The sequence below is a fragment of the Micromonospora profundi genome (assembly GCF_011927785.1).
GTDB classification, from domain to species: Bacteria; Actinomycetota; Actinomycetes; order Mycobacteriales; family Micromonosporaceae; genus Micromonospora; species Micromonospora profundi.
This window is the reverse complement of sequence record NZ_JAATJK010000001.1, coordinates 6,317,843-6,374,301: the sequence shown is the minus strand read 5'-3', so window position 1 is coordinate 6,374,301 and position 56,459 is coordinate 6,317,843. Positions and strand designations below refer to the sequence as shown.

Genomic DNA, 56,459 nt, shown 5'->3' with positions numbered 1-56,459 from the left:
GGGTCAGACCCGGCAGTCGCGCCGCGAGCTGCCAGACCACGACGCCGCCGGTGAGCGCGGCGAGGACCGCGACGATGCGCGAGAACCCGCCGTTCGCGGCGGCCGCAAACGCCACCACCACCGCCGCGATGAGCGACCAGCCGGCACCGTAGAGCACCAGCCGGTGCAGGCCCTGGGCGACGGTGCGGCCCGAATCCATCCGGCTGGGACCGACCGGTATCGCCTCGGCGACCTGCTCCAACGCCTGCGCCCAGCGGCGCTGCTCCAACCGGAGGACTCCGACGTCCTGGCGGACGTCGGCGAGACGCGGGTCCAGCCGCAGCGCCTCCCCGTAGGCGCGCTCGGCCAGGTCGAACAACCCCAGCCGGGCAGCCACCAGGCTGAGCACCAGATGCGCCTGCGGCTCCTGGGGCGCCAACTCGACCCCCCGCCAGGCCGCGTTCAGCGCCGGCTGGCCGTTGCGTGCGTCGGCCAGGATCGCCGCCGCGCTGCGCTGGGCGTACGCGTCGGCCGGGCCGAGCGCCAACAGCCGGTCGGCTGCCGCTGCCGACTCGGCGTAGCGCTCCAGGTCGGCAAGCGCCATGGCCCGGACCACCAACGGTGGCAGCGCCTCCGGGGCGGCAGCCACGGCAGCGTCGGCGGCGGTGAGCGCGTCCGCAGGACGACCGGCGGCCAGGTGCACGCGGGCCAGCATTGTGAGCGCCTCCGGATCGGCCGGCTTCAGGGCAAGCCCATAGGTCAGCTCGGTGGCGGCCTCGTCGTGGCGGCCGAGTTCGGCGAGAAGCTGGGCCCGATCGAGGTAACCGTCGGAGGCGGATCGGTCGGAGGCGGGGTCGCTGGACATCGCGGCGAGCTTAGGCGGCTGGCGCGTCGTACACCAGGGCCACCGCGATGCCGGTCAGCCCTTCTTCACGGCCGGTGAAACCGAGCCCGTCGGTGGTCGCGGCCGAGAGGGTGACGGGGGCGCCGACAGCGGCGGAGAGCACCTGCTCGGCCTCCACCCGACGCCGACCGATCTTGGGCCGGTTGCCGATGACCTGCACGGACACGTTGCCGATCTCCAGGCCGGTGGCGCGCACCCGGCGGGCGGTCTCCGTCAGCAGCGCAACGCCGGACGCGCCGGCCCATTCGGGCTCGCCCACCCCGAAGGCGGAGCCGAGATCACCGAGACCGGCGGCGGAAAGCAGGGCGTTGCAGGCGGCGTGCGCGGCGACGTCCGCGTCCGAGTGCCCGGCGAGACCGTCCTGGTCGGGCCAGAGCAGACCCGCCACCCAGCAGGGCCGGCCGGGCTCGAACGCATGTACATCAGTCCCGATGGCAACCCGAGGAACGATCATGATCCGAGGGTACGCGTCAACCGCCGGCGGCAAGCAGATGCTCCGCGAGCGCAAGGTCGAACGGGCGGGTGATCTTCAGGGCGTACTCCGAACCGGGCACGCAGCTCACAGCGACGCCCTGCTTCTCGACGAGCCCCGCATCGTCGGTGAGCGCGTCGCCGCCCACGGCGTGCGCGGCGGTCAGCACGGCCCGGCGGAAGCCCTGCGGGGTCTGCACCGCACGGAGGGCGGACCTGTCGACGGTGCCGAGCACCACCTCGCCGGCGCCGACCTCCTTGATCGTGTCGACGACCGGCAGGACGGGGATCACAGCGTCCCGACCGCCGCGGACGGCCGCCGCGACGGACTCGACAAGCTCCGGTGGGGTCAACGCGCGGGCGGCGTCGTGCACAAGGACGATCGTCGGACCGTCGGGCACCGCCGCCAGCGCGGCTGCCACCGACGCCTGCCGCTCGGCGCCGCCGGGCACCACGATCACCGGTGCCACCGGGGCCAACAGGCCACGGACGGCCGCCACCTCGGCGGGCGGCGCGGCCACCACGATCGTGTGCACCGACGCGGCGGCAGCCAGCCGACGCACGGCGTGCACCAGCAGCGGCTCGCCAGCGAGCAGGCGCAGCGCCTTGGGTCGGCCGGGGCCGAGCCGTACGCCAGCGCCTGCCGCAGGCACGAGGACCGCGACGTCACCGCGCGGATTGAGCTGCGCGGTCACGTCGCGGTCCTCGGTGGTTTCTTCGCTACGAAGTGGGTACGACGATGCTGTTGACTAGGCCTCGGTGAGCACCTTGTCGAGCAGCGTCTCCGCCTCGTCCTTGGTGCTCTTCTCCGCCAGCGCGACCTCGCCGACGAGAATGTCGCGGGCCTTGGCGAGCATCCGCTTCTCGCCCGCGGAAAGGCCCCGCTCCCGCTCCCGGCGCCACAGGTCGCGCACGACCTCGGCGACCTTCAGCGGGTTTCCGGAGGCCAGCTTTTCCAGGTTGGCCTTGTAACGCCGCGACCAGTTGGTCGGCTCCTCGGTGTGCGGAGCCCGGAGAACGTCGAAGACCTTACCGAGGCCCTCTTCGCCAACCACCTCGCGGACACCCACGATCTCGGCGTTCTCGGCCGGCACCCGGACCGTCAGGTCACCCTGCGCGACCCTCAGGACGAGATATTGCTTAGGCTCGCCCTTGATGACCCGAGTCTCGATTGCCTCGATGAGTGCGGCCCCGTGGTGGGGGTAGACAACGGTCTCGCCGACACTGAAAACCATAGGTTCGAAACCCCTTTCGCTGTGTCTAGGGTAACACGCTCAGGCAACGATGTCTCACCGATGTCCTGACCGTTGGCGCAGCTCAGGGGCCCTGTGAGAGGTCTTTCTTCAGCTTGACAGGCAGTCAAGCTGATGGTTCGAACACTCTCCGTAACCGTGGGATAACCTCCCGGTACGGGTGAACGGAACGCTGAGATCAAGGGCTATGCGCTCCTCCCATGGTATCCCGCCCGGCGGGACTCCGCCCAGATGTAGCGGGAGGTGCCCCCGGTGCGGGACCCTTGAGTACGAGCCACACTCCGCTCTCGAGACGCTTCCAGGGGGTCCGATGGGCAAGCCGGATGCAGAGGGCCACGGGTCGTCCGACGGGCTGCCCGACCTGCCACCCGAGTGGGGCCGCATCGTGGTACCCGACGACGCGTCGGCACTCGCCGGCGAGGCAGCCCAGATCCGCCGCGAGTTGCGCCGGGCCGCCGGCCAGCACGCCGGGCAGCCAGCCTTCGCCCTCCCACTACTGGTGCTGTTCGTGGCGGTGCTCACCACGCTTGCCGGCCTCCTGGCCGTGACCTGGCCGCGCGCCACCCGGGGCACCGCCGACCGACCAGCCCCGAGCCCGTACGTGCCACCCGCGACCGTCACCGGGCAGGCGTTGCCCGCACTTGATCTCGTCGACGCCGCCCAGGCACCCGTGGCGCTGCGCGGCCTGCTCCCTGCCATGATCATTCTGGTGGACGGCTGCCCCTGCCCCGAACGGGTGGCCCGGGCTGCGGCTGCCGCCCCCGACGGGGTCGCCGTGATCACCGTGGCCGGGCGTTCGGTCACTGCCACACCACCGGCCGGCGGATCAGTCCGGACGTTGGCCGACCCCGCTGGCGGGCTGCGCTCGTTCCTGGGTCAGCCGGTGCGCCCCGGCGCGCTCACCGCGTTACTCGTCGACCGCACGGGCGTGGTGACCCAGGTGCTGCCCGACCTCGGGCCGGCCGAGACGTACCGGGATGAGCTGGCCGCCCTCGCCCCGTGACCTGAACCTCGCTCAGGGCACCGTGACGAGTTGCGCCTGGACGTCAACGGGCTGCCCGGCCGTCGACACCAGCGACACCCGGATCCGCCCGCCGTCGGGAAGCACCACGGCAGTGGCGATCGTGCCGTCGCAGTCGATGCGGGGCGAGCCGGCCAGCCGAGCGCCGGTGACCTTCACGGCCAGGGAACCGAGCCTGGTGCACCGGACCTGGAGCAGGTGGCGGGCGCCATTGTCGGCGGACTGCCGGATCACGGCCTCCCCCGGGGTGAGTTCCCGCCGTTCCCGCCAGACCGTCTCCTTGAAGAGCGGCAGGTCACCCGTGCCGAAGCTGTCGCCCGGCGGGCCATCGATGTCAACGATCATGCCGGTCGCCGGGTCGATCACCACCCTCGACCTGGTCTGCGCCTCGCTGACCTCGCCCGTCTCGGGATCGATCCGCACCCGCACCGGCCCGTCGGCCATCCCGGAGGCCACGACACGTTCCATGACGGTGCTGACGGACGGCTCCGCGCTCGGCTCGGCCGTCGGGCGAGCCGGACCGGCCGTTGGCTCCGGAGCGGTGGCCCGCCACCACCAGCCACCGACCACCAGGGCGGCCACGGCCACCCCGGCCAGCACCGCCGACCCCAGCCGATCGTCTGCCCCCGCATCCATGCGGGTGAGCGTACCGGCCGGGTCGTGGGCGGTCAGCCCTGTCGGTCGAGCAGGGCGGCGTACAGGGTGAGGCCGGGACCGAACGCCAGCATGACGACACGCCTCGCCGGAGGCGCCGCGCGCGCCAGCCGGTCCAGGATCAGCAGCACCGTCGGCGAGGAGCAGTTGCCGTGCTCGTCGAGCGTCGCCCGGGACGCCGCCAGCGCCTCCGGCGGCAGGGCCAGCTCCCGCTCGACCACGTTGAGGATCCGCGGACCGCCCGGGTGCACGGCCCAACCATCCACGTCGGAGATGGTGCCGCCGTGCCGGGCCAGCAGGTCGGCCACCAGAGTGCGTACGTGCCGGGAGAGCACCTGCGGCACCTTCGGCGACAGCCCCATCCGAAAGCCCGCGTCGGTGACGTCCCAGGTCATGTGGTCGGCCGTCGAGGTGTCGGTGACCGAGGCGACCTCGCGTAACGCGTACCCCGGACCACCCGGCACCACCACGGCGGCCACCGCGGCGTCCGAGAAGAGCGCGTGCGAGACGATCTGCTGGGTGTCCACCCGGGCGCTGGACGGCTGGATGTGCAGGCTGGTCAGCTCCGCGCAGAGCAGCAGCGCCGGGCGGCCCCGTGCGGTGACGAAGTCACTCGCCGCGCCCAGGCCCGGCAGCGCCGCGTAGCAGCCCATGTGGCCCACGAACATCCGCTGGGTGTCCGGCGCCATGCCGAGGTCCCGGGCGAGCAGGATGTCCAGGCCCGGAGTGGCGTACCCGGTGCAGGAGCAGACGATGAACATGCCCACGTCGCCAGCGCCCATCCCGGCGGCCGTCAACGCCCGCCCGACCGCCTCCTTGCCCAGCGGCAGCGCCTCCACCTGGTAGCGACGCATCCGGCGCTCGGTCGGCCAGTCCGAGACGTCCTCCAGCAGGGGGTTGACCGCGGCCTGGCGCCGGGTCACACCCGAGTTCGCGAAGATCCGCTGGGCCAACGACCGGGTGGTGCCGGAGAAGTGCCGGGAGAAGAAGCCCTCCCACAACTCGGCCTGCGATGCGGACGGCGGGTGCGCCGTCCCGAGCCCCGCGATCACTGGTACGGGCACGATCCCCACCTCTCCTCAGACGCTGTCCTCCCCCTTGCCGTCCCACCGGCCCCCTCGGCCGGCCCATCCCCCGCGCCGAACCCGCACAGCCGGCTCACCAACGTGGCGCCGATCCGTCACGGTCCGGGTCGCCGCCCAACGCGGCGATGCCCAACCAGTCGGCGCAGACGTCCGACGTGGCCGGGTGCAGCGAGCCGCAGCGGGCGTCCCGGTAGAGCCGCTCCAACGGATGGCCGCGCCGTGTCGCCGAGGTGCCTGCCGCCTCCAGCATCGACGCGGCCACCTCGGCAGCCGTGGTGCCCGCCAGCAGCTTCGCCCGCCACACCCAGCGGTTGGTCTCCGCGTCGCCCGGCGCGTCGTCCACCCGGCGGGCCGCCTCGGCCACCACCAACTCGGCCGCCGCCGTCGCCGCGTCCGCCCGGCCCAGCCGCGCGCGTACCGCCGGCAGGCCGGCCAGGTTGCGGGCGTTGAGGTGCTCGGCAGCCGCGTCGATCGCCGCGCGGGCCACCCCCACGTAGACGGCGGCGTAGCTGGCCACCAGCCAGTGCGGCATCAACTGGGCGACCACCAGGGCCAACCCCTCCACCCCGCCCAGCAACCGGTCGGCCGGCACCGCGACGTCCAGGTGCAGGTCGTGCGAGGAGGTGGCGCGCATGCCGAGCGCGTCCCAGGTCGGCTCGACGGTCAGACCATCGCCGGCCGGCACCAGGAACTGCGAGACCACCGACTGGGCGGCAGAGCTGCGCGCGGCCACCAGATAGCCGTCGGCGTGCCCGGCGCCGGAGCAGAAGGTCTTGCTGCCCTTGAGGTGCCAACCGTCGTCGGTCGCCTCGTAGACGGTGCTCAGCTGGGACAGCCGGGCCCCAGCGCCACGCTCGCTCATCGCCACCGCGTACCAGGAGCCCTGCGCCGCGGCCTCGAGGAGCCGGTCCCGGGCGGCCAACGCCTCGTCGGGCACACCGAGCGCCTCGGCCAACTCCTCCGTCACCGCTCCAAGCGCGCCGGTCACCGAGGCGTGCATGTTGAACACCAGGGCGGTCGCGCCGTTGCCCCGGGCAAGCTCCGTGGCCACTGCCGCGTACTCGGCGAAGGTGGCACCCATGCCACCGAGCGCGGGCGGCACCATCAAGCCGAACAGGCCGGCCTCCCGCAGGTCACGGAAGTCCTCGACCGGAAAGGAGCCGTCCCGGTCGTGCTCCGCCGCCCGCGCGGCGAACCGCGGCGCCAACCGGCGGGCCGCCTCAAGCGCGTGCACCGTCATATCGCCCCCTCCTGGCGTCCATTACCCCCGCCACGACCTGACTATCCGTTACGGACACCCCAGCCCTGGTACAACACGGCCGTCGACCGGATCGGCACGATGCGCGGGGCACGGCCGCCAGGCGCCACACCTCCCGTTCGGGTAGCCCGGACGCGGCGCCACAACCAGGCGACCAGGCCCCCGACCTGCGGCCGGACGCCCTGCACGCGCAACTGAACGCCGTACCGGGCGCACTCGGCGACCAGCTCGCGAGCGTCCACGAACAACCGTGGATCGTGGATGCCGCGCGGAACGGTCGGCAGCCGCTCGCCGATCCGTACCGCGACCAGCCGGGCCAGCGCCGTGTCGTTGAGGGTGTCCAGCACCAGCAGGCCACCCGGCCGCAACAGCCGACATGCCTCGGCCACAACCTGTCGCCAGGCCGGCACATGCTCCAGCAGCTCACCCGCCGAGACCACGTCGGCACAGCCGTCGGGGAGCGGCACCGCAGTGGCGTCGCCCTGCACCACCCGTACGCCGTGCTCGGCGGCCTGCACCAGCGCCGAGCGGGTCAGGTCGACACCGATGTGCCGGTAGCCCTTGCCGGCCAGGTGCGGGGCGAGCAGGCCGGCGCCGCAGCCCAGGTCGACGAGGACCGCGTCCGGACGGTCCGCCGGTGGCACCAGCGCCGCGCGAGCCTCGGCCAACCAGTGCAGCATCGCGAACGCGCCATCCGGCCGCCACCACTCGTCGACCAGGTCGTCGTACTGGCGCGGATCGTTGGGCGGCAGCACCCGGGAGCCGGTGGACGCCGCGGCCGCAGCCACGTCTCGCATGGGACCGAGCGTGGCACGACTGCTCGGTAACGACCAGACTTCCCTTATGTCGTCGAGGGTGTTAGGGCTGGTCAGAGCGAGCCATCCGGAGCCGGCCGCCGCGGTGACCACGGTGGCCGGTCTGCTCGCCTGGGGAGTTGGTCACCGGCCGGCCGGAATCGTCTCGGTGGTGCTCGCCGTACTCGCCAGCCAGCTCGCCGTCGGCTGGACCAACGACGCGCTGGACGCCGAGCGGGACGCCACTGTGGGACGTACCGACAAGCCTGTCGCCGCCGGCGCGGTCGGCCGGCGCGCCACGGCCTGGGCTGCGGCGGTGGCCGCGGTGGCCTGCCCGCTGCTGGCGCTGACCACGAACCCCACGGCGGCGTTCTGGCTCACTGTCGCGCTGGTCTCCGCGCTGCTCTACGACTGGCCGCTGAAGGCCACCGCCTTCTCCGTGGTGCCCTACGCCGTCTCCTTCGGCGCGCTGCCGGCCTTCGTGGTGCTGGGGCTGCCCGGCCAGCCCACCCCGCCGGCCTGGCTGCTGGTGGCGGCTGCGTGCCTGGGGGCCGGCGCGCACTTCGCCAACGTGCTGCCCGACCTGGCCGACGACGCCCGGACCGGGGTACGCGGCCTGCCGCACCGGCTCGGCGCGGCAGGCAGCCGGGCAGCAGCGGCGGGCCTCCTCCTCGCCGCGACCGCGGCGCTGGTGCTGGGGCCACCCGGGCCGCCGTCGCTGGTCGGCCTGGCGGCGATCGCCACGGCCGCCGTGGTGCCACCCCTGAGCTGGTACGCCGGGCGCTCGGCGGCCCGCGCCGGCAGGCGGCCGGTGTCCGCGTTCCGAGCGGTGATGCTCGTGGCCCTCATCGACGTGGTTCTCCTGGTGGCGAGCGGCCGGGTGGTGTGAGGGGCACCCCGGAAGGTGGCATTGCCGGGTCCGTGTGCGGGCCTCGATCAGCTCCAACTACCCTGGAGCGCGGTCTGCGCGGGTATGGCCACCGTGCCCGGCGTGCGGCCGGGTGGGATCGCAACGAGGAGGACCGACGTGACGCGCTCGATCAGGGGATCCCGGCGGGCGGCCCTGTTGCTGTCCGGTATTGCGGCTGCCAGCCTGCTGGTGTCCGGATGCGGCACCGGTCAGATCGCCGAGACGGCCGAGAAGGAACCGTCGGTCCAGGGCGTCAGCCTCACGACCGCCAACGGCGCGTACGCGGTTCGTGGCCTGCTTGTCGACTACCCGGGCACCGAGGGCTACCAGGCCGGCCAGGACGCCCTGCTCAACGCCGTGATCTACAACGACTCGAAGAGCACCGTGACGGTCACGATCACCACCGAGAGCGCACGCGAGGTGGTGATCTCGAGCGGCTCGGCGAGCGCCACGCCGTCGGCCGAGGCTTCGGCCTCCGCCAGCCCGTCGGCAACCGAATCCAGCACTGCCAGCCCGTCGGCCACCCCCTCCGCCACCGGGTCGGCCTCGGCCGCCCCGTCCACCCCTTCCGCCCCGGAGTCGGCGCGGGCGTCCGGTTCCGCCAGCCCCGCCGCGCCCGGTCAGCCGGCGCGGATCGAGCTGGCACCGCAGAGCTACCTCCAGCTCAACTCCGAGGCGACCAGCCAGCTCCGGCTGGTCGGCCTGAAGGAGGCGCTGCGCAGCGGGCAGAACGTCTTCGTGACGTTCGACTTCGGCAACGGCAACACGGTGACCGGCCCCGCCCCGATCGCTGTGCCGTTCACCGCCCCGCCGGTTCCCTCGCCGATCATCGAGCGCGAGGGTGGTTACGAAGAGGGCGGCACCTCCCACGAGTGACCCGGCTTGACATCGACGAACACCCCGGCGTGGGAACCACCACGCCGGGGTGTTTTCGTCGCACCGGGCGGCTAGCGTCCTGATGTGACCACCTCCCGATCGACCCCACCGCGCGGCGGCACGGCAGGTGCCGCCCGCGGTCGGTCCGCCGCCCGCGAGCCGCGCCCGGCGTACGAGTGCGACGCCTGCGGGCACCAGCCCCCCAAGTGGGTGGGACGCTGCCCGGAATGCGGCGAGTGGGGCTCGGTGGTCGAGTCCACGGTGACCGGCCCGACCGTCTCCGGCCGGGTGGTCAGCTCCCGGCTACCGGCCGAGCCGGCCCGGCCGATCGCGACAATCAGCGCCGCCCCTGCCCGCGCCCGGCCCACCGGCGTGAGCGAGCTCGACAGGGTGCTCGGCGGCGGCCTGGTCCCCGGCGCGGTGGTGCTGCTCGCCGGGGAGCCCGGCGTGGGCAAGTCGACCCTCCTGCTCGATGTGGCGCAGCAGTGGGCGGTCGGCTCCGGCAGCCCCTCGCTCGTGGTCAGCGGCGAGGAGTCGGTCAGTCAGGTGCGGCTGCGCGCCGAGCGGATGGGCACCCTGCACGACCAGCTCTACCTGGCGGCTGAGAGTGACCTGGCCTCGGTGCTCGGGCACCTCGACGCGGTCAAACCGGGCCTGCTGGTGCTCGACTCGGTGCAGACCATCTCCACCACCGGCACCGAGGGCGTGCCCGGTGGGGTGACGCAGGTCCGCGCTGTCACCGCCGCGCTGGTCTCGGTCGCCAAGGAGCGGGGCATCGCCACGGTGCTGGTCGGCCACGTCACCAAGGACGGCCAGGTCGCCGGGCCGCGGGTGCTGGAGCACCTTGTCGACGTGGTGCTGCACTTCGAGGGCGACAAGCACTCCTCGCTGCGGCTGGTGCGCGGCGTCAAGAACCGATTCGGTGCTGCCGACGAGGTCGGCTGCTTCGAGATGCACGAGGGCGGCATCAGCAGCCTTGCCGACCCTTCCGGCCTGTTCCTGACCCGCTACTCGGAGCCCGTCCCCGGCACCTGCGTCACAGTGGCCATGGAAGGGCGGCGGGCGCTTGTCACCGAGGTGCAGGCACTGATCGGCGCGACGGTGGCCGGCTCGCCCCGTCGTACGGTCTCCGGCCTCGACTCGGCCCGCCTGGCCATGGTGCTAGCGGTGCTGCAACGGCGCACCGAGCGGTTGACGCTGCACGACAGGGAGGTCTTCGCGGCCACCGTCGGCGGCATCCGGGTGGTGGAGCCGGCGGCCGACCTGGCCATCGCGTTGGCTGTGGCGTCCGGTGGGCTCAACCTGGCCATCGCGCCGCACCTCGTGGCGATCGGCGAGGTGGGCCTGACCGGCGAGGTGCGCCGGGTGGGGGCGGTGCCGCGCCGGCTGGCCGAGGCGGCGCGGCTCGGGTTCAAGGTCGCCCTGGTGCCGCCAGGTTGCGGCCCGGCCAGCACCGGCGCCGGGCCCGAGCAGATGCGCGTGACCGAGGTCACTGACGTGCGCTCGGCGCTGCACCACGCGGCCCGCGCGTCCGCCGAGTGACAGACCGTGTCGGCGCGGACGGCTATATCGGACAGGGACGGTGCAAGCGGAAATGCGTGGAAGGGGCAGCATCGTGACACATCACAGTAACCACGACAGCACCCACCGCACGGCAGTCCGTAGACTGTGCCCGTGCCGATCGACCGCGATACCACCAAGCCTGCCGGGCCACCGCCCCAGGCCCGCACCGGCGCCATGGGCTCACCAGCCCGCCCGATCAGCGTGAGCGTGTCCGCCGCTGCCGGGGGCGCCGGGGATCCGCTGCGCGCCAACCTCGCTCTGATGGCACCCGGCACCGCGCTGCGGGACGGGCTGGAGCGCATCCTGCGCGGGCGTACGGGCGCGCTCATCGTGCTCGGTTACGACAAGGTCGTCGAGGGTCTCTGCACCGGCGGCTTCCCGCTTGACGTGGAGTTCTCCGCGACCCGGGTCCGCGAGCTGTGCAAGATGGACGGTGCCGTGGTGCTCTCCAGCGACGGCACACGCATCGTCCGGGCGGCCGTGCACCTGATGCCCGACCCGTCCATCCCCACCGAGGAGTCGGGCACCCGGCACCGCACCGCGGAGCGGGTCGCGCGGCAGACCGGCTACCCGGTCATCTCGGTAAGCCAGTCGATGCGGATCATCAGCCTCTACGTCAACGGTCAGCGGCACGTGCTCGACGACTCGGCGGCGATCCTGTCCCGGGCCAACCAGGCGCTTGCCACCCTGGAGCGCTACAAGCTTCGGCTGGACGAGGTCTCCGGCACCCTGTCCGCGCTCGAAATCGAGGACCTGGTCACCGTGCGGGACGCGGTGGCTGTGGTGCAGCGACTGGAGATGGTTCGCCGGATCGCCGACGAGATCGCCGGCTACGTGGTCGAGCTGGGCACCGACGGCCGCCTGCTCGCACTCCAGCTCGACGAGCTGATGGCAGGCGTGGACGCCGACCGGACGCTCGTCATCAGGGACTACCTGCCCGTCGGCCGCAAGTCCCGCACGCTGGACGAGGCGCTTGTCGAGTTGGATCTGCTCGGCGCCACCGAGCTTATCGATCTGGTGTCGGTCGCCAAGGCGATCGGCTATCCGGCCGCCTCGGACGCGCTGGACGCCGCCGTCAGCCCGCGTGGCTTCCGGTTGCTGGCCAAGGTGCCCCGCCTGCCGGTGGCCGTGGTCGACCGCCTGGTGCTGCACTTCGGCAGCCTCCAGCGGCTGCTGGGTGCCACCGTGGAGGACCTGCAGGCCGTCGAAGGCGTGGGCGACGCCCGCGCCCGGGGCGTCCGCGAAGGCCTGTCCCGGCTCGCCGAGGCGTCCATCCTGGAGCGGTACGTCTGATCCGGCTCAGCCGGTGATGGTGAGCTTCACAGGTGCGCTGAGCTTGGTGCCGACCCTGGCGAACACCTGGTACGTCCCGACCGGCGGGAATGGCCCGGCGGCCAGCCCGCTGCCGTCGCACCTGGTGGTGTCCCGCCCGTTCCAACCCACCTGGTAGGAACGCTCGAACCCGGGCGTGAAGGACTGCACGTCCGACCCCTGCGCCTTGCCGCAGGTGTCCGACGACCACACCTTCTCGGCACCGGACTTGATGAAGATCTCCTGAAGGTCGGCACCGACGTTGCGGCTGCACGTCCGGTCCGACGTGTTCTTGATCTTCAGCTGGAGATCGACGACCGTTCCGCGCTGCACCGAGGTCGACCGCACCACCGAGCTCACGCTAATCTCCGCGTCCGTGCAGGTGCCGTCGTCCGACGACCCGCCCGAGTTCGGTGGCGGGTTGTTGCTGGTGATCTCGGGGGTCGGCTGCGTGGCCTCCGGAGCGGCCGACCCGGACGCCGGCGGCACCCCCGTCTGCGGGGTCAGCACCGGACCGGCCGGCCCTGGACTCTCGGCCGACGGGCTCGCTGTCGACGTCGGGGTCGCCCCCGCCTCCGGTTGTCGACCGCCGGAGCGACCCGAGCCGGTGCAGGAATAGAGCAGGACAATCAGGAAGAGAAGCCCCGCTCCGAGTACGACGGCGCGACGCCGCCAGTACACGGCGGGTGGCAGGGGGCCGACCGTCAGACGCATGATGCCCCCCACCGTAGCCGCGCCGCGCCCACCAGCCCGACGCGACGCGCCGGAACGTCATCCCGACGACCCACGGACACTCCACTAGGGACGGACACCCCGGTCTCCGACGTCCCGCTCAGAGGTAGACCTTTCGCTGGTAGACGGCATGCGCACCAGCCACCCGGTCCAGGAAGAGCAGACCCGCGCAGTGGTCGATCTCGTGCTGCAACGCCCGCGCCTCGAAACCGTCCGTCACCAACCGCACCGCCGCGCCGCTGCCCGGCAGCTCACCCTCCACGACCAGTCGACTGGCCCGCTTCACGTCCCCGGTCAGGTCGGGCACCGACATGCACCCCTCCCGGCCCGCCTTCCACCGGGTCGCCTCGACGACCCGGGCGTTGCAGAGCACGAACGTGCCGTGCACGGTGACCGCCTTCGGATGCCCCGTCACATCGACGGCGAACACCCGGGCACCCACACCCACCTGCGGCGCCGCCAGGCCCACACAGCCCGGCGAGACCCGCATCGTGGCGACCAGGTCGGCGGCCAACCGGACGGTCTCCTCGGCCGTCGGATCGACTTCACCCCCGGCCTGGCTCAACACCGGGTGCGGCGCGGACACCACGGCCCGCACCTCACCCGGCACCGCCAACGACTCCGGTGTCCAACCACCAAGGCCGGCGTACGCCTCGTCGACGTCCGGGCCGGTGACCGGCCCCTGCTCGCCGCTCACAACAGGTCCGGGTCCGCCGGCCGGAGCGTGACCTCCACGCCCAACTCGACGGCCGTCCGTTGCAGCCGCTCGACAAGCGTGTCGGCGACACCAGCCGGCAGCTCGACCTCAGCCAGCACCACGTAGAGCGAACCCGCCAACCGGGTGCTCAGATCCGTGACGTTGCCACCGGCGTCCACAAGCACCCGGGTCATGGCCGCGACGATGCCCATCCGGTCCGACCCGTGCACCGCCATCACGTGCGGCTCCCCCACCGGTGCGACCTCGGCGTCGGGCGTGACAGCGCGTACGGTCGCCAGCAGCTGGCCCTCGGCGGTCAGCGCCACCAACGCCGCCTCGACCTCGGCGGCGGCCGGCCCGGTGCAGATGAGGGTCATCGCGAAATGCCCCCGAAGCCGGGTCATCGTGCTGTCGGTGAGGTTCGCGCCCAGACGGGCCAGGACCTCGGCGACGTCGGCCACGATGCCAGGCCGGTCCCGGCCGATGACGGTGATCGCGAGCTCGTTCATCCGCGCATTCTGCCCGATCCGCCCGCCGCCTCGACGACACCCCGCCCAAGCCGCCCATCCAGCGGGAATACATCGCGTGACATCATCGACGGCGCCATGACTCAACCCGATTTCGCCGCTCTGGTCAGCCGATGGTTCCAGCAGCACGCCCGTGACCTGCCGTGGCGCCACGCCGACGTCACCCCGTGGGCCATCCTCGTCAGCGAGGTGATGCTCCAGCAGACCCCGGTGGTCCGTGTCGTGCCGGCCTGGCACGCCTGGCTGGCCCGCTGGCCGGAGCCCGCCGCGCTCGCTGCGGACACACCGGCCGAGGCCATCCGGATGTGGGGACGCCTCGGCTACCCCCGTCGGGCCGTACGGCTGCGGGAATGCGCGGTCGCGATCGTGGAGCGGCACGGCGGCCAGGTGCCGGACCGACTGGACCAACTGCTGGCGCTGCCCGGCGTGGGCACGTACACGGCGCGGGCCGTCGCCGCCTTCGCGTACGGCCAACGGCATCCGGTTGTCGACACCAACGTACGGCGGGTGGTCTGCCGGGCCGTTGCCGGCGAACCGGACGCCGGACCGGTCACCCGCCCGGCCGACCTGGTCGCCACCGAGGAGCTGCTGCCAGCGGAGCCTGCCGCGGCGGCCCTCGCCAGCGCCGCGTTCATGGAGCTGGGCGCGGTGATCTGCACCGCCCGGTCGCCGCGCTGCCCGGCCTGCCCTGTCGAGTCGATCTGCGCGTGGCGTGCCTCCGGGCAGGAGCAACCGGCCGGGCCAACCCGCCGCCCCCAGCGGTACGCGGGCACCGACAGGCAGGTACGCGGACTGCTGCTCGGGGTGCTCCGGGAGGCCACCGGGCCGGTACCGCACCAGCGCCTGGACCAGGTCTGGACCGACGACGTGCAGCGCGCCCGCGCCCTGGCCGGACTCGTGCAGGACGGACTTGTCGAACCGGTCGACGCGGACTCCTTCCGCCTCGTCGGCGACGGCCCACCCCTCCCGACCACCCCGATCGTCACCTGACCACCTCGCGCGCTCCTGACCCTGCACCTCGTACCTCTGACCGCCCCGCGCTGCCCCGCGCCTCGCGCCCCGCGCCGAAGTTCGTGCTCGATCCTGGGTGTGGTGGCCTCGATCTGCCCGGATACCACTAGATCCAGGATGTTGCGCGATCTTGAGGACGCGACAGCCGGGCAGAGGCGCGGGCGGCAGACCGGTGGTGGCGCCGGGTTTGCGAGGTGTGGCTCGTGGGGGTACGGAAAAGGCGGGGCCCCGGTGGCTTTCGCCACCGGGGCCCCGCCCCTTGCTGCTGGTTCTACTACTCGTCCGCGCCTGCGGCGGCGGTGCCACCGAGGTCGGCCGGCACGGCGTCCGGAACCTCGACCGGCTTCTCCGCGCCCCGGAAGACGAGCTTGGACTTGTCGATGTCGTTCGGGTCGCCTTCGCAGTCGACCACCACGATCTGACCGGGGGTCAGCTCGTTGAACAGGATGCGCTCGGAGAGGTTGTCCTCGATGTCGCGCTGGATCGTGCGACGAAGCGGACGGGCACCGAGCACCGGGTCGAAGCCCTTCGCGGCCAGGTACTTCTTGGCGTTGTCGGTCAGCTCCAGACCCATGTCCTTGTTGTGCAGCTGGTTCTCGATCCGCCGGATCATGATGTCCACGATCGAGAGGATCTCGGTCTGACGCAGCTGGTGGAAGACGATGGTGTCGTCGATCCGGTTGAGGAACTCAGGCCGGAAGTGCTGCTTGAGCTCGTCGTTGACCTTCTGCTTCATCCGGTCGTAGGTCGACTCGGAGTCCTCCGACTGCTGGAAGCCCAGCGACACGGCCTTCGCCACGTCACGGGTGCCCAGGTTGGTGGTCAGGATGATGACCGTGTTCTTGAAGTCCACGATCCGACCCTGACCGTCGGTGAGCCGACCGTCTTCCAGGATCTGCAGGAGCGTGTTGAACACGTCCGGGTGGGCCTTCTCGATCTCGTCGAACAGGACCACCGAGAACGGCCGACGCCGCACCTTCTCGGTCAGCTGCCCGCCCTCGTCGTAGCCGACGTAGCCGGGAGGGGCACCCACCAGCCGAGAGACCGTGTACCGGTCGTGGAACTCGGACATGTCCAGCTGGATGAGGGCGTCCTCGCTGCCGAAGAGGAACTCGGCCAGCGCCTTGGACAGCTCGGTCTTACCGACACCGGACGGGCCGGCGAAGATGAACGAGCCCGACGGGCGCTTCGGGTCCTTCAGGCCGGCCCGGGTACGCCGGATCGCCTTCGAGACGGCCTTGACCGCGTCCTCCTGGCCGATGACGCGCTTGTGCAGCTCGTCCTCCATGCGCAGCAGGCGCGAGGTCTCCTCCTCGGTCAGCTTGTAGACCGGGATGCCGGTCCAGTTGCCGAGCACCTCGGCGATCTGCTCGTCGTCAACCTCGCTGACGACGTCCAGGTCACCGGCCTTCCACTCCTTCTCCCGCTGCGCCTTCTGACCGAGGAGCTGCTTCTCCTTGTCACGCAGCTGGGCGGCGCGCTCGAAGTCCTGCGCGTCGATCGCGGACTCCTTGTCGCGACGCACCTGGGCGATGCGCTCGTCGAAGTCACGCAGGTCTGGCGGCGCGGTCATCCGACGGATCCGCATCCGGGCGCCGGCCTCGTCGATCAGGTCGATCGCCTTGTCCGGAAGGAAGCGGTCGGAGATGTACCTATCGGCCAGGGTGGCGGCGGCCACGAGGGCGGCGTCGGTGATGCTGACGCGGTGGTGCGCCTCGTAGCGGTCGCGCAGGCCCTTGAGGATCTCGATGGTGTGCGCCAGCGACGGCTCACCCACCTGGATCGGCTGGAAACGACGCTCAAGCGCGGCGTCCTTCTCCAGGTGCTTGCGGTATTCGTCAAGCGTCGTGGCGCCGATGGTCTGCAGCTCACCACGGGCCAGCATCGGCTTGAGGATGCTCGCCGCGTCGATCGCGCCCTCGGCGGCACCCGCACCCACCAGGGTGTGGATCTCGTCGATGAACAGGATGATGTCGCCGCGCGTGCGGATCTCCTTGAGCACCTTCTTGAGGCGCTCCTCGAAGTCACCGCGGTAGCGGGAACCGGCGACCAGCGCACCGAGGTCGAGCGTGTAGAGCTGCTTGTCCTTCAGAGTCTCGGGCACCTCGCCCTTGATGATCTTCTGAGACAGGCCCTCCACCACGGCGGTCTTGCCGACGCCGGGCTCACCGATCAGGACCGGGTTGTTCTTGGTGCGGCGGGACAGCACCTGCATGACCCGCTCGATTTCCTTCTCGCGCCCGATAACCGGGTCGAGCTTGCCCTCCCGGGCGGCCTGGGTCAGGTTACGGCCGAACTGGTCCAGCACCAGGCTGGTCGACGGCGCGGCCTCACCCGGCGCGGCGCCAGCGGCAGCCGGCTCCTTGCCCTGGTAGCCCGACAGCAGCTGGATCACCTGCTGGCGGACCCGGTTGAGGTCGGCGCCGAGCTTCACCAGCACCTGGGCGGCGACGCCCTCGCCCTCACGGATCAGCCCGAGCAGGATGTGCTCAGTGCCGATGTAGTTGTGCCCCAGCTGAAGCGCCTCGCGCAGCGACAGCTCCAGCACCTTCTTGGCCCGCGGCGTGAACGGGATGTGCCCGCTCGGCGCCTGCTGACCCTGGCCGATGATCTCCTCGACCTGCTGACGGACGCCCTCCAGGGAGATGCCGAGGCTCTCCAGGGCCTTGGCTGCCACGCCTTCACCTTCGTGGATCAGGCCCAGCAGGATGTGTTCCGTACCGATGTAGTTGTGGTTGAGCATCCGGGCCTCTTCTTGGGCCAGGACGACAACCCGTCGCGCTCGGTCGGTGAACCGCTCGAACATGCCCTCGTGCTCCTCACGTGCCGTGCGCCTTGATGGTCAAGATCTTGGCGGGGCCGGTGCGCGAACGTCCAGGACGGGCGTCCGTGCCTCCTTACTCTATCGTCGCTGACCGACTCAGCTGAGGTCGTGTGTCTCTGGTCTGGGTCAGTTCCACGTCGTTTTGCACAACCGTGCGCGCTCAGGAGGTGTTCCGGTACCCCTGTCGCTACGCGCAGAGCGAAATCCGACCGGCGCGACGGAAGCCTTCTCCCGGCCCTCGGAGGGTCTCCGGGGCCCGTGGAGGGCGGGCCGGCGCCGGCGACGAACGCCGCGCGCGGCCCTGCGGGGGGTCGTCCACAGGCTGTGGATATCTTCTCCACCGGCTGTGGACAACGCCGGCCCGGCCCGAAAGCTTCCCGGTCTCAGGGACATCGCGCCGCCCGACCGAGGGATACCGCCGCCCGCCCGCGGATACGGCGACGCCGGCCCGGAGAATCTCCGGCCCGGCGTCGGTGTCGCCCTGCGGCGGCCAGCGGCCACCGATTGCTGAACGGGTCAGCGCTTGGCGTGGTACTCGTCGACGATCTCCTGCGGGATACGACCCCGATCCGAGATGTCCTTGCCGGCCTTCTTGGCCCACTCCCGGATTGCCTTGTTCTGCTCCCGGTCAGCGGTTGCGCCACCCCTGCCGCGGGCAGCCCGACCGCCGATGACCACGCCACCGCGACCCACCTTGGTGCCGGCACCCACGTACGGCGCGAATACGTCGCGCAATTTCGCGGCGTTGGCACCGGACAGGTCGATCTCGTACTGAACGCCGTCGAGCGCGAACTTGACGGTCTCGTCAGCGTCCCCGCCGTCCAGGTCATCGACCAGCTTGTGAATGATTTGCTTGGCCACGTCCCACATTCCTTTCGAGCAGGGTCGTCCTGCTAACGAGAGCACAATAACCCGTGCGCCGCTTGGCCCGTCAATAGGATGCGGTTACGGCACGCTGAGAGCCAGCCGAGACTACTCGGGGCGCACCAACGGGAAGAGGATGGTTTCCCGAATTCCGAGGCCGGTCAGGGCCATCAACAGCCTGTCGATTCCCATTCCCATACCGCCCGCTGGCGGCATTCCGTACTCCATCGCCCGGAGAAAGTCCTCGTCGAGACGCATCGCCTCGTCGTCGCCGCGGGCGGCGAGCTGCGCCTGGGCCAGCAGCCGTTCGCGCTGCACCACCGGGTCGACAAGCTCGGAGTACGCGGTGCCCAGCTCGAAGCCGAGCACGTAAAGGTCCCACTTCTCCGCCAGGCCCGGCTCGCTGCGGTGCGCCCGGGTCAGCGGGCTGGTCTCCTCCGGGTAGTCCCGCACGAAGGTGGGTGCCTGAAGGCCAGGGACGACCAGTTCCTCGAACAGTTCCTCGGCCAGCTTGCCCGGACCCCACTTCGGGTCCACGGCCAATCCCACCTTGTCGGCGTACTCCACGAGGCGGGAGCGTTCGGTGCGGACCGTGACCTCCTCGCCGAGCGCTTCGGAAAGGACTCCGAACAGTGTCACCGAGCGCCACTCCCCGCCGAGGTCGAACTCGCGTCCGTCGGCATGGGTCACCACCGTCGAGCCGCCGACCGCGATCGCCGCCTGCTGCACGAGATTACGCGTCAACTCGGCCATCGTGTCGTAGTCGCCGTACGCCTCGTACGTCTCCAGCATCGCGAACTCCGGCGAGTGCGAAGAGTCGACACCCTCATTACGGAAGTTACGGTTGATCTCGAAGACGCGGTCGACGCCGCCGACCACTGCGCGCTTGAGAAACAGTTCCGGGGCGATTCGCAGATACAGATCGGTGCTCAACGCATTGCTGTGGGTCACGAAAGGTCGGGCCGCCGCTCCGCCATGCAACAGTTGCAGCATCGGAGTTTCCACCTCGATGAAACCCTGCCCGTGCAGTGAATCGCGGAGGCTGCGTACGGCTGCGGCACGGGTGCGGACCATCTGCCGGGCCTGCGGCCGGACGATCAGGTCGACGTAACGCTGCCGGACCCGCGCCTCCTCGGAGAGTGGCTTGTGCGCCACCGGCAGCGGGCGCAGGGCCTTGGCGGTCATTTCCCAGCTGTCGGCCAGCACGGACAGCTCGCCCCGGCGGCTGGTGATCACCTCACCGGTCACGCCGACGTGGTCACCGAGGTCGACCAGGCGCTTCCACGCCTCCAGCCGCTCCGGCCCGACCCGGTCCAGGGAGAGCATCGCCTGCAACTCGGTGCCGTCACCGTCGCGCAGGGTGGCGAAGCAGAGCTTGCCGGTGTTGCGTACGAAGATCACCCGGCCGGTGACGGAAGCCTGGTCGCCGGTCGCGGTGTCGGTCGCCAGGTCGGCGTACTTGGCGCGGATCTCGGCGAGCGTGCTGGTGCGGGGAAAACCGATGGGGTACGGCTCGACGCCCTCGGCGAGCATCCGGTCCCGCTTCTCCCGGCGGACCTTCAGCTGCTCCGGAAGGTCGTCGGCGGGGTCCACTGGCACGGCGTTCTGCTCGCTCACGGCACGCTTCCTCGTCACGAAGACTACGGGGGGTCAGGCCCGAGCGTACTCAAGCGCTCAGGTGCCCGTTAACGGATAACCTGCCCGCCATGGCGGATCACACTCAGGCACTCTCGTTCGGTATGGCCGCAGCCGACTATGACCGGTTCCGGCCCCGCTATCCGATCGAAGCCGTGCGGTGGGCGCTGGACGGACTCGAGGACTCCGCCCGGGTCGTCGATCTGGGTGCGGGAACCGGCATCCTCACTCGCGGTGTGCTCGCACTCGGCCACCGGGTGACGCCTGTGGAGCCGGACCCGGAGATGCGCGCCCGGCTGGACGCCGCCACCCCGGGCAGCACCGCGCTGGCCGGCGGCGCCGAGTCGGTGCCGCTGCCCGACGGATCCGCCGACGCCGTGGTGGTGGGGCAGGCGTACCACTGGTTCGACAGAAAGCGGGCGCACGCCGAGATCGCGCGGGTGCTGCGGCCCGGCGGGACGTTCGCCCCCATCTGGAACCTTCGGGACGATCAGGTGGGCTGGGTCGCCGAACTGGGACGGATCGCCCGCCTGGGGGACAACGCCGGCGACGTGATGGAGAAGTACACCGACTTCGGCTCCGATTTCGGAGCGATCGAGCTGGGCGAGTTCACCCACCGCGCCACGCTCACGCCGGACGAGATGGTCGCCATGCTGCACACCCGCTCGTACTGGCTCACCGCCCCGGCGGAACAGCGGGCGGCGATCGACGAGGAGCTGCGAGCCCTCTTCGCCACCCATCCGGACCTGGCCGGCCGCGCGACCGTCGACCTGCCGTACCGCACGATCGTCCTGCGCGCCCGGCGGCGCTGACCTCCGGCGGCGTCAGAGGTTGCGGTCGTAGACCATCCGCAGGCCGATCAGCGTGATCATCGGCTCGTGGTGGGTGATGCTGCGGCACTCGTTGATCACCAGGGAGGCGAGGCCACCGGTGGCGATCACGGCCTTCACCTCACCCAACTCCTCGGTCATCCGCTCGACGATCCGGTCCACCTGCCCGGCGAAGCCGAAGTACAGGCCGGACTGGAGGCACTCCACGGTGTTCTTGCCGATCACCGAGCGGGGCTTTGTCGCCTCTACCTTGCGTAGCTGGGCGGCCCGGGCGGCCAGCGCGTCGAAGGAGATCTCGATGCCCGGGGCGAACGCCCCACCGAGGAACTCGCCCCGACCGCTGATCACGTCGAAGTTGGTGGTCGTACCGAAGTCCACGACGATCGACGGCCCGCCGTAGAGGGTGTACGCGGCAAGGGTGTTCACCACCCGGTCGGCGCCCACCTCCTTCGGGTTGTCGATCGCCAACTGCACCCCGGTCCGCACGCCGGGCTCGACGATCACGCTCGGCAGGTCGGCGTAGTAGCGGCCGAGCATGGTCCGCAGCGACCGCAGCGCAGCCGGCACGGTGGAGCAGGCGGCCACGCCGGTGATCTCGACGTTGTCCCCGGCGAGCAGGCCCCGGAACTTCAGGCCCAACTCGTCCGCCGTCGAGCGGGCGTCGGTCTTGATCCGCCAGGAATGCACCAGCTTGTCACCGTCGAAGGTCGCCAGCACAGTGTTGGTGTTTCCGATGTCGATGCAGAGCAGCACGCACGCAGCCTAGACAACTACTCGGAGCGCAGGTCCAGCGCGATGTCCAGGATCGGCGACGAATGGGTGAGCGCACCCACCGACAGGAAGTCCACGCCGGTGGCCGCGTACCGGCCAGCCACCTCCAGAGTGAGCCCGCCGGTGGCCTCCAACTCCGCCCGGTCACCCACGGCGGCCACCGCCTCGGCCAGCACCTCCGGCGTCATGTTGTCGCAGAGCAGGAAGTCCGCGCCGGCCTCCACCGCCTCCACAGCCTCGGCGACGGTGGTCACCTCGACCTGCACCGGAACCTCCGGGAACGCCTCCCGCACCCGCCGGTATGCCGCGGTGATGCTTCCGGCTGCCAGCTTGTGGTTGTCCTTGATCATGGCGACGTCGTAGAGGCCCATCCGCTTGTTGGTGCCCCCGCCGGCCCGCACCGCGTACTTCTCCAGCGCCCGCAGGCCCGGCGTCGTCTTGCGGGTGTCCAGGACCATCGCCTTCGTGCCGGCCAGGGCGTCCGCCCAGGCGCGGGTGTGGGTGGCCACCCCGGACATCCGGCAGAGCAGGTTGAGCGCCGTCCGCTCGGCCGTCAACAGCAGCCGGGTCGGACCGGTCACCGTCGCCAGCACGTCGCCGCGCGCCACCCGCTCACCGTCGCGGGCCAGCTCCGACACCTCGACGGTACGCCCGAAGCCGCTCACCTCGCCCACCAGCTCGAACACCGCGGTGGCCACGGCCAGCCCGGCCAGCACACCGTCCGCTCGGGCCACCAGGTCGGCCGTGTCGCTCTGTTCCGCCGGGATGGTCGCCACGCTCGTGACGTCGAGGAAATCCGGTCCCAGATCCTCCACCAGCGCGTTCTCGATCACCCGCCGCACCTGCGCCGGATCCAGTCCGGCCGCCCGCAACGCCGCCTGCGTCGACTCCGTCATGAACGTCCCTCCCATTGCTGCGTCAACCCGCCCTGCCTCCCGACCGAGCCGACCAGGTGGCCCAGCCACCGCTCGTCGACAGTCGGGAAGTCCTCCCGCCAGTGACATCCCCGCGTCTCGGGGCGCGCGTACGCGGCGGCCACCAGCGCCGACGCCACAGTGAGCAGATTCGTCGCCTCCCAGTCGGCGGTCCTCGGCCGACCGCGGGCGGTGCCCAGCTCGGTGAGCGTCCCCGCAGTGCCGGCCAGCGTCGCGGCCGAACGGAGCACCCCGGCACCCCGTGTCATGGCCCGTTGCAGGTCCGGTGTCGCCTGGGCCGGCAGCAGCCAGCCCGAGCTGCCGCGCCACGCGCCGACGTTCGCCGGTTGCGCCTGCTCGGGCAGTCCGGCGGCGATGTCGTCGGCGATCCGCCGGGAGAAGACCAGCCCTTCCAGCAGCGAGTTGCTGGCCAGCCGGTTCGCACCGTGCACACCAGTGCAGGCGACCTCGCCGCAGGCGTACAGGCCGGGGATGGAGGTGCGGCCGCGCAGGTCCGTGCGGACGCCGCCGGAGGCGTAGTGCGCGGCAGGCGCGACCGGGATCAGGTCGGTGGCCGGGTCCACGCCGATCGCCAGGCAGGACGCCACGATGGTCGGGAACCGGCTGGCCAGGAAAGCCCCGCCCAGGTGCCGGGCGTCGAGGAAGACATGGTCGGCGCCGCTGGCGAGCAGCACCCGGTGGATGCCCTTGGCCACGACGTCGCGGGGAGCCAGCTCGGCCAGCTCGTGCTGGCCCACCATGAACCGCTTGCCGTCGGAGTCCACAAGGTGCGCGCCCTCGCCGCGCAGCGCCTCGGAGACCAGCGGCTGCTGCGCGTGGCCGGCACCGGGCACACCCGCCCCGGGCGGAGTGATCAGGGCCGTCGGGTGGAACTGGACGAACTCGATGTCGGTGACCGCCGCGCCGGCCCGCATCGCCAACGCCACCCCGTCGCCCGTGGACACGGCCGGGTTGGTGGTGGCCGCGAAGACCTGCCCCATGCCGCCGGTGGCGAGCACCACCGCCCGGGCCAGCAGCGCGCCGACGCCGTCCTCGCTGCCCTCGCCAAGCACGTGCAGGGTGATCCCACAGGCCGGGCCGAGGCCGTCCGGGCCGTCGCCGGGCGCCCGCAGCAGGTCCAGCACCAGTGCGTGCTCCACCAGGCGGATCCACGGGTCGCGCTGCACCGCCGCGTGCAACGCCCGCTGCACCTCGGCTCCCGTCGCATCGCCACCGGCGTGCACGATCCGGTCCGCCCGGTGCCCACCCTCACGGGTCAGCATCAGCGAGCCGTCGGGGTGGCGGTCGAACTCGGCGCCGATGCGCATCAGCTCCCGCAGCCGGGTCGGCCCCTCCTCGACAAGTGCCCGGACCGCCGCCGGGTCGCAGAGCCCCACCCCGGCGATCTCGGTGTCCCGGGCGTGCGCCGCCGGCGTGTCGGCCGGATCGAGCACCGCCGCGATGCCACCCTGCGCCCACCGCGTCGAACCGTCATCGATGTTGACCTTGGTCACGACCGTGACGTGCAGACCCGCCTCGCGCAGATGCAGCGCGGCTGTCAACCCGGCCACCCCGGAACCCACCACGATCACGTCGGTGGTCTCCACCCAGCCGGGCGCGGGCGCGGCAAGCAAAGGAGGCAGGGCCGGCAGATCGACGGTCGGGAAATCCATCCCCCCAGTCAACCCGAACCATCCTCGTCCGGGGGCGACGGGGGCGGGACAAGTGGTTTGGGCTACCCCGTCCGGCGGTCACCTCACCGCGTCGATCCAGCGTCCGCTCGTCACTTCGTCCTGACCGGCAGGCCGGCGACGCCCGCGCCGCGCAGTGAGGCGGTCACCGTACGGTCGCTGAGCCACAGGTAGCAGCGGACACCTCGGTCACCGACCCGCCAACGGCCCGCACCCGGTGGGCGCACCACCACGCCACTGCGGTACCGCAGGTCGGCGTCGTTCGGCACGCCGACGTACCGGCCGAGGACGCTGCGGCAACCGTCGTAGAGCGGCACCCAGTCGGCGTCCCGGGTCGGGTACGGCCGGTCCGGCGCACGCCACACCCCGACGAACTCGGCATCGTGCTGTTTGCCGCACTCCACAGGGACGAGCGTCTGCACACCTCTGCCCGCCCCGCCACGGGTCTGCTGGCAGCCCAACCGCAGCCCGGAGGGCGCCTTCAGCGCGTCCCGCAGACTGCCCGACCGGACCACGACAGTGGCCGCCGCCTCCACCGTGGTCAACTCGGTCAGGTCACACCGGAACCAGCGGGAGCCGGCCGCCCAACCCGGCCCGGACGGCAGCGCCACCGACAACCGCAGCCGTCCAGCCCGCCAGTCGTCGCCCACGTACGCGGAGGCCCGGGTGTCGCACTCGGCGAACGCGCCGCGCAGCTCCGTCGACCCGTTGGCCGGGACCGTGGCCCGCTCTGCCGGAAACGCCCCCACGTGCGCGGTCTCCACCCGGTGCGGGCCGGCGCAGTCGATGGGCTGGTAGCTGGCCAGCGCGACCACCTCGGTGAAATCGGCGGCCTGGCACACACCAGCGGCCGGCGTGAACGCCGTGGCCGGCGGCAACGCCGCCCAGTCGTCGGTCAGGTCGCCGTCCAGGTCACCGGACGCGCCGCAGCCGACCAGCAGCACTGCCGTGACGGCAGTGGCGAGCACGGTCGTCATGGCACGGCGCATCGCGGCCTCCCCCAGCCACCGACCAGCTTCCGACGGCGTGCCAAGGGTAACCGGAAATGACCTTCTGGTGACAGACCGGAATCGTCGCGCGCGATCAGACTCCGGACACGGCAAGCGGGCTGGGCACCGGGTCGCCCCCCGTTCCCGGGGCCGCCGCCGCCGGGTCGGCACCCAACTCGATCACCCGGTTGTGGGCGTCCACGTGCACGACCCGCGGCCGGTACGACCGTGCCTCGGCGTCGTCCATCTGCCCGTACGAAATCAGGATGACCAGGTCACCGGGGTGCACCAGGTGGGCTGCGGCACCGTTGATGCCGATCACGCCGCTGCCCCGCTCACCCGGGATCACGTACGTCTCCAGCCGGGCGCCGTTTGTGATGTCCACGATCGCGACCTGCTCGCCGGGGAGCAGGTCGGCGGCGTCGAGCAGGTCCTCGTCCACCGTCACCGAGCCGACGTAGTGCAGGTCCGCCTGGGTCACAGTGGCCCGGTGGATCTTCGACTTGAGCATGGTCCGCAGCATCGGGGCTGGCCTTTCGAAAGGTGGTGGAGAGGTGCGGCCGGGGTCAGGGGCGAGGGGCGAGGTGGACGGCCGCGTTGTCGATCAACCGGGTGCTGCCCACCCAGGCGGCGATCACCAGCCGCGCCGGCCCGGACACCGGCCCTGGCTCCAGCTCGGGGTCGGTAAGCACCAGGTAGTCGAGCTGAGCACCAGGCGTACCGGCGCCGAACGCGGCGTGCGCGGCCGTCAGCACCGCCCCCGCGTCCTGGCCGTCGTCGGCGGCCCGGGCACCGGCCCGCAGCGCGGCGGACAGGCTCAGCGCCGCTGCCCGCTCGGGCTCGCTCAGGTAGCGGTTGCGGCTGGACAGCGCCAGGCCGTCCGGCTCCCGCACGGTCGGTACGCCGACCACCTCGACCGGTACGTCCAGATCCCGCGTCATCCGCCGGACCAGGGTGAGCTGCTGATAGTCCTTCTCACCGAAGAACGTCAGGTCGGGCCGGGTGAGCTGGAGCAGCTTGAGCACCACAGTGAGCACGCCGTGGAAGAAGCCGGGACGGCTGGCGCCCTCCAGCTCCGCGCCGAGCGGCCCCGGATCGAGACGCACCTGGGGCTGACCGTCCGGATACATGTCGACCACCGACGGGGCGAGCACCAGGTCGGCCCCTGCCCGCCGGCACACCTCCAGGTCGGTGTCGAGAGTGCGGGGATAGCGGTCGAAGTCCTCGTTCGGCCCGAACTGCAGCGGGTTCACGAAGATGGTCACCAGCACGTGGTCGGCCCGTTCCCGGGCCGCACGCAGCAACTCCTCGTGCCCCGCGTGCAGGGCACCCATGGTCATCACCACGCCGACAGTGCCCTTCAGCGCGGCCCGCGCCTCGGCCAGCTCGGCCCGCGTGTGCACAAGCTGCGTCATGCCGCCACCTCCCGATCACTGTCGGCCAGTACGCCCAGCAGCGACTGCGCGTCCACCGGCCGCAGCCGGCCGGCGGCGATCGCCCGATCGGCGGTACGCCTGGCCAACGCCAGGTAGGCGGCTACGGATTCCGGTGCGGTGGCCGCCAACCGGGCCAGATGCCGCTCGACAGTGCCGGCGTCGCCTCGGGAGACCGGGCCGGTCAGGGCGTCGTCACCGAGCCGCAGCGCGTTCTCCAGGGCGGCCCGCAGCAGTGGGGCGAGCACCTTCTCCGGCCGGGCCACCCCGGCGTCACGCAGCCGGTCGGCCGCCTCGTTCACCAGGGTCACCAGGTGGTTGGCGCCATGCGCGAGCGCGGCGTGATACAGCGGGCGGTCCGTCTCGGCCACCCACTCGGGCACCCCACCAAGGTCGGCGACCAGTCGGGCGGCAAGCGGGCGCAGCTCGGTCGGGGCGGTCACCCCGTAGGAGATGCCTGCCAGCCGGGCCAGGTCGTCCGGCGTACCGGTGAAGGTCATCGCCGGGTGCAGGGCGAGCGGGCGGGCGCCGACAGCGGCGGCCGGGGCCAGCACGGCCAGCCCGTGCGCGCCGGAGGTGTGCGCGACCACCTGGCCCGGGTGCAGCGCGCCCCGCTCGGCGAGGTCGGCGACCACCCCGGCCAGCGCGTCGTCCGGCACGGCGATCACCAGCAGGTCGGTGGCGGCATGGGCGACGGTGTCGACCGGGCCGCGGGGCACCTCGGGCAGCAGCAGGGCGAGCCGGGCGCGACTGGTCCCCGAGTCACCCGTGACGGCTGCCACCCGGTGCCCGGCGGCGGCGAGGGCGGCGCCCAGCACGGCACCGACCCGGCCCGCGCCGACGACACCGACGGTCAGCAGGCGGGATGTGGTGGAGGTGCCGGTGACGGCGCGATCCCACGGTGCGGCTGGCCCAAGCTGGGCGGCCGGACGCGGGCGCAGCGGTGCGCTCATGGCGACGATCCAGTCCTCGAGAAGGGGTACCGGTCGATCGCAAGTATGCTCCCGCGCCGCAGAACCCAAACAGGTTGTGTGAAAACCTTCACCGCCTCAGGGAGAGGCTTGTCAACGCCTTCCCTCAGACGACGTGATCGCGCGCAGCTCGGTGGCCACCTCGGCGATCAGGTCGGCGAGCGAGGCATCGGCGTCGGACGCGACCCAGCGGGCGTACGCGACCCGGAAAACCGTCCCGCCGGACTCGGTGGCAAGGGTGGCAGTGGTCTCGTCGAGGCCCTTGGCGCGCAGGGCGGCGGTGACCGCGGCCATCAGTGAGCCCGTCTTGCGCAGCTCACGTTCCTGAAGCGCGTATTCGTCACAGGCGCCTCCGGCCACGTCGGCTCGGCAGTCGTGCCAGAACTCCTCTCCGCCGGACACGACGTCGTCGGCCTGGCCCGCTCCGACAGGTCCGCCGCCATCGAGAAACTCGGCGCCACAGCACGCCGCGGGGACCTGTCCGACATCGACGTGCTCCGTGCGGAAGCCGCCGCCTCCGACGGCGTGATCCACCTGGCGTTCCGCCACGACCTCATGATCAACGGCGACCTGGCCGGCGCCGCCTCGGCCGACCTGGACGCCCTCACCGCACTCGCCGACGCCCTGGCCGACTCCGGCAAGCCCCTTGTCGGCACGGGCGGCACGGCCATGCTCGTGATGGGCGGCATCGTCGGCCGCAGCGGCACCGAACACGACATCTTCCCGAGCGGCGGCTACCGGATCGACGCGGAGAATTTCGTAGCCGGCCTCGCCGCGCGCGGCGTGCGGTCCTCCATCGTCCGGCTCGCGCCCACCGTGCACAGCTCGCTCGACCACAACGGTTTCCTCACCGTCCTCATCGCCTCCGCCCGCCGGCACGGGTACGCCGCGTACGTCGGCGAGGGCACCAACAGGTGGCCGGCCGTACACACGCTCGACGCGGCCGAGCTCTACCGACTCGCCCTCGAAAAGGCACCGGCCGGCTCACGCCTGCACGGGGCCTCCGACGAGGGAGTCCCCTTCCGGCAGATCGCGACGGCAATCGGCCGGAACCTCGACATCCCGGCCCGGAGCATCAGCCCCGAGGAGGCGGACGACTACTTCGGCTTCCTCGGATCGTTCGCGCAGATGGACAACCCGACGTCGTCCGCGATCACGCGCGAACTGCTCGGCTGGACCCCAACCCGCCCCGGCCTCATCGCCGACCTTGACGAAGGGCACTACTTCCGGGAGGCATGAGCGGTACGACAGCCAGCGGGGATCACGAGCCGGCACACAAAGGTGACCGTAGGGTCGGCACGGTGACGCACCCTGACCCCGGAGTGAACTGATGTCGATCCGCTGGCGGGACGCCATGGACCAGTCCCTCTACGGGCCGGGCGGCTTCTTCGTCGCCGGCACCGGCCCGGCCGACCACTTCCGCACCAGCGTGCACGCCTCACCAGCGTTCGCCACCGCGCTGCTGCGCCTTCTCTCGCAGGTCGACGCAGCTCTCGGCCACCCTGCGCGGCTCTCCGTGGTCGACGTCGGCGCCGGGCGGGGAGAACTGCTGCTCACCCTGCAGAGGCTCGTCGTTGCCGACAGCGCCGGGCTCGTCGGACCCGCCGACACCGCTGGGCTCGCGGTAGGGGTTTCCGCCCGTGCGTCGCGATCCGAGTCGTCGTCGGGCGCGGTACGTCCGTCGCTTGCGGAGCGGGTGCGGTTCACGGCTGTCGAATTGGCGCCTCGACCCGAGCACCTGCCTGAAGAGATCGAGTGGGTATCCGAGATTCCGGCGAGGATAACCGGGCTGTTGATCGCGACGGAGTGGTTGGACAACGTTCCGCTCGACGTGGCGGTGCACACCGCAGATGGCTGGCGGTACGTGCTGGTCGACCCCGACGGTGGCGAGGAGACAGTTGGTGATCTGGTCAGCACTGCTGATCTTGATTGGCTGACAAAGTGGTGGCCCATGCCCTCGGCCGCCCCAGGTGCGGACAGCGACCCGGATGTGGCTTCGACCTGGACGGACGCGACAAGCGGAGGCGAGGCGGGGTTCCGGCAAGCGCACGGGATGCGCGCAGAGATCGGGCGGCCCAGGGACGAAGCGTGGGCCGATGCGGTGAGCAGGATCGAACGAGGGCTCGCGGTCGCCGTCGACTACGGGCATCTGCGGGACAGTCGGCCGGTGCACGGGACGCTTACCGGTTACCGAGGTGGGCGGCAGGTGCCTCCGGTGCCGAACGGGTCGAGTGATGTGACAGCGCACGTGGCGATGGACTCTGTCGCATCCGCTGGCGCGGCTGTGGCTCTGTGCGCGTACTCCCTGGTCTCGCAGTCCGAGGCGCTGCGGGCGCTCGGGGCCGACGGCGGCCGACCGCCGTTGAGCCTGGCCGGCACCGACCCGGCGGGGTACGTGCGGGCGCTGGCCGTCGCGTCGGCGGTGGCCGAGCTGACCGACCTGGCCGGGCTCGGCGGGCACTTGTGGCTGCGCCAACCGGTCGGCATCGAGCTCCCGCCGGGCGTGGCACGATGACGGGCATGACCACCGACGCCGGGGACCTCCGTGAACTGACCGTCGGCACCGGGGCCGGCCTGGTCGCCGGGACCGGCGGTGAACAACTAGGCACCGACATGGTGCTGAACATCGGCCCGCAGCACCCGTCGACGCACGGCGTGCTGCGGCTCAAGCTGGTGCTGGACGGCGAACGGGTCATCGCGTGCGAACCGATCGTCGGCTACATGCACCGGGGGGCCGAGAAGCTCTTCGAGGTCCGTGACTACCGGCAGATCATCGTGCTTGCCAACAGGCACGACTGGCTCTCGGCGTTCTCCAACGAGCTGGGCGTGGTGCTCGCTGTGGAACGCCTCATGGGCATGGAGGTGCCGGAGCGCGCCACCTGGCTGCGGATGGCCCTCGCCGAGCTGAACCGGGTGCTCAACCACCTGATGTTCCTCGGCTCCTACCCGCTGGAGATCGGCGCGATCACGCCGATGTTCTACGCCTTCCGGGAACGGGAGACCATCCAGGCGGTGATGGAGGAGGTCTCCGGCGGCCGGATCCACTACATGTTCAACAGGGTGGGCGGCCTGAAGGAGGAGGTGCCCTACGGCTGGACCGGGCGGGCGCGGGCGGCGATCGGCGAGGTACGTCGACGGCTGCCCGATCTGGACAACCTGATCCGGCGCAACGAGATCTTCCTGGCCCGCACAGTGGGCGTGGGCGTGCTGTCCGCAGCCGACGCCGCCGCGTTCGGGGCGTCCGGGCCGGTGGCCCGCGCCTCCGGGCTCGACCTGGACCTGCGCCGCGACGACCCCTACCTGGCATACGACGAGCTGGACGTGCCGGTGGTGACGAAGACCGCCGGGGACTGCCATGCCCGCTTCGAGGTGCTGCTCGACCAGGTGTACGCGTCGCTGGACCTCGCCGAGCAGTGCCTGTCCCGGGTGGACCAGCTCACCGGGCCGATCAACACCCGGCTGCCAAAGGTGCTGAAGGCACCGGAGGGCCACACGTACGCGTGGACCGAGAACCCGCTCGGCATCAACGGCTACTACCTGGTGTCCCGGGGTGAGAAGACGCCGTGGCGGTTGAAGTTGCGCACCGCGTCGTACGCAAACGTGCAGGCGCTCGCCACGCTGCTCCCCGGGTGCCTCGTGCCGGATCTGATCGCGATCCTCGGCTCGATGTTCTTCGTGGTCGGCGACATCGACAAGTGACCCTGCGGCCGTTGTGGCTGCTTGCCGGTTGCGGAGTCAGCGCCAGCGGTCGGTGACCGGGGCGCCGCCGGCGCGTGGCACGTCGTCCTGCGGCGGGTAGCCGTACCGCTCGTCGACCCGCCGCCGACCGGCCCGCTCGGGTGCGGGTTCCGCCTCGTGGCCCCGCTGGCGGGGCGGGCGCCACTCGTCCGGCACGGGCACCCCACCCGCCGGCAGGGCCGCCCGTCCCGCCGGCTCGTCCCGGCGCGGGCCCTCCTGCCAGCGTGAGTCGTCGGGCCAGCGTGCGTCGTCAGACCGGCGGGGGGCTTCGTGGCGGCGTGGGTCGTCGGGCCGGTGTAGGTCCTCGTGGCGGCTCGGGTCCTCGTGGCGGCTCGGGTCCTCGTGGCGGACGGAGGCCCAGCGGTCGGCCATCCGGTACTCGGTGCCCGTGCCGTCGGCGTGTACCTCGGCCCGGCGCTCGCCGACGTGCAGCTCACGGCCGTGCTCGTCGTCGCGGACGGCCGCCCACCGATCGCCGGCCCGCAACTGCGACCAGTATTCGCCGGTGTCGTCCGCCCGCAGCGGAGGACCGGACCGCGGTGCTGCGGCACCGGCCCGGCCCGGCTCGGGCGACGGCGTCCAGCCGCGATCGTCGCGCTGCGACCGGGCACCCCGGCCGGGCTCCTCCGGCTGGGCGTAGGCCTCGCGCGGATCGGTCCACTGCGGCTCGTCGCGGCGGGCAGGCGCCTCCCGTTCCGGTCCCCAGCCGTCCCGTACGCCCGGCCGGGCCGGCTCATCACGGGTCACCGGCTGCCCGCCCCAGGAGCGGTCGTCGGCGGGACGGGCGCGGTCGTCGGCGTTCCAGGCGCGGTCCGGGGCGGCACGGGGGCGGTCGTCGTCGTACGCGGGCCGGGCGCTCTCCTGGTCGCCCCACGAGTGCTCGGCCGACCGTGCACGCCCCTGCGCGCCGCCACCGCCCCGGGTCCATTCCTGCGCCGGAGGGGTCCACTGGCCGGCGTACCCGCTGCCGTAGCGCCCGTCCGGCTCGGCCTGCCCGCCGTCGACAACTGTGTGCCGGGTGGTGACGTGGACCGTCTCGGTGTGCCGGACCACGCCGACCGGCCGGGGCGCCGGCTCAGGACGGTCGTGTTCGCGGGGGCGGTCCTGCTCGCGGGGGCCGGGGACCGAGCCGTACCCGGTGCGCGGCTCTGCCCCGTGCCGGCCGGCGGCGGACGGCTCGGGGCCGGCGTCCGCGACGGCGCGGCTGCGGTACGCCGGCTCGTCGTCGGGGCGGTCCTGGCCGCCCCAACGGGCGGGGGCGTCGTCCGCGACCGACACCCGGGCCCGCGCGGCCGGCGCGTCGGCGGGAACCGAGGCGCGGCTGCGGACGGGCGGAGCCTGGTCGACGGGGTCGACGGCAGGCACCCGCGCACGGCCCGCACCCGCGGGCTCGGCCGCCGGGGTGGCACCGGCGAGGGCCGCACCAGTGGCGTCCAGGCGGCGGCGGACCGCGGCGACGCCCTCCTGTGCCCGCTGCGCCTGGTCGAGAGCCTGGTTGCCGCGCTGGGCGGCGGCGACGATCTCGGCGCGCAGCTCCCGCCGGACCTCCTCGATCTCGTCCAGCAACTCGTCGGCCCGCGCCGAGGCACCGGCGTTGTCCGGCCGCAACGCGATGGAGAGACCGATCAACACCACCGCCAGGATGGCGAGTACCGCCGCGAAGCGCAGAGGACCGTTACCGTCGGCGACCAGCAGGATCAGCGCAGCCAGCGGGGCGAGGCCGACACCGGCCCAGAAGAGGACGGTCAGCAGCAGCGGTTGACGCCTGGCGTCGGGGGTGGCCGGGGCTGGCATGGATGTGCAGCCTACCGACGATTTCCACCAGATGGAACGGGCCCTACCGGACGGAGGACGCCCCCGGCCCGAGTGGGACGGGGGCGTCGCCGGCACGCCGAACGTGCGTCAGCTGGTGGCGAAGGCACCGTCCGACGAGAAGATCAGGCCAACGCTGATCTTGCCCTCACGCAGCGCGTTCTTGGTCAGCGGGCCGCCCTGGTCCAGTGAGGAGAACGAGCCCACCGAGAGCCCGTACGTCTTCTCCAGGCCCGGCTTGCAGAACGGGCGCTGCTGGCACTCCGGCGGGCCACCCAGCACGGTGGCGCTGCCGGAGCACTTCGTGGCGAACTCGGAGAGGGTCCGCACGCCGTACTTGTCGGCGAACGCCTGGGTGACAGCAAAGGCGTTCTGATCCTGCGCGGCGGCGGGGGCACCGAACGTGAGGCCCGCCTTGTCACCTTCGGCCTTGAGGGCGGTCACCGTCTTGTCGATGTCGGGCGAGGAGACCGGCTGGGCGTTCGGGCCGTTGGCCTTGGTGTTGAGGAACTCGGCCATCGTCGCCGCGTACTCCGGAACGACCTGGACCTCGCCCTTCTCCAGCGCCGGCTCGTAGAGCTCCCGGTTGCCGATCTGCTGCACCTTGACCTGATAGCCGGCCGCGGTGAGCGCGATCCGGTACAGCTCGGCAAGCGTCTGGCTCTCGGCGAAGTTGCCGGCGCCCACCACGATCTCGCCGCCCGGGCCCTTGGCGATGCCCGACGTGACGTTGTTGGCGGTCGCGAACTCCTCAGCGGCCACCTTGGGCGTCTTGCGGTCGTCGTTGACGGCCTTGTTGAGCTGGACCAGCTTCGGCGTGTCGAGCGCCGCGGAGACCTTGTCCAGTGCGGCGATCAGCTGCGGGGTGGCCACCTTGCTGTTGACCGCCGGAATGACGTTGTCGGAGTTCTGGAGCTTCTTGTCGTCCTCCAGCGCCACGAGCTGCTGGCCGGCGACCGGGGCACACCCGGCGCCGGACGCGCTCGTCTGCGGCGCGTCGGTGCCGGACGAACCGGCATCACCGCAGCCGGTGAGGAGCGCTGCTCCGGCGACGGCGCCAATCGCGCCCATCGCCAGACGTGTACGTGCGCGCATGTGCCCGCCTTCCGTGTCCCGGCGCGGCCCGTCCCGGGCCGGCCGCGTGTCCGACGGGCGATCCTGACTGTCGGCCGCCCGCGACTATCCACCCAACATGGTCCGCAACCGACCGACAACTTGAAATGGGCATCGTCACTGCATCGTCACCGAACGTCCAAGCGTCGGTCGCCGTTTCGCCGTCCGCTCATCCTGACGGGCAGACCACCGATCCCCGTGGGCGTCAGGCGCGGCCTGTGGCGTCGGCGGGCCGGGGAAGCCCTGCGCGCTGTCGCCCACGCCGCAACGGGCGGGGGGTGACCAGCCGTTCGACGATGCCGAGGAGCAACTCGGCAAGCAACGCGAGCCCGGCCACCAGCACACCACCGGCAAGGATCTGACCACCGCCGGCCGCGATGCTCAGCCCGAACCCGGTGCGGATGATCTCGCCGAGCCCGCCACCGTTGACGAACGACGCCAGCGCCGCAGTGGCGATCACCTGCACGGCGGCGGTGCGGAAGCCTGCGGCCAGGTACGGCACCGCCAGTGGCAACTCCACCCGACGCAGCACCTGCCCGCCGGACAGACCCATCCCGCGGGCCGCGTCGCGCGCCTCGGCGTCCGCCTGACGTACGCCGGTGTAGGCGTTTGCCAGCAGCGGCGGGACCGCGAAGACGGCGAGCGCCACCACCACGGGTGTACGGCCGAAGCCGAGGAACGTCAGCGGCAGGATGGTCAGCAGCGCCAGGGTGGGGATGGCCAACGTGGCGTTGGACACCAGCACCACGAGGCCGCCGCCCCGCCCGGCGTGCCCGAGCCACAGGCCGACTGGCCAGGCCACCAGGCAGCCGAGCGCCACCGCCAGGGCGGAGATCGTCAGGTGCTCGCCGAGCCGGTCCAGGATGCCGCCGGGGTTGGTCCAGTTCAGCGGGTCGTTGAGCCAGAGCACCGCCTGGCGCACCGGGTTGGCCGCGGCGCTCACCGGGCACCCCGGGCGGACCAGGGGGTGACCAGCCGGCCGATGAGCACCAGCAGCAGGTCCAGCAGCACCGCGAGCGCCACGCAGAGCAGCGTGCCGGTCATGATCTCGGCCTTGTAGAGGTTGTTCTGGAAGCCCGCGAAGATCAGTTGGCCGAGGCCGCCGTGCCCCACCAGCACCCCGACGGTGACCAGCGCGACAGTCGAGACGGTGGCCAGCCGCAGCCCGGTCAGGATGCCCGGGATCGCCAGCGGCAGATCGATCCGGAAGAGCCGTCGCCACCGGCCGTAGCCCATGCCCTCGGCGGCCTCGCGGACATCAGGTGGCACCTGGTTGAGCCCGGCCACCACGTTGCGGACGATCAGCAGCAGCGCGTACAGGACCAGGCCGACGAGCACTGTGGTGGTGCCGGTGCCCAGGTACGGCGCGATGAACGCGAACAGCGCCAGAGACGGGATGGTGTAGATCACGCCGGTGACGCCGAGGATCGGGCCGGCCAGCGGGCGCACCCAGTACGCCAGCACCGACAACGGCAGCGCGATCAGCACCGCGATCAGCACCGCACGCCCGGTGAGGGAGGCGTGTTCACGCAAGGCGGCGACGATCGTGTCAGAGTTGTCCCGCACGTACTGCCAGGAGAACCAGGGGTTACCCGGGTCGGCCCGGTAGCTCAGGCGGAAGGACATACGTGGACGTTACCCCGGAGGCCCCCGGCGTGGCCGGATCCCCTCGCGCGGCATCGATCTCCCTGCAGGGCATCCAGAAGCGCTACCCGAACGGCACCGAAGCCGTCCGTGAGCTCAGTCTGGACGTCAAAGCCGGCGAACTGGTGGTGCTCATCGGGCCGTCCGGCTGCGGCAAGTCGACAGTCCTCCGCATGATCAACCGCCTGATCGAGCCGACCGCGGGGCGGATCATGCTCGGCGACGAGGACGTCACGGACGTCGACCCGGTGCGGCTGCGCCGCCGTATCGGCTACGTGATCCAGAACGTCGGCCTCTTTCCACACCAGACGGTACGCGCGAACGTGGCCACCGTGCCGGGCCTGCTCCGCTGGTCCCGGGAGCGGACCCGGACCCGGGTCGACGAGCTGCTGGACCTGGTCGGGTTGGACCCGGCCCAGTTCGGCGGTCGCTATCCGCACGAGCTGTCAGGCGGTCAGCGTCAGCGGGTCGGCGTGGCCCGCGCGCTCGCCGCCGACCCGGTGGTGCTGCTCATGGACGAGCCGTTCTCGGCCGTCGACCCGATCGTCCGGGCGCGGTTGCAGGAGGAGTTCCTCCGCCTCCAGGCCGAGGTCCGCAAGACGATCGTGCTGGTCACCCACGACCTCGACGAGGCCGTACGGCTCGGCGACCGGATCGCGGTGCTCTCCCAGGGCGGGCAGCTGGAGCAGTACGACACGCCAGCCGCCCTGCTCGGCGCACCCGCCACCCCGTTCGTCAGCGAGTTCGTCGGCGCCGACCGGGGCATCCGCCGGCTGGCCGTCACACCGCTCGACAGGGGTGCGCTGGAGCCGGTGCCCGGCGACGCCGACAGCGATCTGCCCACCGTTCCGCTGGACGGCACCGCGTACGACGCGCTTGCGGTGCTGCTCACCTCGGGACGGGACCGGCTCGTGGTGACCGACGCCGGCCGGCCCGTCGGCGCGCTCAGCCGGCAGCGCCTGCTCGACCTCGGCCGCCCGACAAGCTGACCCGCCCCGGCAGGTCCTCGGTCACGCCGTCACCTGGCTGCCACTGGGACCGCCGGTCGGGTCAGGCACGACCGCCGAGGCTTGCGGTGCCGATGATCCAGCCGGTGAGGAAGCCGTAGCCGGCACCCGCGCTGGGGTCCTGGAGCGCGCCCAGCATCGACGGGTCCGGGCCGAGCAGCGCCGCCAGTACAGCGGCGAGTCCACCGGCGAGCACGTACGCGGCCCAGCCGGAGAAGAACTGGCTGATCGAGCCCGGCACGCGGGCTACCTGCGCGGCGGGCAGCAGGTAGAGCAACGCCACGGCGAGGACCACCAGCAGGACGGCCCGCAGGTTCGCGGCGAACAACCCGCCGGCCTGCCCGTCAGCGTCCACCAACCAGGCCGGCCACGCGAGGAGGCGGAGGTAGTAGCCGCCGGCCGAGTCCGGGCTGGTGAGCGTGTCGGCGGCCCAACGGGTGTACGCCGGGCTGCCGCAGATGCCGACAAGCAGCAGGACGGCGAGCGCCCCGGTGCCAGCGGCCGTCCCGTAGCTGCTGACCGGACCGGAGCGGCTGACGAGCCCTCTTATCCGCCCGGGCCCGGAACCGGCCGGTCGGGTGGACCTGGGCTGCACCGAGCGGCTCAGTGCTTCATCAGGTAGTCGATGAAGGCGGCCCGCAGCAACGGCGCCGACTCCTCGTAGCCGTGCCCGGTCAGTTCCCGCCACAGCGCGTTCGCCTCGTCGATGGTCGGGCCGATCGAGTTCGGTGCGCCGTCGAGCACCGTGGCCTCGTCCGCGTTCGGCAGGTGCCGCAGCACCGACCAGAAGAAACCCACGTCACGACGCTCCCGGGCCAGGGCGAACGCCCGTTCCCGCAGTTCCTCGGTGGACAACGCGTCGAGTTCTTCGAACGAGGATCCGCCTGCGGTGGCGGCAGGTGTGTCGGTCATGTCGCCGAGCCTAACGGTCGAGATCAGCTTCGGCTCGACGGACGGCGCGGCTCACCGGTCGTCGGCGTCCCAGCGGCGCGGGCCGTCCTCCCAGCGCGGATCCCGCCACGGATCGACAGGTTGCGGGGCGGGTGGCGTCGGCAACGTCGGAGGCCAGTTGTCGGCCGGCTGTGACCGGGCCATCGTCCAGCCCGTGCTGATCGTGCCGTCGCCGACCGGTTCGAGCTTGTCGAGGTTGCCCGGCCGGGGCCGCCCGAACGTCTCGACAAGCCTGGTGACCACGAGTCCGACGCCGAACGCCACGCCGCCGACCGCCCAGAGGCTCACCGTCCAGCCGCGCTCCGGCGCGTACGTCAGGAAGACGGTGACCAGGCTGACGGCCAGCACGGTGCCGAACACCCCACCCCGGCGACCGTACGCGCTGGTGCCGCCCAGCAGGGACACTCCGACCGCCAGCAGACTCCAGTCCAATCCGGAATCGGGTGTCACAGGCCCCGGGTTGTTGGCGGCGAGCAGGGTGCCGGCGAGCGCGGCCAGCACGGTGGAGCAGATCAGCGCGAACGCGGTGATCACGGCGGCCAGCGCGCCCCGGCGGCGGGCCGGATCGGCGACCGGCCGGTACCGGCCGACCAGCTTGCGGATCGACCGGATCGCGCCGAACACCCCGCCGAGGACCGCGACGGCGGCGAAGCCCGCGAACAGGTAGCCGGCCGACCGTGCGGGCTCGTAGTCCCCCTGCACCAGCACCGGCGCCGAACGGCGTTCGATGTACACCACCACGGCGGCGGCCCCCGCCAGGCTCGCCGCCCAGCCGGGCACCTGCAACACCACAACGGCCAGCGCCAGGACGAGCCCACCCAGCGCGGCGGCCACGGCGGCCGACCCCACTGACGCCGCCAGCCCCCTGTCGCCCTGCTCCGCGTAGTGCAACGCGGCGGCCACCGCCACCGGCCCCACGGCCAGGTTCGGGGCAGCGGTACGCAGGCTCAGGCCGGCGGATAGAGCGAGCAGGCCGAGCCCGACCGCGTTGACAAGCAGGGTGCGCAGGGCCGCACCCCGCAACACGTCCGGGTCGGCCCGCCAGAGCAGCCAGCCCAGGGCGGCCAGGCCGGCCAGCAACAGGAACTCCCAGCCCACGTGCACGCCGAGGCGGTCCCGGCCGGGCTCACCGTGCGCGGGGTCGTCGAAAACGTTCTCCAGGACGGCCGCGGGAACCCCGGATGAGGGTTCGACCGGCCGGTCCCGGCCCGATTCTTCGTACGCCATGGCACCGCCTCCCCAGTGGCCGGCCGTCCTCGGTCCCGCGCACGGACGGATCGGCGGCGGCCATTGCTCTCCGATCGCAGGCACCGTACCCGCGCCCGGAGCCGGGCGTAACCCCTCGGCTCAGCGCTGGTTTGGGTGACTCTCGCGCTGGTCGGGCTCGTGGTCGTCGTCCGGCCGCTTCGGTACCCGGCAGGAACGCTCCAGCCAGAGCGCGGCGCCGACCAGCGCCAACGACGCCAGCATTCCGCCCGCCGCAGCCGGGCGATCCTCCGTGGCGGCCCGGGTGTTCTCGACGAAGAGCCAACCGGTGAAGCCCGCGTAGAAACCGGCGAAGATGGCCCCGGCCAGCGCCGACGCCTTGGCCAGCACCACGAACCGGGCGACCAGCAACGGGTTGACCGGGTCCCGGCCAGGCTTGCGGTCGATGCGGCTCCGGGTGTTGACGGCGGCGTACGCCTCCAGCACCGCGAGCGCGGCAAGCGTCACCACCGGCAGCCAGGGCAGTTCGGGGATGCTGCTGTAGTAGAAGGAGCTGATCAGCAGCCAGGCCACCGCTGCGGCGCCGAGCGCGGCCACGACAAGGGTCGAGATGCGGGTGGGGCCCATCCGTGACCGGTCCTGGCCGGGCCCGCCCGGTGGTGGGGACTTCGCCTGCGTCATGCCGGCCGGCTCCACTCGGTCATGCCGTCGACTCTATCGCCAGTTCCGGCCGGGGACGCAGTTCCAGCGCGTCGTCGGCGACGGGACCGGCGGTGAGCAGGTCGGTCAGCCAGCCGTGACCGGGCAGCCGCCCGTACGGCTGGATGTCGATCCACGGCCGCAGCACGAACGCGCGCAGGTGCGCCCGGGGGTGCGGCAGGGTCAGTTCCTCCTCGTCGCTGAGCACCGGTTCCCCGTCGTCGTCCCAGACCGCGATCACGTCCACGTCGAGGGTGCGCGGTCCGAACCGCCGCTGCGGGTCACGGACCCGACCTGCCGCGTGCTCCGCGGCCCGCGCCCGCTCCAGCCAGTCGCGGGCGGTGGCGGCGTCGTCCTCGGCAAGCAGCACCGCGTTGAGGTACGCGGGCTGGTCGGCGTCTCCCCACGGGGGAGTCTCGTACACGCCGGAGACCACCAGCACGGCGTCGCCGAGCGTCGCGAGGGCCGTGCGCAGGTGGTCGAGCCGGTCACCAAGGTTGCTGCCGAGGGAGAGCACCGCCCGGGTCACGGGGTACGTCCCCGGGTCATGGTGACGGCCACGTCGGTGAACGTGTGCGGCACCGGCGCCTCCGGCTTGTGCACTGTGACCGTGGCGGTGGTGACCCGCTCGTCGGCCAGGCATACCGCGAGCAGTCGGTCCGCGAGTGTCTCGATCAGGTTGACCGGCTCACCGGTCACCACCGCGACCAGTTGTTCGGCCAACTCGCCGTAGTGGACCGTCGCGGTGACGTCGTCGCTGGCGGCGGCCGGGGCGAGATCCAACTCCAGTACGGCGTCGACCACGAAGTCCTGGCCCTGCGCCCGCTCGAAGTCGTACACCCCGTGCCGGCCACGTGCCCGCAGGCCGGTCAGCTGGATGCGGTCGGTCATCGCTTCCCCTCTCGCCGGCCGGCCATCCGACCGGTCGGTGCCACGACGGCGCGTAGGCGTCGGCGGCACGGGCCGGTCATGCGGGCCGCCCGTTGGTTGCCTGCGTCGCGACGAGTCGCGGGCGGCCGGTGGCGGCCCAGACGGCCAGCGCGTCGGCGGTGGCCCGCACGTCGTGCACTCGTACCCCCCAGGCTCCGGCCGCGACCGCCAGCACGCTGGTGGCGACGGTGGCCGCCTCCCGCTGCTCGATGGGTCGCGGCGTGCCGTCCCCGGCGGCGAGCAGCCGTCCGAGGTAGGACTTACGGCTGGCACCGAAGAGCAGCGGGTACCCGAGCTCCAGCAACTCCGGCAGGCGGGCACTGAGCTCCCAGTTGTGGGTGGCCGTCTTGGCGAAGCCCAGGCCGGGGTCGACGACGATGCGGTCCGCCGCCACCCCCGCGGCGAGCGCCGCGTCGATCCGCTTGCCCAACTCGGCACGGACGTCGGCCACCACGTCGGTGTAGCTGGCCAACTCGCGCATCTGTCGTGAGTGGCCACGCCAGTGCATCAACACCCAGGGGCAGCCGGCGTCCCGGACCACCCGGGCCATGTCGGGGTCGGCCAACCCTCCGGAGACGTCGTTGACCACCGCCGCGCCGGCTGCCAACGCGGCCTCGGCCACCCGGGCGCGGCTGGTGTCGATGCTGACCGGTACGCCGGCCGCGACCAGCTCACGGATGACCGGCAGAACCCGGTCGGCCTCGGTCGCCGCGTCGATCCGCTCGGCACCCGGGCGCGTCGACTCGCCGCCGATGTCGACCAGGTGCGCTCCGGCGTCGCGCAGACGGACGCCATGTCCGACGGCCGCGTCGAGGTCGGCGTACCGTCCGCCGTCGGAGAAGGAGTCCGGCGTGACGTTGAGGACGCCCATCACCACCGGGCCCGGAGCCCGTACCAGATCGGTCACGACTAGACGGTACCGGTCGCGGCGGCGGAGCCCTCCGGCCCGGGTGATCCCCCGAACCACCACCCCTGACGTGCTCATTGGAACAGGTGTACGATCGGTCTTCCGGGCAGAATCAGGCAGCCCCTTCGCGCTTGTCGCAATCCGGGGCGGCCCGTACGCTTTGGAATTGGCCAGCATCGAGATGGCGAAGCCTGGAGGGAGGGCCGAAGCGGGGAAAAACCGCCCAAAGCTCGCCACTCTCCGTGGTGAGTAACGAACACAGGGTCGAGTTCGCTGCGCCCTGTGAGCACATTTCCCGCAGGCTTGGCTACTGCACCGCCGCGGCACGGCCGGCCGCGATATGGGGAGGTTCCAGTGATCGCCTTTGAGCTCATGGAGACGGCGTCGTCCGGCGTCGCCCACGCGCTCTCCACCCTGGCGTCGGCTCCGCTCGCCGAGCCGGCACCGAAGGGGATCGACACCAACGGTGTGGTCACCTTCTTCGCCAGCAAGATCGCGCCGATCCTGCTCGCCGTGCTGGGCGTCATCTTCATCGGCCGCGCCAGCCGGGGCGAGATATCCAAGGTGCTGACGAGCTCCGCCATCGCCATCGTCGGGCTGGCCTTCATCGCAGGCGCGGCCACGCTGTTCTTCGTCGGCGATTACCTGATCGATCTGATCTTCGAATAGGCGCGTTCACCAATGCGGCTGCGCACCGACGACGACATCTACCGGGCCCGCCTGGTCTACCTCGGGCCGCCCGGCTACACCCTTCCGGTCCACCTGCCCTACGCCCAGTACGGGCTGTTCATGCTGCTCGTCCCCCTCTACATGTTCATCCACTGGCTGTTCACCTTGACGGTCGAGCTCTTCCCTGCCTGGGAGATCGCGCTCGCCATCGTGACCACGTCGTTCATCTTCCGGCACGTCGACCCCGATCGGCCGGCGCGAGTGGTCATCCGCACCGCGCTCACCGACTGGCGACGTACCCGGGAGCCGGCGGTCGAACAGCGTGACCCACGCCTGGTCGGCAGCCGGATCAGGATCCGGGAGGAGCTGGCATGACCGGGCGTACGCCGATGGGTTTGTCACACGTTGTGGGTGAGGCTGCCGCATGAGTCGCTCTTCCACGCCGGGTTCCCCGGCCGGCCGCCCGGCCGTGCCGGCTGGTCACCGTACGCAGTCACTCGACTACACCGACGCCGAGGATGAGGTGGCGCTCGATCCCGCGCTGGTGACCTCGCCCGGCCACGGGGCGGTCGGCGTCTTCCAGGCTCCCCGGCCGGTCACCCGCCGTACGCCACCCGCCGAGCCCGCCGAGGTGTCGGCCGGCGAGAACGCCGACATCGACTCACCGTTCCTGGACCTGTTCGGCGCGGCCCGGCCCGGCGCGGCGCGGGCCGTCACGGCCGGCCCCGCCGTTCGGGAGCAGCCGCCAGTTCCGCAGCAGCCCGCCCTGGGGCCGGCGCCCACCCGACCGGCTCAGAGGGTGCCCGATCTGGAAGCGCCGTGGACCCCTGAGGACGAGCCCAACGGCCGCCCGATCGAGCCACGGCGCCGTGATGCCGTTGAGGCGCGACACGGGAATGTCGTTGAGGCGCGGCGCGGAGATGCCGTCCCGGCCGTCGAGTCCCGGGTGCCGCACCAGGCCGGCGACCGACTGCCAATGCTTCGCCCACCGAACGAACCTGCGCCCGCCCCGGGACACGCGCCGGCCTCGACCAGCGCGACAGGTGCCGCCATTGCGACCAACGGATCGACGGCACCGTCCGACAGACCAGCAGCCCTGGCGCCATCGAAGCGGGCGGCGACAGGCCCCGCCGGCGCTGCCGATCGTCCGGCTCTGGAGCGATCCCGGCGGCGCACCCCCGAACCCGACGCGGAGCGACCCGGGTCCGTCAGCACCGAACCGGCAGGGCGGGAGGTCGCGAAGCCCCGACGCCGTGCCGCGAGCCGTACGGACCAGCCGATCCGACCGACACGCGTCCGTGCTCCGAAGATCAAGTTCGGCGATCGGGATCCGTCGGTCGAGCTGGCCATCACCGAGATCGCCGGCCATCTGACCTTCACCCCCAACACGGTCACCGCCTGGTATTGGCTGCCCGAGGTCCGCTGGGCGTTTCGGCCGGACGCGGAGCGCGAGGCGTTGCTGTCGGCGATCTCCGAGCAGTACGCCGGCCTGGCCGGCTTCCGGCTGCACCTACGCCGCACCACGCGTCCCTTCCCCGCCGACGAGTGGGCGCGCACCATCGACGCGCACACCCCGGCACCGCTCGGCGACGTGCCCGGCACCACCGGCTGGGCCGATCACCTGGTCGCCGCCCAACGGCACCTGATGTCGGTCAACCACGCCGAGGGCCAGACCTACCTGGGCGTCACCTTCGCCCGGCGCTCCCTCGGCGACTCGCTCACCGAGCGGCTGCTGCGCACGTTCGGCCGGGGCACCGCCGACGGCGAACGCCGCAAGCTGGGCCGCACCGTCGAACAGTTCGACGAGGTGCTCGGCGCGTTCGGCATGCGCGGCCGGCGGGTCACCGCCCAGGAGCTGGAATGGCTGCTCTACCGCTCGGTCGCGCTGTGCATGTCGCCCCCCGGCCGGCTCTCCCCGGTGACCGACGGGCAATGGGAACGCGGCGACCTGCTAGCCCTCACCGAGCAGGTCGAGCGCTACCGCACCCCGTACGGCTCGACGGTGAAACTGGTCAACCGGATGACCGGCGAGGAACGACACGTCGCGGTGCTCGCCGTCGGCCGGATGGAACCGCTGGAGATCCCCGAGCGGCACGAGCCCTGGCTGCACTTCCACGAGCGGCTGCCCTGGCCCATGGAGATCTCCACGCGGGTCGACATCCTCGGCTCCGGCGACTCGTTCCGTAACCTCGAACACCGGCTGCGAATGATCCGCTCCCAGCAGCTCGACTACGCCGAGCACGGCATCGACGCGCCCCCCGAGCTGGAACGGCTCGCCAAGCGCGCGCTGGTGATCGGCGACGAGATGACCACCGGGCTGCCCGTCGACTCGGCACGCGCCCACGGCTGGCACCGGATCGCCGTCGGCGGCCGGACCAGGGAGGAATGCCTGGAGCGGGCCCGCCGGCTCATCCAGCTCTACTCCCGCGAGCTGCGCATCTCGCTCCAGCACCCGAAGAACCAGGACTGGCTGGCCCGCGAGTTCATCCCCGGCGAGCCGATCGCCAACACCGGCTACGTCCGCCGGATGCCGGTCCCGCTGCTCGCCGCCGCACTCCCGCAGGCCGCGTCCAACGTGGGTGACAGGCGCGGCGACCTGATCGGCCGGACCGCCGGCACCTGCCGCCGCCCGGTCTTCCTCGACCTGCACTTCCCCATGGAGGTCCGCGAACGCTCCGGGCTCGCGGTCTTCGTGGCCGAACCGGGTGGTGGCAAGTCAACACTGCTCGGCGCCCTGGGTTACCTGGCCGCCCGCCGGGGCGTTCAGGTAACCCTGCTCGACCCGTCCGGGCCGCTGGCTCGGCTCTGCGCCATGCCCGAACTGCGGCCGTACTCCCGGGTGTTGAACCTGACCGGCTCGGAGCACGGCACCCTGGCCCCCTACTCGCTCATTCCCACGCCCCTGCGCAGCGAATTCGCAGCTGGGGCGGCCGGTGACCGGGAGTTCGAGATCGCGGTCTCCAACGCCCGCGCCGAGCGGCGGATGCTCGTCCAGGACATCTGCATGATGTTGGTGCCGCCGCAGGTGGCCCGGGAGGCGTCGACCGCCACCCTGTTCCGGCACGCGGTCCGACAGGTCCCCGCCGAGGAGACGTCCACCCTGGACGACGTGGTGAGCTGCCTCGGCCGGCTCGACGACGACGCCGGCAAGGAGCTGGCCAACCTCCTGCTGGACACCGCCGAGATGCCGCTGGCCATGCTCTTCTTCGGCAGGCCGCCGGAGGGCCTGCTCGGTGCCGACGCGGCGCTCACTGTCATCACCATGGCCGGGCTGCGGCTGCCCGACCTCAAGATCGAACGCGAGTACTGGTCGGCGGAGGAGGCACTCGCCCTGCCGATGCTGCACACCGCGCACCGGCTCGCCGTCCGCCGCTGCTACGGCGGGTCGATGTCGTCGCGCAAACTCGTCGGTCTCGACGAGGCGCACTTCATGGAGGGCTGGCGCTCCGGCCGGTCATTCCTCGTCCGGCTCGCCCGCGACTCCCGCAAGTGGAACCTCGCGGCGCTCGTGGCCTCGCAGAACCCCCGCGACATCCTCGGTCTCGACGTGCAGAACCTCGTCTCCACCGTCTTCGTCGGCCGGATCGCCGAGGACGCCGAGATCGCCTCCGAGGCGCTGAGGCTGCTGCGGGTGCCGGTCAACGACGGGTACGAAGCCACACTCGCCTCGCTCTCCGCCGCCGACACGAACTCGGCCAGCCGGCTCGGCTTCCGTGAGTTCGTGATGCGCGACGTCGACGGACGCGTGCAGAAGGTCCGGGTCGACGTCTCGTACGTCGACGGCCTGCTGGAACACCTCGACACGACGCCCGCCGCGATCGCCGCGGCGGCCGGAGTGCTCCCGAGCATCCCCCTGCCGGATCTGGAGGCGTGACATGGCGAGGGCCTGGGCACGGATCGCGTCGTTCCTGCTCGCCCTCGGCGTACTGGCCGGGGCCAGCCTCTCCTGGCCGCTGATCGGCGCGGAGGCTGCCGCCGCCGCACCGCCCGCTGCCACCCAGCCCGTCGCCCAGGCTCGCGCCGACCTGTGTACGACCCCGGAGTGGCAGGCCGACTTCCGGGCCTGTGTCGCAAAGCTCCAGGCGGTCGCGGATGCCGAGATTGCCTGCCGGAAGCCACCCGTGCCGTCCGCCCCGGATTCGGGCCTAGCAGGCTGGTTCGCCTCTCGTCCGGAGTCCTCCAAATTGCCTGGGCCGAATGGCATCTATAGCGAATACGGCTTCGGCGGATACAGCTTCAACACATATGACGTGGAGGGCGGTTGCGCCTCCACCGTTCTCCACCCGGACTACAAGTTCACAACCACAGTCGCAAACGGCGAACTCATGATGGCCACGGCGATCGTGGGCGCCTCGAATGCGTTGCGGGAGCGGGCCTGGGATCCAGGCTCGATGTGGAACTGGGCCGACCCATTGGTCGAGAAGGCCACCAAGGCTGTCTACCAGAAGGTGTTCAGCGTTTTCGGGATCATTACGCTCTGCGTCGTCGGCCTCTACCTGCTCTGGCGCTCCCGCCAGTCGGACATGAGCAATGCGATGACGACGGCCGGCTGGGCGTTACTGGTGATGGTGGCTGTCACCGCGCTCGCCGCTTGGCCTGTCAAGTCGGCGAACATCGCGGACAGTACCTTGATCACCTCACTCGGCGTCGTGCACGACGCCGTAGGACCGGCATCTAGGGACATCCCGGCAGATTGGTGCGTGCTGCCCAACCCGGATGCGTGTGTCGACAAGCGGCCACCAGCCGTTCGGGCCAGCGACACCGCGACCGAGTCAATGCTCTACCGCAACTGGCTGCGTGGTCTGCTCGGCTCGGCGGATAGCGAAACCGCCAAGAAGTACGGGCGGGCACTCTACGACGCCAAGTCTCTCAGCTGGGGCGAGGCGGAATCCATCCGTTCCAACCCGGCCACCCGTGATGTAGTAATCAAGTCCAAGCAAAAACAGTGGATGACGGTCGCGGAACAGATTAAGACTGAAGACCCGGAAGCTTACGAATTTCTCGTTGGCACACGCGACATGGATCGTATCGGCGCTGGCTTCATCGCGGTGCTCGCGGCCTTACTCTTCGCGATGTTCGATCTCACCGCGTCGGTGCTGGTGTTGCTGGGCTTCCTGATCTTCCGGTGGGCGGTGATCGCGGCACCCATCCTGGGCACCGTCGGGCTGCTCCGACCAGCCAGCGCCGGCCTTCGACGGCTGGCGAACGCCGTGGTCGCCGCTGTCTTCAACATCGCCATCTTCGGCACCGGGGCGGCCATCTACCTGTTCGCGGTCGACCTGATCATGAGTACGCCCACCCTGCCCGGCTGGCTCCAGGTGGTCCTGGTCTGGCTCTGCGGAGTGGTCGGTTGGTTGCTGCTGCGGCCGTACCGACGGATCACCCAGCTGGGCGGCAAGGACAGCAGCGAGGCGGTCAGCTCGGCCGGCTCCTGGCACCGCCGGTTCTTCCGGGACATGCGTGTCGCGGCTCGGCTCGACATCGCGGAGCCCGGGGGTACTTCGGAGCCGGTGGGTGGACGCCGGTCGCCGGTCGCGGAGCAGACCCGACTGCGCCCGGAGGCGCGCAGGGAAGATCCGGTGCCGACCTCGGCTGCCCCGCTCGAGGGTCAACGCGCTGGCGGCGCACGGCCCGATGGTCAGGAACGCACTGACGAGACGCCGACAACGGGGACGGGCGGCAAGCGTCGACCGGTTCCGCCTCAGCCTCGACGGCGGCAGCCGGCGACCTGGACCGAGCCGGACGTGCCGGCCGAGAATCCGTCGTTCGTGGTCTACCGCCCAGGCTCCACCGAACGTGCGCCGGACCGCACCGGACCGCGGGTGCGTTCAGAGGCCCGGTGACAGCGATGCGACGTGCCCTGGAGTTCCTCTTCACCCGGGCGCTACGGTCCCGGCTGGGTGTGGCGCTGGTGATCGCGGTGCTCGTCTTCGGCGTGATCGGGGCGGCCCGTCTGGCCTCCGGTCCACTCGATCCGACGGACGGTCTGAGTAGCCGACCGAGCCGACCGATCACCACCGTGGACCCGAAGGCTGGTGACGATGGCGTGCTCGCCACCGAGGCACCGCCGTCACCGGTCACCCCGGTGGGCGCCCGTACTCCTGAGCAGACCGCCGACCGGTTCGCAGCGGCCTGGCTCGGCCGGCCCGGAATGACCGCCGAGGAATGGCACGCTGGGCTGCGGCCGTTATCGACCCCGACGCTGACCGAGAAGCTGGCCGGTGCCGAGCCTGCCGGCGTTCCGGCCGAGAAGGTGACCGGCCCGTCGACGATGCGGGCAGGCACCGAGACGTTCGTCGAGGTGCTTCTGCCACTCGACAACGGCCGACTCCGGCTCGAGCTGGTCATGGCCGACGGCGGCTGGCTGGTCGACGTCCTGGACTGGGAGCGGCAATGACCGCCGGCAGTGCCTCCGCAGCCGTCCGCCGGCCGATACGGATCGGACTGCTCGCCAGCATTCTCACCGGTGTACTGCTCCTGCTCTGCTGCACCGGCGGCACGGCTGCGTTCTTCCTCAGCGGGCTCGGCGGCACAGCAGAGGACGGCGACAGCCTGGCCGGCTGGGGCTGCGGCCCCGTCCGGCCGGTCGACATCACCGGAGAGTTGCCCCGGTTCGCCGAGTACGGCGACACACAGATCCGCAACGCCGCGATCATCATCAAGGTCGGCCAGGACATGGGGGTTCCCTCGCGCGGCTGGGTGATCGCCCTGGCCACCGCCATGCAGGAGTCCGCACTGCGCAATCTCGCGAACTCCGGCGTACCCGAGTCTCTCGCCCTGCCGCACGAGGGTGTGGGCGCCGACCACGACTCGCTCGGCCTTTTCCAGCAACGGCCGGGGTGGGGCACTGTCGCCGAGCGGATGAATCCCGCCTACACGGCTCGGAAGTTCTACGAGAAGCTCGTCAAGGTGCGGAGTTGGCAGCGCCGACCGCTGACCGTGGTGGCGCAGCAGGTCCAGATCAGCGCATATCCGGACGCGTACGCCAAGCACGAGGAGTTGGCCAGCACGATCGTGGATGCCCTGGCCGGTGGTGCGGCCCGCACCGTCGAGATCAACGGCAAGGCGGTCTGCAACGCCGCCGAGCGAGGTGAGATCGCCGCCTCCGGCTGGACCGCACCGATCCCCGGCGACGTCGGCTCCGGCTTCCGGACCACCGAACGGCCCAGCCACAACGGGGTGGACATCGGTGCGGCCAAGGGCACCGATATCCGCGCCGCAGCGGCAGGTCGGGTGCTGGTCGCCCGCTGCGACCCCGACGACCGGGGGCGGCGGAGCTGCGACGTGGACGGATATCCTGGCAAGGGCGGGTGCGGGTGGTTCGTCGACATACTGCATGCCGGCGGCTACATCACCAGGTACTGCCACATGGTGACCCGTCCCCGGGTCGCGCCCGACCAGATCGTGCCGGCGGGCGAGATCATCGGGCAGGTCGGCAGCAGCGGCAACTCGTCCGGCCCGCACCTGCACTTCGAAGTGCACCAGCGCGGCGACCGGTCCAGCCGCGGTGCGATCGACCCGGTTCCGTTCATGCGGCAGCGGGGCGCCCCGCTGCGCGCTGCGGAGTGAGGCGCCACGGGCATGACCGGACCAATGCCGGACCCCTTCGCCGACCAGCCCGACTGGGCACCTCGGCCGCCCCGCCCGCTGACCATCGTCTCCGCGACCGAGCCCGTGGAGCTACGCGGACGGCGGGTCCTGGTGGGCCTGCCGGGTCTGGGTTGGCGAGGCGATCTGCGCGCCGACGACCGGGTGGTGCAGGGTGCCCGCACCTACGTGCCGGTGATCCCCGAGCACGAGTGGTACCGGGCCGAGGCAGACCAGGTCGAGGTGTTCGCGCCGCTGATGCCCGTGGAGCGGGTGTGGGTGGAGACGATCGTCGAGCGGCCCGCGGCGGACAGCACCCGAGAAACCGGCATCCGGCTGGTCTCACTGGACGGCCCGACCCACCCGTCGCCCACCCCCGTCTTCGAGGCGGACGCGGTGACCGGACGCCGGGTCGTGCACGTCGAGGACGGCGTGGAACATCGGGACATGCGGGCGGTCACCGAGACCTACTCGGGCGCCGAGGGCGACATCTGTGTACGGATCACGCCCGAGGTGGAGTGGTACCGCTGGGCCTGGCGCGGCCAGTCACCCACCACCCTGGAAGTCCCGGTCCATCTGCTGTGGATCGAATGATTTCTCTCAGGGCCCTTCGGCCTTACACACCCGCCAGCCTTTTTGGTGCCGTGTCTCAAATCGCCAACGCTGGCGATCACTCTGCGAAATCCCGTCCACGACGGCTGAGAGGATCACGTCGACCTCCACGACGGCGAAATCGCCTTGCCGCTGAAGGACAAATCCCTCCCAACTTGTTGAGATCGTCGCGCTGAAGCGATTTTCGCGCGCAACCAGATCATCCCGAAGCAGCCGCAAATCTTCGATATCCGCGCCGCCCTGACAGACGAACTCGCTTGCTCTCGCGTCGTTGCGGTCTGCCAGGAATGACTGAATGTAGTTGGCTACCGCCACGTCGGGCGTGCTGCGGTCTGGGGTGGCGGCCCTGTTGTACCAGACGAAGCCGGTGATGACAGCACCCATGCCGAGCAGCGCGAGCACCCCTCCGACAACGATGAGCACAGTCCGCAACCGGCGGCGTGGCGGCTCCGGCGCTGGCGCGGCCTGGGCCGGCGGCAGCTGCTCGGACGGTGCCCGCTGGGCCGGTACGCGGGAGACCTGGGAACCGGCGGGGGGCTGCACTGATTCCACCTCCTGACGTTAACGGCTGGACGCTCCGGAGCCAATGCCTCAGATCGAGCGGATCGTGACGGACCGCTGCCCACTGGTGAGATCCGCGACAACACCGGCGCACCGCCGTGGCACCTCCCGGTGGAGCGGCCCTGGCTGGGATACCGTCTCTGCTCGGGAGGGGTTGCCAACCTCGGGCAGAGGGGGTGGACGCGGTGGCCGGTCCGAAGGCACGCACGAACCGCGCCGCAGCGCTGCACCGCCGGGCCGCAGCTGTCGTGACCGCCGCTGCAGGCATCCTCGACGAGACCCGCCCGGCCCCCGCTGACCAGCGTCGCCAGTACGAGTTGGCCGACCGTCTGCGGGTTGTTGCCGAGCGGCTGGCTCCGGGTTGGTCGGGCGCCGCCCTGGATTCGCTGACCGCAGATTCTCCGGCTGGTGACGGCCCGCCTCCGTTCGTGAGGGTGGGTACGGCGGCGCCGTTGGACGACGCCCGTTTCCCCGCGCTGGTGCCGCTGGTCGGAGCCGGACATCTGAGTGTGGACGCCGACGCCCGGGAGCCTCGGGTGGCGGGGCTCCTGCGGGCTGTGCTGTTGCGGCTGCTGGGTGCGGCGCCTGCGGGTTCGCTGCTGGTGCGTGCGGTGGACGCCACGGGTGATGTGCTCAGCCCGTTCGGCGCGCTGGGCGACGCGGGTCTGTTGCCACCGCCGGCCGTGGACGTGGCGGGTGTGCGCGCGGTGCTGACCGAGGCGGAGCAGTGGGTGGCCCCGGGGGCGAGCGGGCGGCGCCGCCACGACCGGACGCTGCTGCTGGTGGTCGCGGTGCTGCCGGAGCTGACCGGCCCGACGGATCTGGCGCGGATCGAGGCGTTGGCGGAGCAGGGTCCGGCCGCTGGATTGCACCTGGTGGTGACGGGTTGGCCTCCGGCCGGCCCGTATGCGGCTCGGGCGCCACTGCCGCGGGCCACTCCGTTGGTGTTGCGCAACGCGTACGCGCTGCTTGGTGATCCGCCGGGGACGTCGTTCGCGAGCCCCGGTGCCGAACCGCCGGGTGGGTTGAACTCGCCTGTCTTCGTCGAGGCGGACCCGCCGGCCGACCTGGTTGACGCGGTGTGCAGGCGGCTGGCCGAGCAGGTGGAGGCGGGTTCCCGGTTGGCGTTGGCGGATCTGCTGCCGGCGACGGGTGAGCGGCTCTGGGAGTCCGACTCGGCCGACGGGTTGACCACGATGGTCGGTGATGCCGGGGGTCGGCCGGTGCCGCTGGGGTTCACGGAGCTGACCCCCCACTGGCTGGTGAGTGGCCGGTCCGAGGCGGGGCGTGCGGCGTTCCTGACCACGGCGTTGCTCGGGCTTGTCGCCCGGTACGGTCCGGACGACCTCGCCCTCTACCTGGCCGATCTCGGGGACGGCGAGTCCTTCGTGGAGTTCCTCCAGACCGAGCGGGACCGGTCCTGGATACCACAGGTGCGGGCGGCGGCGATGGCTGCCGACCGGGAGTACGTGCGGGATCTGCTCGAACAGTTGACGGCCGAGGTGCGGCGCCGGACGGAGGCGGCCGAGCGGGCGGGTGGCCAGCGCTTCGCCGAGTTGCGCCAGCACCAGCCGCTGCCACGGATCGTGTGTGTGGTGGACAATCTGCCGTCGGTCTTCGCCGAGCGTGACCGGCTGGCTGCCGAGGTGGCCGCCCTGTTGGACGGGCTGGCCCGATCCGGTCGGGCGTACGGCGTACACCTGATTCTGGCCGGGGCGGGTGAGCTGGGGTTGAGCGCCCGCTCGGACGGCGGGCACCGGGATTCGGTGCTCGGGCAGTTTCCGGTACGGGTGGCGCTGCCGGGCGGCAGCCCGGTGCTGGAGCCGACGAACGACTCGGCGGCGGGGCTGCCGGTCGGCAGTGCGGTGGTGAACACCGCCGGTGGGCTGGGCGGCCCTCGGGGCGCGATCCGTGGCCACGAGCGGCTGATCCGGCACCCCGATCCGCAGGACCACCCGGAGGTGGTGGAGCGGCTGCGGCACGAACTCTTCGCCGCCCGGCCGGCGGGGTCGGCCCCGCCTGTGGTGTTCGCCGGCTACGCGAGGCCACTGCTGGGCAACGATCCCCGGCACCGGGCCGCACTGGCGGGGCAGGCGCACGGGCCGGCTGCCCTGCTCGGCCGGGCTGTGGACGTGGCCCGCACGACTGTTGCCGTACCGCTGGGGCCCGCGGCCGGCCGTAACCTCGCGGTGCTGGGGTCGGGTCCGGCGGCGGGTGGGCTGCTGGCGACGGCGGCCCGGAGCACCGCGGCCCATCACCCGCCGGGCACGGCGCGGTTCCTGCTGGCGGCACCCGACCCGGGTGCCCGGCCGCTGGTGGAGGCGCTGACGGCCGAGCTTGCCGATCGCCATCCGGCCAGCATTGTCGACCTGCCGACGCTGCTCGCGGATCCGGACGACGAGCTGCCGACGTACCTCGTGGTCTTCGGGTTGGACCGCCCTGGTCCCCGGGAGCTGCCGGCGGACCGGCTGCGCGCCCTGCTGCGGGACGGCCCGCCTGCGGGACGGCACCTGTTGGGCTGGTGGCGGGCGGTGCCGCCGTTCGCCGCGCTGCTGGAGCCGGACGGCGAGGTGGACAAGCTCGCCGCCGTAGCGGTGCTGGATGTGCCGGCCGCGCAGCTCGCGGCTGTCTTCGGCCGGCCGGTGGAGTGGCGGACGCGCCCCGACCGGGTGACGCTCTGGGATGGTCCGGGCGATCGGGGCACGGTACTGGTGCCGTTCGCCGACGAGGCGTGGTGATCCGGCGGTGCGCGCGGGAGGTGCGGGGATGAGCGCGGAGGCGACGGTGACCGGGCCGGTCCGGCAGCGGACGGCCGGGCCGGACGATGCGCGGTCGGGCGCGGAGCCCGCCAACGCGTGGTCGGAGTACCTGGCGGCGGCACGTCAGCTGGACGGGGTGCGGCGCGGCGCGGCAGCGGCAGCCGGCGAGCAGGCCCGCTCGGCGGAGGCCGCCCGGGAAGAGCTGACGGTGGTCCGCGCTGGGCTGGCGAGTCAGCAGGAGCGGCTGCGGGAGCTGGGCGTACCGGCGATCTCGCTGGTGCCGTCGCCGCCGGAGCTGACCGAGGCGGCCCGGTCGATGGCCGGCGGCCCGGCGGCCGTGTTGGCGGCGCTGCGGGCGGCGCGGGGCCGGGCCGAGGCGGCGGACGCGGCGCTGGCCGCCCGCCGTGGGTTCCGGCCGGGTTCCTGGCCCGCGCGGGCGCGCAACCTTCTGGTGTACGGGCCACTTGCGCTGCTCGTTCCGCTGATCCAGGTGATCGTGTACGCGTCGACCGGTGCGGGTGCGGCAAGTGTGGCGGCGCTGATCTGCGGGCTGCCGATGCCGGCGGTCGCGTTCGTCGCCGGTTGGGTGGGCGTCGGGCGGTTGTTCCGCGCCGGCCCGGGTGAGCGGCTGGATCGCACTGTGCGCTTCGGCGCGCTTGTCTGCCTGGTGCCGGCGGTGCTGGTGACGGCGGTTCTGCTGCTGGCCCTGCTGGCCGGCTGACCCACCGCGAACAGCGGAGTTGGTCGGCCGACCAGCAGCGTACGGATCAGCGGGGGATGATCAGCGCCATCGCCTCGGCCCGCGACTTGGAGTCCGACTGCAGGATGCCGCGTACCGCCGAGGTGATGGTCTGGGCACCGGACTTCTGGATGCCACGCATCGCCATGCACATGTGCTCGCACTCCAGCACCACGACGACGCCCCGGGGTGCGAGCTTGCTCATCAGCAGGTCGGCGACCTGGGAGGTGAGGCGTTCCTGCACCTGCGGACGGCGGGCGAAGACCTCGACCAGCCGGGCCAGCTTGGACAGGCCGGTGATCCGCCCGTCCGGGCCGGGGATGTAGCCGATGTGCGCGCTGCCGCGGAACGGCAGCAGGTGGTGCTCGCAGAGGCTCATCACGTCGATGTCCCGGACGATCACGAGTTCTTCGTGGTTGGCCTCGAATGTGGTGCTGAGGACCTGCGCCGGGTCGACCCGAAGACCGGCGAACAGCTCGGCGTACGCGCGGGCGACCCGGGCCGGGGTCTGTTGGAGCCCGTCACGATCCGGGTCCTCGCCGACCGCGATCAGGATTTCCCGGACTGCCTTCTCGATCCGGCCGAGGTCGATGGCCTCCTCGACCGGGCGGCCGCTGAGCCTGCCGCTGATCAGTCGGGCGGCCACGTAGTCCAGGGCGTCGTCACCGTCGGGTTCGGTCGCGGAGACGGCCAGCTCCCTGTTCGGGGAGCTGGCCGTCGGGTCGTTGCTCAGTGCGTACCGTCCGAGTTGTTGGACGGTGTGCCGCCACCAACGGACGCCTGCGCGCCGTCGGCCTGGGCCTGCGCCTTGAGCGCGTCCTTTTCCGCGGGGGTGAGCACGGGCGGCTCGGTGGAGGGCTGGCGCTTGCCGAAGCCGTTGTACGGCGCCAGCGGCGGGCGCTTGACCACCCGGGAGCAGATCCGCGCCATGTCGGCCGTGGAGAGGGTTTCCTTCTCCATCAGCTCGAGCACGATGTTGTCCAGGACGTCCCGGTATTCCACCAGGATCTCCCACGCCTCGTCGTGCGCCAGCTCGACCAACGCCCGCATCTCGCCGTCGATCTCGGCGGCCACGGAGTCCGAGTAGTCCCGCTCGTGGCCCATGTTGCGGCCGAGGAACGGCTCGTCCCCGCTGGTGCCGTACTTGATCGCACCGAGCTTCGAGCTCATGCCGTACTGGGTGATCATCGCGCGGGCCAGTTGGGTGGCCTTCTCGATGTCGTTGCCAGCGCCGGTGGTGGGCTCGTGGAAGACGAGTTCCTCAGCGGCCCGGCCGCCCAGCGCGTACGCCAGGGTGTCGATCATTTCGGCCCGGGTCTGGGTGTACTTGTCTTCGGTCGGCAGCACCAGGGTGTGGCCCAGCGAGCGGCCACGGGACAGGATCGTCACCTTGTGCACCGGCGCGGCGTGCGGCAGCGCCCAGGCGACAAGCGCGTGCCCACCCTCGTGGTACGCGGTGATCTTCTTTTCCTGGTCGCTCATCACCCGGGTCCGTCGCTGCGGACCGGCGATCACGCGGTCGATCGACTCTTCCAGCGAGTCGTTGGTGATCGCCCG

General features: G+C 71.8%; 56 protein-coding genes (2 of these 56 running past the window's edge). 20 read left to right on the top strand and 36 right to left on the bottom strand.

Annotated elements, in window-relative coordinates:
• The 4 genes in view from F4558_RS28525 to F4558_RS28510 are tightly spaced (at most 54 nt apart) and all read right to left on the bottom strand, a layout consistent with a single transcriptional unit that may run on beyond the window.
• Positions 1-844: the 5' portion of a tetratricopeptide repeat protein gene (locus F4558_RS28525; protein ID WP_167946760.1), read on the bottom strand. The gene continues 185 nt to the left of window position 1, outside the view; only the first 844 of its 1,029 coding nucleotides appear in the window; its start codon is at positions 842-844; its stop codon lies beyond the left edge, outside the window.
• Positions 845-854: 10 nt separating this feature from the next.
• The gene (gene ispF, locus F4558_RS28520) at positions 855-1,340 is read right to left on the bottom strand and encodes a 2-C-methyl-D-erythritol 2,4-cyclodiphosphate synthase (protein ID WP_167947719.1); all 486 of its coding nucleotides are present in this window, start codon (positions 1,338-1,340) and stop codon (positions 855-857) included.
• 13 nt (positions 1,341-1,353) lie between these two features.
• The gene (gene ispD, locus F4558_RS28515) at positions 1,354-2,049 is read right to left on the bottom strand and encodes a 2-C-methyl-D-erythritol 4-phosphate cytidylyltransferase (RefSeq protein ID WP_167946759.1); all 696 of its coding nucleotides are present in this window, start codon (positions 2,047-2,049) and stop codon (positions 1,354-1,356) included.
• A 54-nt stretch (positions 2,050-2,103) separates the two neighbouring features.
• Positions 2,104-2,589, bottom strand: coding sequence for a CarD family transcriptional regulator (locus tag F4558_RS28510; protein ID WP_007073334.1), 486 nt, complete (start codon positions 2,587-2,589; stop codon positions 2,104-2,106).
• A gap of 328 nt (positions 2,590-2,917) precedes the next feature.
• Between F4558_RS28510 and F4558_RS28505 the strand changes: the two genes are divergently transcribed.
• Positions 2,918-3,610: a hypothetical protein gene (locus F4558_RS28505; RefSeq protein ID WP_167946758.1), complete on the top strand. Its 693-nt coding sequence runs from the start codon at positions 2,918-2,920 to the stop codon at positions 3,608-3,610.
• A gap of 12 nt (positions 3,611-3,622) precedes the next feature.
• Here the strand turns inward: F4558_RS28505 and F4558_RS28500 are convergent, their stop codons facing one another.
• The 4 genes from F4558_RS28500 to F4558_RS28485 form a co-directional block, all read right to left on the bottom strand.
• On the bottom strand, positions 3,623-4,264 hold the full coding sequence (locus F4558_RS28500) for a hypothetical protein (RefSeq protein ID WP_167946756.1): 642 nt from the start codon (positions 4,262-4,264) through the stop codon (positions 3,623-3,625).
• 32 nt (positions 4,265-4,296) lie between these two features.
• Positions 4,297-5,355, bottom strand: a complete 1,059-nt coding sequence (locus F4558_RS28495; RefSeq protein WP_167946754.1) for a type III polyketide synthase — start codon at positions 5,353-5,355, stop codon at positions 4,297-4,299.
• 85 nt (positions 5,356-5,440) lie between these two features.
• Positions 5,441-6,607: an acyl-CoA dehydrogenase family protein gene (locus F4558_RS28490; RefSeq protein ID WP_167946752.1), complete on the bottom strand. Its 1,167-nt coding sequence runs from the start codon at positions 6,605-6,607 to the stop codon at positions 5,441-5,443.
• 41 nt (positions 6,608-6,648) lie between these two features.
• Positions 6,649-7,422: a class I SAM-dependent methyltransferase gene (locus F4558_RS28485; RefSeq protein ID WP_167946750.1), complete on the bottom strand. Its 774-nt coding sequence runs from the start codon at positions 7,420-7,422 to the stop codon at positions 6,649-6,651.
• Between the two features lie 46 nt (positions 7,423-7,468).
• Here F4558_RS28485 and F4558_RS28480 point away from each other — a divergent pair, with 46 nt between their 5' ends.
• From F4558_RS28480 to disA, 4 genes are all read left to right on the top strand, one after another.
• On the top strand, positions 7,469-8,308 hold the full coding sequence (locus tag F4558_RS28480; protein ID WP_157552412.1) for a UbiA family prenyltransferase: 840 nt from the start codon (positions 7,469-7,471) through the stop codon (positions 8,306-8,308).
• A 138-nt stretch (positions 8,309-8,446) separates the two neighbouring features.
• Entirely contained in the window at positions 8,447-9,205 is a 759-nt protein-coding gene (locus tag F4558_RS28475) for a hypothetical protein (protein WP_053654725.1), read from the top strand.
• A gap of 84 nt (positions 9,206-9,289) precedes the next feature.
• On the top strand, positions 9,290-10,747 hold the full coding sequence (radA, locus tag F4558_RS28470) for a DNA repair protein RadA (RefSeq protein WP_167946748.1): 1,458 nt from the start codon (positions 9,290-9,292) through the stop codon (positions 10,745-10,747).
• 132 nt (positions 10,748-10,879) lie between these two features.
• Positions 10,880-12,061 carry a DNA integrity scanning diadenylate cyclase DisA gene (gene disA, locus F4558_RS28465; RefSeq protein WP_053655052.1) on the top strand — a complete coding sequence of 394 codons (1,182 nt, stop codon included), beginning with the start codon at positions 10,880-10,882 and terminating at the stop codon, positions 12,059-12,061.
• A 6-nt stretch (positions 12,062-12,067) separates the two neighbouring features.
• On the opposite strand, the gene F4558_RS28460 is transcribed toward disA, so the two are convergent.
• The 3 genes from F4558_RS28460 to F4558_RS28450 form a co-directional block, all read right to left on the bottom strand.
• Positions 12,068-12,793, bottom strand: a complete 726-nt coding sequence (locus F4558_RS28460; RefSeq protein ID WP_053655054.1) for a hypothetical protein — start codon at positions 12,791-12,793, stop codon at positions 12,068-12,070.
• Between the two features lie 118 nt (positions 12,794-12,911).
• A complete protein-coding gene (locus F4558_RS28455; RefSeq protein WP_053654730.1) occupies positions 12,912-13,508 on the bottom strand; it encodes a peptide deformylase in 597 nt (198 codons plus the stop codon).
• Positions 13,505-14,017, bottom strand: a complete 513-nt coding sequence (locus tag F4558_RS28450; protein ID WP_167946746.1) for a glycine cleavage system transcriptional repressor — start codon at positions 14,015-14,017, stop codon at positions 13,505-13,507. Before F4558_RS28450 ends, F4558_RS28455 begins: the two co-directional genes overlap by 4 nt.
• Positions 14,018-14,113: 96 nt before the next feature.
• Between F4558_RS28450 and F4558_RS28445 the strand changes: the two genes are divergently transcribed.
• Positions 14,114-15,025 (top strand): iron-sulfur binding domain-containing protein, encoded by a 912-nt coding sequence (locus tag F4558_RS28445; protein ID WP_053654733.1) that lies wholly within the window; start codon positions 14,114-14,116, stop codon positions 15,023-15,025.
• A 295-nt stretch (positions 15,026-15,320) separates the two neighbouring features.
• Here the strand turns inward: F4558_RS28445 and F4558_RS28440 are convergent, their stop codons facing one another.
• The 3 genes from F4558_RS28440 to lysS form a co-directional block, all read right to left on the bottom strand.
• Positions 15,321-17,852 carry an ATP-dependent Clp protease ATP-binding subunit gene (locus F4558_RS28440; protein ID WP_053654735.1) on the bottom strand — a complete coding sequence of 844 codons (2,532 nt, stop codon included), beginning with the start codon at positions 17,850-17,852 and terminating at the stop codon, positions 15,321-15,323.
• Positions 17,853-18,386: 534 nt separating this feature from the next.
• The gene (locus F4558_RS28435; protein ID WP_007466057.1) at positions 18,387-18,731 is read right to left on the bottom strand and encodes a histone-like nucleoid-structuring protein Lsr2; all 345 of its coding nucleotides are present in this window, start codon (positions 18,729-18,731) and stop codon (positions 18,387-18,389) included.
• Between the two features lie 111 nt (positions 18,732-18,842).
• Entirely contained in the window at positions 18,843-20,351 is a 1,509-nt protein-coding gene (gene lysS / locus F4558_RS28430; protein WP_167946744.1) for a lysine--tRNA ligase, read from the bottom strand.
• An 89-nt stretch (positions 20,352-20,440) separates the two neighbouring features.
• Here lysS and F4558_RS28425 point away from each other — a divergent pair, with 89 nt between their 5' ends.
• Positions 20,441-21,181: a class I SAM-dependent methyltransferase gene (locus F4558_RS28425; RefSeq protein WP_167946742.1), complete on the top strand. Its 741-nt coding sequence runs from the start codon at positions 20,441-20,443 to the stop codon at positions 21,179-21,181.
• A gap of 12 nt (positions 21,182-21,193) precedes the next feature.
• On the opposite strand, the gene F4558_RS28420 is transcribed toward F4558_RS28425, so the two are convergent.
• From F4558_RS28420 to F4558_RS28385, 8 genes are all read right to left on the bottom strand, one after another.
• On the bottom strand, positions 21,194-21,952 hold the full coding sequence (locus F4558_RS28420; protein ID WP_053654741.1) for a type III pantothenate kinase: 759 nt from the start codon (positions 21,950-21,952) through the stop codon (positions 21,194-21,196).
• Between the two features lie 17 nt (positions 21,953-21,969).
• Positions 21,970-22,866 carry a carboxylating nicotinate-nucleotide diphosphorylase gene (gene nadC, locus F4558_RS28415; RefSeq protein ID WP_053654743.1) on the bottom strand — a complete coding sequence of 299 codons (897 nt, stop codon included), beginning with the start codon at positions 22,864-22,866 and terminating at the stop codon, positions 21,970-21,972.
• Positions 22,863-24,557 carry an L-aspartate oxidase gene (locus tag F4558_RS28410; RefSeq protein WP_167946740.1) on the bottom strand — a complete coding sequence of 565 codons (1,695 nt, stop codon included), beginning with the start codon at positions 24,555-24,557 and terminating at the stop codon, positions 22,863-22,865. The genes nadC and F4558_RS28410 overlap by 4 nt, the downstream gene beginning before the upstream one ends.
• A 110-nt stretch (positions 24,558-24,667) precedes the next feature.
• Positions 24,668-25,564: a septum formation family protein gene (locus F4558_RS28405; protein WP_053654747.1), complete on the bottom strand. Its 897-nt coding sequence runs from the start codon at positions 25,562-25,564 to the stop codon at positions 24,668-24,670.
• Positions 25,565-25,658: 94 nt separating this feature from the next.
• Positions 25,659-26,087, bottom strand: a complete 429-nt coding sequence (gene panD / locus F4558_RS28400) for an aspartate 1-decarboxylase (protein WP_053654749.1) — start codon at positions 26,085-26,087, stop codon at positions 25,659-25,661.
• A gap of 43 nt (positions 26,088-26,130) precedes the next feature.
• A complete protein-coding gene (gene panC / locus F4558_RS28395) occupies positions 26,131-26,979 on the bottom strand; it encodes a pantoate--beta-alanine ligase (RefSeq protein WP_053654751.1) in 849 nt (282 codons plus the stop codon).
• Positions 26,976-27,950 (bottom strand): Rossmann-like and DUF2520 domain-containing protein, encoded by a 975-nt coding sequence (locus F4558_RS28390; RefSeq protein ID WP_053654753.1) that lies wholly within the window; start codon positions 27,948-27,950, stop codon positions 26,976-26,978. Before F4558_RS28390 ends, panC begins: the two co-directional genes overlap by 4 nt.
• A gap of 111 nt (positions 27,951-28,061) precedes the next feature.
• The gene (locus F4558_RS28385; RefSeq protein ID WP_197281495.1) at positions 28,062-28,328 is read right to left on the bottom strand and encodes a hypothetical protein; all 267 of its coding nucleotides are present in this window, start codon (positions 28,326-28,328) and stop codon (positions 28,062-28,064) included.
• Between the two features lie 15 nt (positions 28,329-28,343).
• Here F4558_RS28385 and F4558_RS28380 point away from each other — a divergent pair, with 15 nt between their 5' ends.
• The 3 genes from F4558_RS28380 to F4558_RS28370 all read left to right on the top strand — a co-directional run bounded on the left by F4558_RS28380 (position 28,344) and on the right by F4558_RS28370 (position 31,667).
• The gene (locus tag F4558_RS28380) at positions 28,344-29,207 is read left to right on the top strand and encodes an SDR family oxidoreductase (RefSeq protein WP_231640009.1); all 864 of its coding nucleotides are present in this window, start codon (positions 28,344-28,346) and stop codon (positions 29,205-29,207) included.
• 91 nt (positions 29,208-29,298) lie between these two features.
• On the top strand, positions 29,299-30,483 hold the full coding sequence (locus tag F4558_RS28375) for an SAM-dependent methyltransferase (protein ID WP_167946738.1): 1,185 nt from the start codon (positions 29,299-29,301) through the stop codon (positions 30,481-30,483).
• Positions 30,480-31,667, top strand: a complete 1,188-nt coding sequence (locus tag F4558_RS28370; RefSeq protein WP_209273426.1) for an NADH-quinone oxidoreductase subunit D — start codon at positions 30,480-30,482, stop codon at positions 31,665-31,667. Before F4558_RS28375 ends, F4558_RS28370 begins: the two co-directional genes overlap by 4 nt.
• A 36-nt stretch (positions 31,668-31,703) precedes the next feature.
• Here the strand turns inward: F4558_RS28370 and F4558_RS28365 are convergent, their stop codons facing one another.
• The 4 genes from F4558_RS28365 to F4558_RS28350 all read right to left on the bottom strand — a co-directional run bounded on the left by F4558_RS28365 (position 31,704) and on the right by F4558_RS28350 (position 36,257).
• Entirely contained in the window at positions 31,704-33,500 is a 1,797-nt protein-coding gene (locus F4558_RS28365; protein ID WP_053654762.1) for a hypothetical protein, read from the bottom strand.
• Positions 33,501-33,608: 108 nt separating this feature from the next.
• Positions 33,609-34,613 (bottom strand): glycine betaine ABC transporter substrate-binding protein, encoded by a 1,005-nt coding sequence (locus tag F4558_RS28360; RefSeq protein WP_053654764.1) that lies wholly within the window; start codon positions 34,611-34,613, stop codon positions 33,609-33,611.
• Positions 34,614-34,836: 223 nt separating this feature from the next.
• The gene (locus F4558_RS28355; RefSeq protein WP_053654766.1) at positions 34,837-35,574 is read right to left on the bottom strand and encodes an ABC transporter permease; all 738 of its coding nucleotides are present in this window, start codon (positions 35,572-35,574) and stop codon (positions 34,837-34,839) included.
• Positions 35,571-36,257, bottom strand: a complete 687-nt coding sequence (locus tag F4558_RS28350) for an ABC transporter permease (protein WP_053654769.1) — start codon at positions 36,255-36,257, stop codon at positions 35,571-35,573. Before F4558_RS28350 ends, F4558_RS28355 begins: the two co-directional genes overlap by 4 nt.
• A 2-nt stretch (positions 36,258-36,259) precedes the next feature.
• On the opposite strand from F4558_RS28350, the gene F4558_RS28345 reads away from it, so the two are divergent.
• On the top strand, positions 36,260-37,264 hold the full coding sequence (locus F4558_RS28345) for an ABC transporter ATP-binding protein (protein ID WP_053654770.1): 1,005 nt from the start codon (positions 36,260-36,262) through the stop codon (positions 37,262-37,264).
• Between the two features lie 61 nt (positions 37,265-37,325).
• Here the strand turns inward: F4558_RS28345 and F4558_RS28340 are convergent, their stop codons facing one another.
• From F4558_RS28340 to folP, 7 genes are all read right to left on the bottom strand, one after another.
• Entirely contained in the window at positions 37,326-37,877 is a 552-nt protein-coding gene (locus tag F4558_RS28340) for a hypothetical protein (protein WP_376767586.1), read from the bottom strand.
• 8 nt (positions 37,878-37,885) lie between these two features.
• Entirely contained in the window at positions 37,886-38,194 is a 309-nt protein-coding gene (locus F4558_RS28335) for a hypothetical protein (protein WP_053654772.1), read from the bottom strand.
• A 51-nt stretch (positions 38,195-38,245) separates the two neighbouring features.
• Positions 38,246-39,460, bottom strand: a complete 1,215-nt coding sequence (locus tag F4558_RS28330) for an ABC transporter permease (RefSeq protein ID WP_167946734.1) — start codon at positions 39,458-39,460, stop codon at positions 38,246-38,248.
• 120 nt (positions 39,461-39,580) lie between these two features.
• Positions 39,581-40,120, bottom strand: coding sequence for a DUF3180 domain-containing protein (locus F4558_RS28325; protein ID WP_053655058.1), 540 nt, complete (start codon positions 40,118-40,120; stop codon positions 39,581-39,583).
• Between the two features lie 19 nt (positions 40,121-40,139).
• A complete protein-coding gene (folK, locus tag F4558_RS28320) occupies positions 40,140-40,667 on the bottom strand; it encodes a 2-amino-4-hydroxy-6-hydroxymethyldihydropteridine diphosphokinase (RefSeq protein WP_053654776.1) in 528 nt (175 codons plus the stop codon).
• Entirely contained in the window at positions 40,664-41,029 is a 366-nt protein-coding gene (gene folB, locus F4558_RS28315; RefSeq protein WP_053654778.1) for a dihydroneopterin aldolase, read from the bottom strand. Before folB ends, folK begins: the two co-directional genes overlap by 4 nt.
• Positions 41,030-41,105: 76 nt before the next feature.
• Positions 41,106-41,975 carry a dihydropteroate synthase gene (gene folP, locus F4558_RS28310; protein WP_053655060.1) on the bottom strand — a complete coding sequence of 290 codons (870 nt, stop codon included), beginning with the start codon at positions 41,973-41,975 and terminating at the stop codon, positions 41,106-41,108.
• Positions 41,976-42,329: 354 nt separating this feature from the next.
• Here folP and F4558_RS28305 point away from each other — a divergent pair, with 354 nt between their 5' ends.
• From F4558_RS28305 to F4558_RS28275, 7 genes are read left to right on the top strand one after another with little or no spacing between them, the layout of a single operon-like run.
• Positions 42,330-42,644, top strand: coding sequence for a hypothetical protein (locus tag F4558_RS28305; RefSeq protein ID WP_053654780.1), 315 nt, complete (start codon positions 42,330-42,332; stop codon positions 42,642-42,644).
• A gap of 12 nt (positions 42,645-42,656) precedes the next feature.
• Positions 42,657-43,019 (top strand): hypothetical protein, encoded by a 363-nt coding sequence (locus F4558_RS28300; RefSeq protein WP_053654782.1) that lies wholly within the window; start codon positions 42,657-42,659, stop codon positions 43,017-43,019.
• Between the two features lie 49 nt (positions 43,020-43,068).
• Positions 43,069-46,518: an ATP-binding protein gene (locus F4558_RS28295; protein WP_167946732.1), complete on the top strand. Its 3,450-nt coding sequence runs from the start codon at positions 43,069-43,071 to the stop codon at positions 46,516-46,518.
• Between the two features lies 1 nt (position 46,519).
• Positions 46,520-48,487, top strand: a complete 1,968-nt coding sequence (locus F4558_RS28290) for an MFS transporter (protein WP_167946730.1) — start codon at positions 46,520-46,522, stop codon at positions 48,485-48,487.
• Complete coding sequence (locus F4558_RS28285) at positions 48,484-49,041, top strand: hypothetical protein (protein ID WP_167946728.1); 558 nt, start codon at positions 48,484-48,486, stop codon at positions 49,039-49,041. The genes F4558_RS28290 and F4558_RS28285 overlap by 4 nt, the downstream gene beginning before the upstream one ends.
• On the top strand, positions 49,038-50,213 hold the full coding sequence (locus tag F4558_RS28280; protein WP_167946726.1) for a M23 family metallopeptidase: 1,176 nt from the start codon (positions 49,038-49,040) through the stop codon (positions 50,211-50,213). Before F4558_RS28285 ends, F4558_RS28280 begins: the two co-directional genes overlap by 4 nt.
• Positions 50,214-50,225: 12 nt before the next feature.
• The gene (locus tag F4558_RS28275) at positions 50,226-50,825 is read left to right on the top strand and encodes a hypothetical protein (RefSeq protein ID WP_053654794.1); all 600 of its coding nucleotides are present in this window, start codon (positions 50,226-50,228) and stop codon (positions 50,823-50,825) included.
• 6 nt (positions 50,826-50,831) lie between these two features.
• Here the strand turns inward: F4558_RS28275 and F4558_RS28270 are convergent, their stop codons facing one another.
• The gene (locus F4558_RS28270; RefSeq protein WP_167947715.1) at positions 50,832-51,386 is read right to left on the bottom strand and encodes a hypothetical protein; all 555 of its coding nucleotides are present in this window, start codon (positions 51,384-51,386) and stop codon (positions 50,832-50,834) included.
• A 194-nt stretch (positions 51,387-51,580) separates the two neighbouring features.
• On the opposite strand from F4558_RS28270, the gene F4558_RS28265 reads away from it, so the two are divergent.
• Positions 51,581-54,142, top strand: a complete 2,562-nt coding sequence (locus F4558_RS28265; protein WP_167946724.1) for an FtsK/SpoIIIE domain-containing protein — start codon at positions 51,581-51,583, stop codon at positions 54,140-54,142.
• A 28-nt stretch (positions 54,143-54,170) separates the two neighbouring features.
• Positions 54,171-54,884, top strand: a complete 714-nt coding sequence (locus F4558_RS28260) for a hypothetical protein (protein WP_053654799.1) — start codon at positions 54,171-54,173, stop codon at positions 54,882-54,884.
• A 46-nt stretch (positions 54,885-54,930) separates the two neighbouring features.
• Here F4558_RS28260 and folE read toward each other — a convergent pair whose 3' ends face one another.
• Together folE and ftsH are read right to left on the bottom strand one after the other, a co-directional pair.
• Positions 54,931-55,596, bottom strand: a complete 666-nt coding sequence (gene folE / locus F4558_RS28255; protein ID WP_053655062.1) for a GTP cyclohydrolase I FolE — start codon at positions 55,594-55,596, stop codon at positions 54,931-54,933.
• A 35-nt stretch (positions 55,597-55,631) separates the two neighbouring features.
• Positions 55,632-56,459, bottom strand: partial view of an ATP-dependent zinc metalloprotease FtsH gene (gene ftsH, locus F4558_RS28250; protein ID WP_053654801.1) — the end only. The gene runs 1,191 nt beyond the window's last position; 828 of the gene's 2,019 nt are visible here — the last part of the coding sequence; the start codon falls outside the window, past its right edge; its stop codon occupies positions 55,632-55,634.

Excerpts from the sequence above, each read along its gene's own strand:
- F4558_RS28510 (WP_007073334.1), bottom strand. The coding sequence starts at position 2,589 with ATGGTTTTCAGTGTCGGCGAGACCGTTGTCTACCCCCACCACGGGGCC.
- F4558_RS28505 (WP_167946758.1), top strand. The coding sequence starts at position 2,918 with ATGGGCAAGCCGGATGCAGAGGGCCACGGGTCGTCCGACGGGCTGCCC.
- F4558_RS28500 (WP_167946756.1), bottom strand. The coding sequence starts at position 4,264 with ATGGATGCGGGGGCAGACGATCGGCTGGGGTCGGCGGTGCTGGCCGGG.
- F4558_RS28490 (WP_167946752.1), bottom strand. The coding sequence starts at position 6,607 with ATGACGGTGCACGCGCTTGAGGCGGCCCGCCGGTTGGCGCCGCGGTTC.
- F4558_RS28485 (WP_167946750.1), bottom strand. The coding sequence starts at position 7,422 with ATGCGAGACGTGGCTGCGGCCGCGGCGTCCACCGGCTCCCGGGTGCTG.
- F4558_RS28480 (WP_157552412.1), top strand. The coding sequence starts at position 7,469 with ATGTCGTCGAGGGTGTTAGGGCTGGTCAGAGCGAGCCATCCGGAGCCG.
- F4558_RS28460 (WP_053655054.1), bottom strand. The coding sequence starts at position 12,793 with ATGCGTCTGACGGTCGGCCCCCTGCCACCCGCCGTGTACTGGCGGCGT.
- F4558_RS28450 (WP_167946746.1), bottom strand. The coding sequence starts at position 14,017 with ATGAACGAGCTCGCGATCACCGTCATCGGCCGGGACCGGCCTGGCATC.
- F4558_RS28445 (WP_053654733.1), top strand. The coding sequence starts at position 14,114 with ATGACTCAACCCGATTTCGCCGCTCTGGTCAGCCGATGGTTCCAGCAG.
- F4558_RS28440 (WP_053654735.1), bottom strand. The coding sequence starts at position 17,852 with ATGTTCGAGCGGTTCACCGACCGAGCGCGACGGGTTGTCGTCCTGGCC.
- F4558_RS28425 (WP_167946742.1), top strand. The coding sequence starts at position 20,441 with ATGGCGGATCACACTCAGGCACTCTCGTTCGGTATGGCCGCAGCCGAC.
- nadC (WP_053654743.1), bottom strand. The coding sequence starts at position 22,866 with ATGACGGAGTCGACGCAGGCGGCGTTGCGGGCGGCCGGACTGGATCCG.
- F4558_RS28410 (WP_167946740.1), bottom strand. The coding sequence starts at position 24,557 with ATGGATTTCCCGACCGTCGATCTGCCGGCCCTGCCTCCTTTGCTTGCC.
- F4558_RS28405 (WP_053654747.1), bottom strand. The coding sequence starts at position 25,564 with ATGCGCCGTGCCATGACGACCGTGCTCGCCACTGCCGTCACGGCAGTG.
- panD (WP_053654749.1), bottom strand. The coding sequence starts at position 26,087 with ATGCTGCGGACCATGCTCAAGTCGAAGATCCACCGGGCCACTGTGACC.
- panC (WP_053654751.1), bottom strand. The coding sequence starts at position 26,979 with ATGACGCAGCTTGTGCACACGCGGGCCGAGCTGGCCGAGGCGCGGGCC.
- F4558_RS28390 (WP_053654753.1), bottom strand. The coding sequence starts at position 27,950 with ATGAGCGCACCGCTGCGCCCGCGTCCGGCCGCCCAGCTTGGGCCAGCC.
- F4558_RS28375 (WP_167946738.1), top strand. The coding sequence starts at position 29,299 with ATGTCGATCCGCTGGCGGGACGCCATGGACCAGTCCCTCTACGGGCCG.
- F4558_RS28370 (WP_209273426.1), top strand. The coding sequence starts at position 30,480 with ATGACGGGCATGACCACCGACGCCGGGGACCTCCGTGAACTGACCGTC.
- F4558_RS28365 (WP_053654762.1), bottom strand. The coding sequence starts at position 33,500 with ATGCCAGCCCCGGCCACCCCCGACGCCAGGCGTCAACCGCTGCTGCTG.
- F4558_RS28360 (WP_053654764.1), bottom strand. The coding sequence starts at position 34,613 with ATGCGCGCACGTACACGTCTGGCGATGGGCGCGATTGGCGCCGTCGCC.
- F4558_RS28350 (WP_053654769.1), bottom strand. The coding sequence starts at position 36,257 with ATGTCCTTCCGCCTGAGCTACCGGGCCGACCCGGGTAACCCCTGGTTC.
- F4558_RS28335 (WP_053654772.1), bottom strand. The coding sequence starts at position 38,194 with ATGACCGACACACCTGCCGCCACCGCAGGCGGATCCTCGTTCGAAGAA.
- F4558_RS28330 (WP_167946734.1), bottom strand. The coding sequence starts at position 39,460 with ATGGCGTACGAAGAATCGGGCCGGGACCGGCCGGTCGAACCCTCATCC.
- F4558_RS28325 (WP_053655058.1), bottom strand. The coding sequence starts at position 40,120 with ATGACGCAGGCGAAGTCCCCACCACCGGGCGGGCCCGGCCAGGACCGG.
- folB (WP_053654778.1), bottom strand. The coding sequence starts at position 41,029 with ATGACCGACCGCATCCAGCTGACCGGCCTGCGGGCACGTGGCCGGCAC.
- F4558_RS28300 (WP_053654782.1), top strand. The coding sequence starts at position 42,657 with ATGCGGCTGCGCACCGACGACGACATCTACCGGGCCCGCCTGGTCTAC.
- F4558_RS28295 (WP_167946732.1), top strand. The coding sequence starts at position 43,069 with ATGAGTCGCTCTTCCACGCCGGGTTCCCCGGCCGGCCGCCCGGCCGTG.
- F4558_RS28290 (WP_167946730.1), top strand. The coding sequence starts at position 46,520 with ATGGCGAGGGCCTGGGCACGGATCGCGTCGTTCCTGCTCGCCCTCGGC.
- F4558_RS28280 (WP_167946726.1), top strand. The coding sequence starts at position 49,038 with ATGACCGCCGGCAGTGCCTCCGCAGCCGTCCGCCGGCCGATACGGATC.
- F4558_RS28275 (WP_053654794.1), top strand. The coding sequence starts at position 50,226 with ATGACCGGACCAATGCCGGACCCCTTCGCCGACCAGCCCGACTGGGCA.
- F4558_RS28260 (WP_053654799.1), top strand. The coding sequence starts at position 54,171 with ATGAGCGCGGAGGCGACGGTGACCGGGCCGGTCCGGCAGCGGACGGCC.